Consider the following 55768-nt stretch of genomic DNA (forward strand, 5'->3'; position numbering starts at 1 on the left):
TACTTACACCATCGACAAGCTGAAGATGTTCCTCGGTTACGAAAACCTGCGCGCGCCTGATGTGGCGTCGGGCTCGCCGGACAAGGTGAATCATTACTGGCTGGGCGCGAACTACCAGATCACGCCGCAGCTGACGCTGATCGGTTCGGCCTTCCACGTCAACGTGAACAACAACGGCGGCAACGCCAACCTGTTCATGGTCGGCGCCAACTACTACCTGTCCAAACGCACCTTGCTGTATGTGGGCGCGGGCACCGTGCGCAACAGCGGCAACGCGACCTTCTCGGTGGAAGCCGACGAAGCCGGCGCACCATTGCCGGGCCAGAGCCAGAACGGCGGCTACTTCGGTATCAGCCACTCGTTCTGACGACGGCTTGATTCCTTCTGTAAGATCTTGAGGCAGTCATTCAAGGGCGGGCGCAAGCCTGCCCTTTTTTCGTTTCCGTCGGATGCTGCAACCAAACCATCCGGCAGGGAATCAGCTTCGCAGTTTTACTATCGTGCGCTCCTAGACCCCGCTGTCACTTCATCGACAGCATCAATGCACAAGAGGAAAGAATATGAAACATCAGCCTGAACTGATCGTCGACGGCGGCCATGAACTGGGCGAGGGAGTGCTGTGGTGCGAGGTCTCTCAGTCGGTGTTCTGGACCGACATTCACGCGGCGACGCTGTGGAATCATCACCCGGCCAGCGGCGTGACCCGCAGCTGGAATATGCCCGAACGGCTGGCGACGTTCGCGTTCACCGTCGATGCCGATCGCCTGCTGCTCGGGTTGGCTTCGCGGCTGGCGTTTTTCAATCTGAAGGATGGCGGCATTGAGGCGATAGCTGATGTAGAGGAACATCTCCCTACCACGCGTCTGAACGACGGCAAATGCGACCGCCAGGGACGTTTCGTTTTCGGCACCCTGAATGAGGCGGCAGACCGCGCACCGATCGCCGGTTTCTATCGTCTGAATCATGATCTCAGCGTGCAGCGGCTGAATCTGCCAGGCATCGCCATTTCCAACAGCATCTGTTTCAGCCCCGACGGCGGCACCCTGTATTTCTGCGATACCTTGGTGAATCGCATCATGTGCGTCGCGTACGACAGCGCTTCAGGAGACGTAGGCGAACCGCGTCTGTTTGCCGATCTCGCCACGCAACCGGGCAGCCCTGACGGTTCCTGTGTCGATGCCGACGGCTTCGTCTGGAACGCGCAATGGGGCGGCGCGCGGGTAGTCCGTTTTGCGCCCGACGGCAGCATCGATCACATCATCGAATTGCCGGTCGGCCAGCCGAGCTGCGTCGCATTCGGCGGCACGCAACTCGATACCCTGTACATCATCAGCGCGCACGAAGGCATGAACCCGGCACAACGCGAAATCGATCCGCAGGCCGGCGGCCTGTTTGCAGTGCGTCTGGAAGAAACCCGGACAAGGGGTTTGGCGGCGAACCGCTTCGGCGCCTGATCCCGATGTTCAATACTGTTCTTGCATGAAAAATGCCGGCTCGCCGCGCATAGGCGAAGCCGGCATTTTTTATGCTGTCTGACACGCATTGAAGTGAAGCATGTCACTGCACACCATCAGAACTTGTAGCTGACCCCCACACGCAGCACCGGGTACAGATTGTAGCCATGCACCTTGTCGTTCAGTTGCGCGTTCTCTGCGGAGACGTCGGTGGCCAGGCGCGAGCAGATCAGTGCCGATGCGGTGCATCCCGAATTGCTGACCGAGGTCGTGGCATTGCCCTGAAACATCACGCCCACGTCAGCCGTAAAGCCCCAGCCCTGATCCTTGGCGACGGCATTGCCGTAGCCGAGACCGACATACGGTGCGAACTTCTTGAAGTCGATGCGGCCATCGACTTGCCCCGCTTGCGATGCAAAGTAGGTGTTGCCGTTGATGGTGTAAGTGCCATTGTTTTTCGGTGTGCCGGTGGCTTCGACCTTGTTGCCGTTGTAGATCACGCCGCCGCTCAGGCGGAAGCCGTTGGCGAACGGAAACCAGTCGAGCAGGGCGTCGAAGGTACGCAGCTTGGCCTTGGCGTCGTAGTTGACGTCGTTGGTGCTGGAGTTGAACGAGTAGTCGAAATAGTTGACGCCGAAACGCGCATTGAGCGTTTGCGCCAGCGGCACCGACAAATGAAAACCGACGCCGGTGGTGCCGGCATCGGCGCTGACGCCCAGGCCTTCGGCGCGGGCTTCCTGGGTGGCGGCGGCAGCACCGGCGAACAGTACCAGACCGGCGAATGCAATGTGAGCGGGGGAAGAGATTTTGGTCATCATTTCTCTGTGAGCTTATCCATGAAAAGAATGGTTGGAAGACCGTGACGCTGAATCGCTCGCTGGCACGCCAAAGTCAGCGGGGCGCGGGAAATTCACCTGCATGGCAGGACGACATCGGTCGGGCAGACGAGCAAAGCCAGCGGTACAAGTCAAACTGAACTGGGCAATCAGAAGGTCAATCAAGCTGCGTGAACAGGCTACCCAATAAAGCAGTGAAAAAGCGGTGAAGTTAAGTGCTGAATCAATTGCTGGATCAAGCAGGCTTGCACAGTCGGCAATGCAATCAGAAACCGTTTTCTTTTTATTGGATGTACGGGTGACTGACAGGAATTATTTCAGACGGGACAGCTTAGCAATTGCCTGAAGTGAGGCCTGAATGCAGGCTAATTCATCCCGCGCACAGTCGCAAGCTCAGCCGTAGCGGAATACAACAGGCAATGGCAGGATTCGAACAATCAGATGATGGAAAAAGGCACTGAACGAAAAAAGACAAGCCGGACGGCTTGTCTTTTTTTTGCTTGCCTTGTAAAACGGCGCGCTCAATACAGCTGATCAATGAAGCGGATCAATGCAGCTGAGTGATGCGATTGAAGTCTTCGCCGTCGGCCAGTGTGTCGGCGCTGTTCTTCCAGCGTGTGCCGACTTCGCGCACCACCGGCAGATCGACGCCCACCTGATTCATCAGCTCGATGGCCAGATTCACATCCTTGCGCATCAGCTGCATGGTGAAGCCGGAGTTGAACGCATCGTTCATGATGCGGCTCGGGTAGTTGTATTGCGTCACGCCGCTGCGGCCGGAGCCGGCATTGATCGCTTCGATGATTTGCGCGATCGGCACGCCGGCCGCTTCCGACAGATGGAAGGCTTCGCTGGCGACCAGCAGATGCGAGGCCACCATCAGGTTATTGATGAGCTTGGCAGTGTGGCCGGCGCCGACTTCGCCGATGTAAAAGCGCTTGGTGCCCAACGCTGCCAGCAGAGGAGTTGCCAGTTCGACGTCGGCTGCGTTGCCGCCGATGAACATGGTCAGCTCGCCCTTGAGGGCGCCGGCGGCGCCGCCGCTGACCGGTGCATCGATGAACTTGATGCCGCGCTCGGCCAGGGCCGGCGCATTGTTGCGGGTGGACTTTGGGTCGGCGGTGGTGGTGTCGATCAGCACGGCGCCGGCGCGTATGGCAGCGGCCAGGCCGCCTTTCGTGTCGTCGCCGAACAGCACACTTTTGACGATCGCCGAATTCGGCAGCGACAGCACAATGGCGTCGCAATGCTGGCCGAGCTCAGCCATGCTTGCCGTGACCGCGATGCCGGCTTCGACGGCGGCGGCTGTGGCGCCGGCGGAGCTGTCGAAACCGACCACGTTGAAGCCGGCGCGAGTCAGCGACAAGGCCATGCCGCGTCCCATATTGCCGAGTCCTACCACGCCAGCTGTTTTGAATGAGGTCATTTTCTTGCTTTCCAGGTTAGATGATGGCTTGCCTTGTTGCGAATGCACGCTGGTTCTCAGCTACCGCTGGCGGTGGGTAGCCAGACACTCTTGGTCTGGGTGTATTCGTACAGCGATTCGACGCCGCTGGAGCGTCCGTAGCCGCTGCTGCCGTAGCCGCCGAAAGGGCTGGCGACGTGCATGTCGCGGTACATGTTGATCCAGAAAATGCCGGCCCGGACCTGGGCCGCAACGCGGTGTGCGCGTGCGATGTCGCGCGTCCATACGGCGCCGGCCAGACCGAATTCGCTGTCGTTGGCGATGGCGATGGCTTCTGCCTCCGTATCGAAGGGCAGCACTGCCAGCACCGGCCCGAACACTTCTTCGCGCGCAATGCGCATGTTGTTGTGTACGCCGCCCAGCACGGTGGGACCGATGAAATAACCTTGGCCATCGGTGGCAGCGCCGGTCGGTGCTTTGCCCGCCAGCAGTTGTGCACCTTCGTCCAGTCCCATCGCTATCATGTTCTGGATGCGTTGATACTGCGCCAGATTGTTGATCGGACCGCAATCGACATGTTCGTCGAGCGGATCGCCGCAGCTGTATTCGCGGCTGGCGGCAACCACTGCCTCAAGAAAGCGCGGATAGATTGAACGTTGCACCAGCAGGCGCGAACCGGCGGCGCAGTTCTGGCCGGTGTTGGCAAAGCCGGCGACCACCGCAGCTTTGACCGCCGCATCGAAATCGGCATCCTCGAACACGATGTTGGCCGACTTGCCGCCCAGTTCCAGCAGGCAGGAAATCGGGCGTTGCGCCGCCGCCGTATTGACGCGGCGACCGGTGGCGATGGAGCCGACGAACACGACTTTCTTGGTAAGCGGATTGGCAATCGCATGATCGCCTATGGTCTGGCCGAGCCCGTTGACCACGTTCAGCGTGCCCGGCGGCAGCCCGGCTTCAATGGCCAGTCTGGCCAGCGCGAGGGCCGTCAACGGGGTCAGCTCGGAAGGTTTGAGCAGCACGGCATTGCCCATCGCCAGCGCCGGCGCGATGTTCCATGCGGCCAGATAGATCGGTGAATTCCAGGGCGTGATCGCCAGCACCACGCCCAGCGGTTCGCGCAGCGTGTAGGTGAACTGCCCGCCCGGCACCGGGATCACATTACCGCCGAACTTGTCGGCCCAGCCGGCGTAGTAGCGGAAGATTTCGACCACTGCCGCCAGTTGCGCGCGGCTGCCCTTGATTGCCTTGCCGCTGGACAGGCTTTCAAGCTGCGCCAGCGCATCGGCGTCGCGCGCCACCAGTTCGCTCAGGCGCGCCAGCCGCACGCCGCGTTGCTGCGCCGGCAAGGCGGACCAGCGTTTGAAGCCTTCATCGGCATCGGCCAGCGCCGCCGCCGCCTGCGCGGGCGAGGTATCGCGATAGCGCATCAATTCGCGCTCGGTATAGGGATCGATCAGCGGCAGTTCAGCGCCGCTGCCGGCGATCGCCTGTCCGCCTATCCACGAACCGACTTCGTCTGCCGTGCCGACCGTGGCATTCAGCAGGCGCTCGAACAGCGCCTGTCTTGGCTGCTCGCCGACGTTCTCTCGCTTGTCCATGCTTCAGGCTTTCGCCGCGGTTTCAGCATCGATTTCGGCGAACAGCAGCTTGGCGATGCGGGTGGCGTCGCTGCCGGTGGGGATGCCTTCATACAGCGCGACCTGCAGGAACACTTCACCGATTTCGGCGCGCGTGACGCCGTTGTTGAGCGCGGCGCGGATGTGAATCTTCAGTTCGTTCGGACGATTGGCGGCCGACAGCAGCGCCAGATTGACGATGCTGCGGCTGCGGCGGTCGAGGCCGGGGCGAGCCCAGATATCGCCCCACAGATTCTTGATGGCAAAGGCGCGCATCGGTTCGCTGAATTCATCGGTGGCAGCAGCGGAGGCGCTGACATAGGCCGGGCCTAGCACTTCGCCGCGAATTTTTTCACCGAGTTTGTACAGTTCGTCCGCCATGATTTTTCCCTGAAATGAAGAAGTGAGTTGCTGTCGGAGCCGGCCTGCCATCTGCAGCAAGAAGTTGTTCGCCAGGCCGGCCTCGTTGGAAAAAGTATAGGCAGCGCGGGCGGCCCGACCAAGATGCTACTATCGTGATCATGAGCACATCCGGTGATCATCTCTGATCGCTTTTTCGACTCTCCCTTGTCTTTTTATCTTGCTTTTTTTGCCATCTGATCTTTCATGACGCTAGAACAATTGCGCGCCTTCGTCGCCGTGGTCGAACACGGCAGCATCCGCGCCGGCGCGCGGGCGCTCGGCATGGCGCAAAGCGGGCTGACGCAACAGGTCAAGCGGCTGGAAGCCAGCGTCGGCGGCACTTTGTTCGTGCGCGCGCACAGCGGTATCGCGCTGACGGCGCCGGGTACCGCCTTGCTGGCGCGCGCCCGTGTGATTCTCGGCGAATGCGACCGCGCGCTGCAGGAATGCGGTGCGCTCAATGACGAACTGGTGGGCGCCATCAACGTCGGTGTTTCGTCCGAGGCCTTTGCACGTTTTGTGCCGCAGGTGCTGCCGCAGTTGCGCCGGATGCATCCGCGCGTGAGCGTGCATCTGGCCAGCGGCCCGGCGTCCATGATGCTGACCGGGATTCGCGAAGGGCGGCTCGATTTTGCCCTGACGCTGGTGTCCGACGGCACCGACATGAGCGATCTGAGCGCCACCATGCTGTGCGCGGCCGACCCTTGCATACTTTGTCGCCAGGGCCATCCGCTGCAGCAGGCGACTTCGATCCGCGAGCTTGCCGACAGCGCCTGGATCAACACGCGCCCCAGCGGGCTGGCGGGTACGCCGGCCAACCGTCTGGCGGACTGGTTCGCCCAGCACCAACTGGCGCCGCCGCAACTGGTGGCCAGCGTCGAGTCGCTGCTCGATACCTTGCAACTGGTGGCGCAATCCGATTATCTTTTCCTCGGCCCGCGCGTGGCAATCGAGGCCCACGGTTTCAGCGCGCGTCTGGCAGCGGTGCCGGTGCGCGAGGCGATTCCGGCGTCCCGCATCAGCCTGATCCAGCGCACTGCGGTGCCGCTGGCGCCGGCGGCGCGCGAATTTGCGAGCATGCTGATTTCGTACGCGCGCATGGCGCGCGCCGCCTGAAGTTCGTCTCCTGATTCAGTTCAGCTTCTGTTCATTTTTCCAGGCTGCCTTGCGCAGGCGCCACCGCCTGCGTGAGGCCATTTGATCCAGGTCAAGGCAGCCGCGTTGCGCGCCGCCTAAGCTGGGAGCTCTGAAACTCCGTCCCTCGCCGGATGGTCATGGAGCATCGAATGCAAGCTGCCTTAACACCCCACGCCGTGTCGCTGGCCGGCATGAACCGCAACGTGTTGCGCAAGATGGATCAGCGCGGTCCGCGTTATACCTCGTATCCCACCGCCGATCGTTTCAGCGAGCGCTTCGCCGTCAAGGACTATCTGCACGCGGTCAGCGACCGTCGCGGCATGGGCGCCTGGCGCGCGCTGTCGCTGTATCTGCACATCCCGTTCTGCGACACCATCTGCTACTACTGCGCGTGCAACAAGATCGTGACCAAGAACCGCGCCAAGGCGGCGCTGTATCTGAGTTACCTCAAGCGCGAAATCGCCATGCAGGCGGCGCTGTTCTCGGGCATGAATCATGTCGAGCAACTGCATTTCGGCGGCGGCACGCCGACCTATCTGTCGGATAGCCAGATGGGCGATCTGATGGCCCACATCCGCGCCCATTTCACGCTGGCGCCGGACGAGGCCGGCGAATATTCGATAGAGATCGATCCGCGCACGGTGTCGGTAGAGCGCGTGTATTCATTGCGGGCGCAAGGCTTCAACCGCCTCAGTCTGGGCGTGCAGGACTTCGACGAAGACGTGCAGCGCGCAGTCAATCGGGTGCAGCCTGAAGAGCAGACGCTGGACATCATCGCCGCCGGCCGCACTGCCGGATTTCGTTCCATCAGCATCGACCTGATCTATGGCTTGCCCAAGCAGAACGTGATGTCGATGGCGCGCACGCTGGGCAAGGTGATCGACGCCGGCCCCGATCGCATCGCGGTCTACAACTATGCGCACATGCCGCATCTGTTCAAGTCGCAGCGCCAGATCAAGGATGAGGATCTGCCAGGCGCGGAAGCCAAGCTCGACATGTTGTCGCTGTGCATCCGTCAACTGACGGCGGCCGGCTACGTCTACATCGGCATGGACCATTTCGCCAAGCCGACCGACGACCTCGCCGTCGCGCAGCGCCAGGGGCGTTTGCATCGCAACTTCCAGGGCTATTCCACCCATTCGGAAACCGATCTGGTGGCCTGCGGCGTATCGGCCATCAGCGCCGTCGGCGGCAGCTACAGCCAGAACGAAAAGACGCTGGATGAATACTATGCGCGGCTGGAAAGCGCCACTCTGCCGATTGCGCGCGGCATCCAGCTGAGCATGGACGATGTGTTGCGGCGCCTGATCATTCAGCGCCTGATGTGCAATTTCGAGTTGTCGCTGACTTCGCTGGAGATCGCTTATCCCATCGTCTTTCGCGAATACTTCGCCGATGAAATGGAACGCCTGCGCCTGCTGGAGCAGGACGGGCTGATCAGCATCGAAGACGAGTGGATCACGGTGGAGTCGAAAGGGCGCATGCTGATCCGCAACATCTGCATGGTGTTCGACCGCTATCTGAATCAGGATTTGACGCAGGCCAGACTGGCAGGCATGGAGGCGACGCCCCAGCGCTATTCGCAGACCGTTTAAGACGGCAGGAATAGTTCAAGGCCGGCTGAGCGACAGCTTCAGCCGGCTTTTTTTATGCCCGTGGCAGAGGCAAGCATTCCGCGCCGCTTAAAAAAATGCCGTCCAGCCTGCGGCTGCACGGCATGTTCAAGCACGAACTTCGCAGATCAGGCCGGCTTGGGCATGGCGCAGACATCGACGCCGGCCGCCAGTTTTTTCAGCGCGGCCAGATCCACCACTTCCACTTCGCGCTGCTCCACCACCAGCAGGCCCTGCTTGCGGAAGCGCGAGATCAGGCGGCTGATGCTCTCTATGGTCAGGCCCAGATAGTTGCCGACATCCTGGCGCGTCATGCGCAGCTGGAAGCGGGTTGAGGAATAGCCGCGCGCCGCGTAGCGCGAAGACAGATTCACCAGGAACGCGGCGAAGCGCTGTTCGGCGCGCATGTTCCCCAGCAGCATGATGACGCTCTGTTCGCTGGTGATTTCGTGGCTCATGATGCGATGAAAGTGGCGCAGCAGCGTCGGCATCTGGCCGAACAGTTGTTCCAGCATGGCGAAGGGGATTTCGCAGACTTCGCTGTCCTGCAGCGCCACCGCGTCGCACTGATGATGCTCGGTGCTGATGGCATCCATGCCCAGCAGTTCGCCGGGCATCTGGAAGCCGGTGATCTGGCGGTCGCCGTCGAGGTTTTCCTGATAGGTCTTGAAATGGCCGACGCGCACCGCGTACAGCGAGGTGAAGCGGTCGCCGATGCGATACAGGAAATCATCGCGCGCCACCTTGCGGCGGCCGATGATCTTGTCCAGCCGGCGCATGTCGCTGACATCCAGCCCCATCGGCAGGCAGAGCTGGTGCATGCCGCAGGAAGTGCAGCTGCGCAGTGCGCTGCCGGCGACGCTGGTGGAGGCGGAAGAACAGGAGGGTGAGACCTTGAGGCAGGACTGATTCATACGAGATTCCCGGCAGACGGATGCCCTGGATGCAGGCGACACATGCATTCTAAGTGCTGGGAAGGCTGCCGGAAGCCGCAGCGGCGCCAATCCGACGCGGTTTATTGTCCTAGGTCAAACAAGCGTGGATTAGCTGGTCATAAAGGGCCGCATGCGGGGCTGAATGAAGCCCATCGGCTGGCCGGCAAACCGGTGGGCAAAGCAGAAGGTGCGGTCTTGATGGCGGGGAAGCGGGCGATATCGCATTTGACCGGGGCTGCGATTGCCCTTCCATGTGACCGTCTTATTGTCAGGGAAGCAAAAATCAGGAAGCCGATTCGGGCGCCGTTGCCGTTGGCGGCAGCTCCAGCGGCTGGCTGGTCTGGCGGCCGCGGAAGTCGGTCCAGCACAGGCGGTCGAAGTCGTACAGCTTGCAGCGGCGCGCGGTGTCGAAATACCAGCGCCATGAAAAGCGCTGAATCACGATGCGGCCCGGCAGCATGGTTTCCAGCTTCTTCTGCGCCTGCTTGAGGCGATACAGCGGCACGCTCATGTCCACGTGGTGCGCGGTATGTTCCATGATGTTGTGCAGCAGCGAGCCCCACCAGCGGCCGAAGGTCAGATGCACGGTGGTCGAGACGAAGGGCTGGGCAGCGGCCCAGCTTGTCTTGTCCTGATACCAGGCTACTTCGGTATGCGTGTGGTGCACATAGACCACGAAGCCCATCATCGACTTCCAGAACATGATCGGGATCAGGAAGCCGGTAATGAACAGCGTCCAGAATGATTGGCCGGTGGCGTCGGCGGCCCAGGCCATGCCGGCCACCCACACCACCGCCATGGCGGTGACCAGCACGCCGTCCCAAATGAATTCGGCGCGGCGCGTCGGCATCTGTTTTTTCGACGGAAAGTACATGCGCTTCCACCACATATCGATCAGGTAATACAGGCCGGGGCCGACGCCGCTGCGGTAGATGCGCTCCAGCTGACGGCGCCAGCGTGGCAGAGCTTGAAACTCCTCGAGTGTGCGCGGCAGCCAGACAAAGTCGAAACCCTTCAGATTGGTGTAGCCGTGGTGCACCACGTTGTGGCCCACCGCCCATAGGCTGTAAGGCGTCAGTGACGGCATGAACAGCAGACGGCCGAGCCAGGTATTGAGTCTGCGGTTTGGGGTGAAACTTTGATGACAGGCATCGTGGCCGAGAATGAACAGGCGGCCGATGACGAAGCCGGTCACCACGCCAAGCGCGATCTTGGCCAGTATCCAGGGGGTCCAGATGATGGCTGTCAGGCCGAGGCCGAACAGACAGAAATCAATGGCCGAGAGCAGCAGCGCGATGGCGGTGCTGCGCTGGCTGATCGGGATCACCCAGGAGCGGATGATTTTGCGGTGTGGCATTGGTGCGCCGGGGGCGACTGGGGTGGTGTGCGAAGTCGTCGACATCGTATTACCTCATCTTGCGGTGGACTGGGGGCGGAGAAGCGGGCTGGGTGAACTGCGCCTGCTGCCGTGGCTGCTGCCTCTGCGGGGACGGGTTTCCAAAAAAGCAAAGCGACCAGTCATCTGAAGATGACGGATCGCGCCGTTTGGGTCCGGCAAGGATACCGCAGAACCTCAGAAACGATAACCCACCCCGACGCCGATCAGCCAGGGATCGATGCGCACGGTGCTGATCCTGGTGCCGCCCGACATCACGTCGCTGCGGATCTGCACTTTCTTGACGTCGAAATTGACCAGCCAGTGGCGGTCGATCTTGACGTCGAAACCGGCCTGCAATGCCGCGCCGAAGCTATGGCTTTCCAGTTGCGCATTGCCGTTCAGCAGCGTCACATCGGAGATGCGGGTGTAGTTGACGCCGGCGCCGACATAAGGGCTGAACGTAGCGTCAGGCGTGAAGTGGTATTGCAGCAGCAGCGTCGGCGGCAGATGCTTGAAGCTGCCGATGGTCTGGCCGTCCAGCCGCACGTCGTGTTTTTGCGGATAGGTCAGGATCAGTTCGGCCGCCCAGTTGGGTGTGAAGAAATAGCTGATGTCGAGTTCGGGAATGGTCTTGGAGCTGACCGTGAGACGATCCGAAGCACCTACGCCGCCGACCGGATCGGACTTGTTTTCAGGGCTGATGTTGACTGCGCGCAGACGCAGCAGCCATGGGCTGGCGGCTTCCTGCGCAAAGGCGGCCGGTGCGGCGAAAGAAGAAAGCAGGCCCGCAGCAGCGGCCGCCATGGCGATGAGTTTTTTCACGGTGATTTACCTGACGAGTGATGACGGACGAAAGGTACGCGTGAAAGCGGCGGGGGGCTTTGATGCTGATCAAGCAGGACGGATTTGAATCGGGCGGGCCGCGCTATGCGAACTGCCGTGATGGCTGTGATGCAGGCATGGATGTCTATGCAGCATCGAGTACGAAGGGTTTGACCTCGGCATTGATTTTCTTCTCAAGCGCCTTGGCTGCAATTTTAAGATCGAAGGTCTGTTGCAGGCTCAGCCAGGATTGCGCATCGCCGCCGAAGAAGCGCGCCAGACGCAAGGCTGTGTCGGGCGTGATGCCGCGTCGTTCGTTGATGATTTCGCCGATGCGTGTGGCGGGCACATGCAAGGCCAGCGCCAGCGCGTTGGCGCTCAGATTGTAGGGCAGGAGAAACTCCTCGCGCAGAATTTCACCGGGATGAACCGCGCGCATACCGTTGTGTGCGCCGTCGCGTACTTTCTTCATGATTTTCCGTTCCTCGCTTGCGTGGTGTTGCTCAAGGGAGCTCAGGGAGCTTGATGGCATTCAGTCGTGTCAGTGGTAGTCGGTGATTTCTACATGCTCGGCGCTGCCGTCCGCCCAGATGAAACACAGACGCCACTGCGCGTTGATACGCATGCTGTATTGCCCGATGCGGTTGCCGGACAGGGCCTCCAGCCGGTTGCCCGGCGGCGAGCGAAGAAACTCCAGTGTCGCCGCCGCATCCAGCAGCTGCAGCTTTCGTTCGGCCACTAGGCGGATGTTGGCAAATCTCGCCACTTTCCTGCCGGAAAAAACGGCTTCGGTATCGCGGCAATGAAAGGATCTGATCATGCCGGCCAAAGTATAACGTCTTGCGTTATATGTGAGTAGCCGGATGTGGAAAACGCAGAGGGTATTTTGAGACGCCGAGGCCAGGGCGCAGCGTGTATCGGTGGTATATCGGCGAAAACAAAACGGCGTGGCAGCCCGCGAGGGCGCCACGCCGTTTTTACTTCGAAGGAACAGCGTGCAGCTTATTCCTTGAAGCGTGCTTCACGCGCCAGCTTGACCAGGTTCTCCGGGTCTTCGAAGGCCTTGTAGTAAGCGTTCAGCGCAGGTGCGCCGCCGAGGTGAGCGTACAGCACGCGCTGGCCCTTGAACTCGCCCTTCTTGGCCATGCTCATCAGACCGTCGATCGATTTGCCTTCGTACACCGGATCGGTCAGCATCGCTTCCATTTCGGCGGCGGTGCGGATCGCGGCGATGGTTTGCTCGCTTGGCAGGCCATAGGCCGGGCCGCTGTAGTCAGGGTTGATCTCGATGTCGGAGTCCTTCACCACCACGCGCTTGCCGCCCTTGGAGGCGATCAGCTCAGCAGTGTCGTTGGCGATCTTGGTCACGGCGCGACGCGTCATCGCTGCATCATCGGCGGTGTCGATGCCGATCACGCGGCGGCGCTTTTCTTGCGCAGCGAAACCCACCACCATGCCGGCCTGGGTCGAACCGGTACAGGTCGCGACCACCACGTTGTCGAAGAAAATACCCAGTTGCTGTTCTTGCATCGCCACTTCATCGGCGAAGTTGGCATAGCCCAGGCCGCCCAGCGGGTGGTCCGATGCGCCGGCCGGGATCGGATAAGGCTTGCCGCCCTTGGCGCGGACTTCTTCCAGGGCCTTGGCCCAGGTGTCTTTTTCAGTAGTCGAGTAGCCGTAGCCGCCCATGATCGGATTGCCGCCCATGATGCGGGTCAGCAGAATGTTGCCGACCTTGTCGTAGACCGGATCGTCCCATTCCAGCCAGGTTTCCTGCACGGTGTACGACTTCATGCCGACCGCAGCGGCGGCCGCGCACACCTGACGGGTGTGGTTGGACTGGATGTTGCCGATCGAGACCAGTGTGTCGCAGCCCTTGGCCAGCGCATCGGCCACCAGCCATTCGAGTTTGCGGATCTTGTTGCCGCCGTAAGCCAGACCGGACGAGACGTCATCGCGCTTGGCCCAGACTTCCACGTCGAGCATGGCCGACAGGCGTTCCAGTTTGTGCAGAGGGGAAGGGAAGAAACCCAGCGTTTTACGCGGGAAAAGTTTGTCGAGTGCCAGCATGAGAGAGCTCCGGTTCAGGTTCAGATCAGTGTCAGATCAATTGAGATGAAGTCGTGTGACCGGGATCAACTTTACGCTTCTCGAATTAAAACGTGCTTCCTAATTTATGAGATTATTACGTTTGAAAAATCGATGAAATAGATATTGTGAAAATATTGATTCATTAAAGTTAAATTTACTGGAATATTATTCATGTCACTTGATCGCATGGACAAGCGCATCCTCAAGGCGCTGCAGAAGGATGGCCGGATCGCCAACGCAGAGCTGGCGGAGCAGCTGGGGATGAGCAAAACGGCCTGCTGGAATCACACCAAGCGCCTGATGGATGAGGGCTATGTGAAGGAGGTGCGGGCCATCCTCGATCCGGAAAAACTGGGCCTGCCGGTGCTGGTGACGGTGGGCGTGGTGCTGGACCGCTCGACGCCGGAAAGCTTTGCCGAGTTCGAACAGGCGGTGCGCGATATTCCGGCCGTGCTGGAATGCCTGCTGCTGGCCGGTGAGTTCGATTACTGGATCAAGCTGCGCGTGAAGGATCTGCAAGCCTTCAACCGCCTGCACGCCAATGTGCTGCTGCGCCTGCCGGGCGTACGCCAGCTGCGCTCCTTCTTTGTCTTGAATGAAGTGAAGAACAGCTACGATCTGGTGGTGGAGTGAGGAGGCTTGAATCTTGCAGAACAATATGCCGCCTTCAGCAGGCTTCATTCAGACCCTGTAATCTTTCTCGACCATTTGTTTCTTTCATTTGCCTGCCGGTATTCAGGCCGGACAGATTTTTTATCAAAGGATTTCACCGATGACCACTGCTACCGACAGCCGTTTCCGCACGCTTTACCCGCCGATCAATCCTTACGACAGCGGCATGCTCGATGTCGGCGACGGCCATCAGGTGTACTGGGAGGTGTGCGGCAATCCCAAGGGCAAGCCGGTGGTGTTTTTGCATGGCGGCCCGGGCGGCGGATGCGGGCCTAGTCATCGCCAGCTGTTCAATCCCGAGAAATACCGCATCGTGCTGTTCGATCAGCGCGGTTGCGGCCGCTCGCTGCCGCATGCCAATCTGGACGCCAACACCACCTGGGATCTGGTGGCCGATATCGAAAAGCTGCGCGTCAGACTCGGCATTGAAAAGTGGCAGGTGTTCGGCGGCTCCTGGGGCAGCACGCTGGCGCTGGCCTATTCCGAAACGCATCCGGAGCGCGTCACCGAAATCATTCTGCGCGGCATTTTCCTGCTGCGCCAGCGCGAGCTCGACTGGTATTACCAGGAAGGCGCATCGTGGCTGGCGCCGGATCGCTGGGAAGAATTCCTGGCTCCGATTCCCGAAGCGGAGCGCGGCGATCTGGTCACCGCCTATCGCAAGCGTCTGACCGGTTCCGACGAAGCCGCGAAGCTGGAGGCGGCGCGCGCCTGGAGCCGTTGGGAAGCCAGCACCATTACGCTGGTGCCGGATGTGGGCATGATGGACAAATTCATCGACGCCCATTTCGCGCTGGCTTTCGCTCGCATCGAAAACCATTATTTCGTCAACAAGGGTTTCATGGAGGAAGGACAGTTGCTGGCCAATGCGACGCGTCTGCACGGGATTCCCGGTGTGATCGTGCAAGGCCGTTACGATCTGGCGACGCCGGCCAAATCGGCCTGGGATCTGCACAAGGCCTGGCCGGATGCGCAGTTTCATCTGATTGAGAGCGCGGGCCATGCTTATAACGAGCCGGGGATTCTTGATCAGTTGATTCGGGCGACGGACGGGTTTGCTGATCGCTGATTCGTGCGCTTCACCTTAAGGCATGATTGAAAACGGGCGGGCCTGATTCAGGCCCGCCCGTTTTTTTGCTTAGAAGCTGAAGCTGACTTCTCCTACTCCCTCCAATACCGCTTTCACCTTTTGTCCTGCCACTGCGTTCTGCACGCCGGTGCAGGTGCCGGTGGTGACGATCTGGCCTTTTTTCAGGGGCACGCCGCGCAGTGAGCAATGACGCGCCAGCCACGCCAGCATGGGCCAGATGTCGCCGGCCGGGTTGGTGCCGGTCATGTGTTCCACTTGCTTGTCGTCGAAGAAGAGCGTGGCGGTGAGCTTGCGCACGTCGGGGGCTTCGGCCGGCAGCGGTACGGCTTTGCCCAGCACCAGCGCGCCGTGGCTCAGCAAGTCTGCCAGCGATACCAGCGGCTCTTCGCAGGGCGTTGCCGCGAGCCGGGTTTCGACTACTTCGATCAGCGGCAGCATGGCGTCGAAGGCGTCCAGCAATTCTTCCCTGGAGGGCAGGCGGTCGCCCGGGTCGAAGTCTTTGCCGAGGCGGAACGCCAGTTCGGCTTCGATGGCGCGACGCGACCATTGCGGGCCGCTCAGCACGCTGCCCGATGCATAGATGCCGGCCGCCGGCAGCGGGGCGCAGCTGGCCTGGGTGCCGGCGCCTTTGCTGCCGACTTTCCAGCCGCCGATCGGGCCTATCTGCGCCAGCGTCGCATCCTGAATCGCGTAGGCGGTATCGGCGTCGAGCGGGGTAAAGCGGCGCCAGTCGACGCCTTGATGGCTGTTGCGGGCTTCGATGAATAAGCGGGCATGTTCTGCTGCAGTTGCTGAACTCATGAATGCATTCTCCGGGAGAGGGTGGGGTAACTGGTATGACGAAAATAGCGCTTCATTTTAATGAGCGCGCGGCTTATAGGCTGAGCTGCCGATTCTTTACATGTCCTTGCTTAGCTCGGCCAGCAGATATTCCAGAAAGATGTCCACGCTGCGCGGCAGTGTGCGGCCTGCCAGCGTCTGGACTTCGATGAAGCGGCCGTCGGTGGGGCAGTCGCGGATCGGGCGTATGGTCAGTTCGCCCGCTGCGGTGCGATAGCGCACCGTGACTTCACCGGTGATCGAGAGCGCGTCGTTGTCCACCAGATAATTGTGCAGGGTCTGTATGTAGTTGCTGGTCATGACCGCTTCGATCACGACTTGCTGGCGACTGCAGGCGATGTCGAACAACTGGCGCAGGGTGGTGGTGGGATCGGGCAGCGCCATCGGATAAGGGTGCAGCTGCGACAGCGAAACCTGTTTGAAACGGCTGAGCGGATGGTCGTGCCGCATCACCAGAAATATCGGGCCGGGCTGGCGATGGACTACCTTGATTTCGGCTTCCGGCAGACGGGTGAAGGTCAGGCCGATATCGGCGTTGCCTTCGCGCACCTGGCGCGATACCGCCGCCGGCGGGCCGACGAAGACCTGAAACACAAAGCCCGGATACTTCTTTTGAAAGGCATTGATCAGGCGCGGCAGGAAATCAATGCTGAAGCCCTCCGAGGCGGCAATCCGCACGCGGCCGCTGCGCAGGCCCTTGAGCGCCTGCAGGTCTGCCACTACGCGATCGGCTTCCAGCGCCACCTTTTGCGCATGCGCGGCCAGCATTTCGCCGCCGGCGCTGAGCACCATGCCGCGCGGACGTCGCTCAAACAATACCGTGTCCAGCATTTCTTCCAGACTGCTGATTTGACGGCTGATGGCGGAGCTGGCGACGTTCAAACGCTGCGATGCTTCACTGATTGAGCCGCAACGCACCACCTCCAGAAAGTAGCGCAGAGCGGTGTCTTGCAGATGCTGGGATTTCATGTCAGACCTTTTTATGCGGGTTCACTCAAAAAGCCTGTATGGCTTATTTGGTGCGGGCTTCACGGCTTTGGTGCAGAACAGCAAGAAACGGCTGGATGCCTAAAACGGCATTTGGATCACTTGCCGCGATGCTCCGGCGATGCAGCTGTTTTTGCTGAAAATTCATTGTGGTGCACAATTTTTGGCATCTCTTTTCGGCAATGCAGGCATAGAAATTTGATAATTGCGGCATCGTTAAATTGTGGCCTAGTATGCATTCGACGTCGTTGTTTTTCCAAACAATTCTCGAAAGAAGGGCAAACATGAACGCAATAAAGAAATCCCTGGTTGCATGGTCACGATGTGCGGTGCTGGTAGCGGGGGCTACTGCATCGATGTCCGCAATGGCCACCAAGGCCAACGACACTTTGGTCTACGCTTCCGACAGCGAAGTGGAAAACATCAGCCAGTATCACAACAACCTGCGTGAAGGCGTCATTCTTGCCCACCTGATCTGGGACACGCTGATTTACCGCGATCCCAAGACCAACGAATACAAACCGCAACTGGCGACTGCCTGGAAGTGGGAGTCGCCGACAGCGCTGGTACTGGATCTGCGCGAAGGCGTGCAATTCCAGAACGGCGACAAGTTCACTGCCGACGACGTCGCCTTTACCTTCAACTACGTGGTGTCCGCCGAATCCAAGGCCGTGACCCGCCAGAACACCGACTGGATCAAGAGCGTCGACAAGATCAGCGACTACAAGGTCCGCATCAACCTCAAGCGTCCTTTCCCTGCTGCGCTGGAATATCTGGCCGGCCCGCTGCCGATCTATCCCGGCGCCTACTTCAAGAAGGTCGGTCTCGACGGTTTCGCCAAGGCGCCGATCGGCACCGGTCCTTACAAGGTCACCAGCGTGACCCCGGGCCAGGGTGTGACCATGGTCAAGAACCCCACCTACTTCAAGGACAGCCCGCAAGGCCAGCCGAAGATCGGCAACATCAAGTTCGTGATCATTCCCGATCCGGAAACCCGTTCGGCGCAACTGATGACCGGCGCGGTGGACTGGATCTGGCGCGTGCCGGCCGATCAGGCCGAATCGCTCAAGAGCACGCCGAAGATCAGCGTGCAAAGCGGTGAAACCATGCGCGCCGGTTTCCTCTCGATCGACGCCACCGGCGCTTCTTCCGCGAATTCGCCGTTCAAGGATCTGCGCGTGCGCCAGGCCGTGAACTACGCGATCAACCGCAAGGGCATCGCCGACAATCTGGTGCGCGGCGGCAGCCAGCCGCTGTACACAGCCTGCTTCCGCACGCAGTTCGGTTGCGACAGCAATGCCGTCATCAAGTATGAATACAACCCGGCCAAGGCCAAGGAATTGCTGGCGGCGGCAGGTTATGCCAACGGTTTCGATACCGACATCTACGCCTACCGCGAACGTGAATTTGCCGAAGCCATCATCGGCGATCTGCACAAGGTCGGCATCCGCGCCCGTCTGCACTACATGAAATACGCAGCGCTGCAGACCGAATATCGTAACGGCAAGACGCCGCTGACCTTCCAGGCCTGGGGTTCGTATTCCGTGAACGACGCATCGGCCTTCATCGGCGTGTTCTTCAAGGGCGGCAGCGACGACATCACCAAGGATCCGCAACTGCGTCAATGGCTGGAGCTGGCCGACACCTCGACCGATCCGGCCGTGCGCAAGGAAAACTATTCCAAGTCGCTGGCGCTGATCTCGAAGCAGGCTTACATGGCGCCGCTGTTCTCCTACTCGACTTACTACGCGTTCAATTCGCAGCTGAAATTCCAGGGCTATCCGGATGAACTGCCGCGTTTCTACGAGGCCAGCTGGAAGTAAGCGCTGCACATCGGGCATGCCGCCGGTCCCCAGGCCGGCGTGGCATGACCGGCAAGCAATACCGGTAGTAATCGCAGGGCCAGCAGTTGCAACAAGAGCATCCAGTAAATGCAGTACAGCCGCTCCGGATCGAAACTTGCTTCGGTCCGGAGCCGGTTCACCGCATCACCGTATTTCAGCCATACCAGCAAAGCTTCTGACAAAGCGCCTGCCGCCGGCGGTGTTTTGTCAGAAGCTCTGAATCTGAGCCAACCGTGAGGGGCATGTCGCCATGTTGATCTATATCTTGCGCCGTCTGGCGATCGCCTTGTGCGTCGCCATTACGGTTTCCGTGGTCAGCTTTGCCTTGCTGCACCTTTCCGGCGATCTCGCCACATCGATCGCAGGGCCTGAAGCCACTGCCGCCCAGGTCGAATCGATCCGGGTCGAGTTCGGCCTGGACCGGCCGATGACGACCCAGTATTTCGACTGGCTCGGCAACGCCTTGCATCTCGACTTCGGCAAATCCTTCTACTTTCAGGGCCAGGTGATCGACATGATCGCCGAGCGCATGCCGATTACTTTCAAACTCGGCGGCAGCGCCTTGCTGCTGGCCATCGTGGTGGCGATTCCCCTGGGCGTGCTGGCGGCCATCTATCGCGATACCTGGCTAGACCGCGTGGCGCTGATGATCGCCGTGGTGGGGCAGGCCATGCCCAGCTTCTGGTTCGGGCTGACCCTGATTCTGATTTTTTCCGTGACGCTGCACTGGTTGCCGGTTGCCGGCAACGAGAGTTGGGAGAACTTCGTGCTGCCGGCGGTGGCGCTCGGTTACTACGCCATGCCGGCCATGATGCGGCTGACCCGCGCCGGCATGCTGGAAGTATTGAGCTCGGACTACATTCGCACCGCCCGCGCCAAAGGCCTGAGCAAGAGCAAGGTGATCTTCAAGCACGCGCTGCGCAATGCCGTGATTCCGGTGGTGGCGCTGGCCGCAGTCGAACTCGGCTTCATGCTGGGCGGCTCGGTGGTGATCGAATCGGTGTATTCGATGCAGGGCCTGGGGCAGCTGGCCTGGGACGCGATTTCCCGCAATGACTATCCGGTGGTGCAGGCGGTGGTCCTGATCATTGCCATGTTCTACATCGGCCTGACCTTCCTCGCCGACGTCATCAACGCGATGCTCGATCCGCGCATCCGCACCCGCTAGGAGCCGCCATGTCGACTACTTCCACTTCAGCCACGCCCATGCCTGCTGCGCCTCTGCTGCAAGCCGCGCTCAAGCCGATCCCGCTGTGGCGGCGCAAGCTCAACCGCATGCTCGGCCATCGCGGTCTGGTGCTGGGCTCCATCATCCTGGCGGTGATTGTGCTGGCGGCGATCTTTGCACCGCTGCTGGCGCCGCACGATCCCTTCAATCAGGATGTTTCGCGGCGTCTGATTCCGCCGGTCTGGAATGCGCAGGGCAGCTGGGAACATATTCTGGGCACCGACAAGCTGGGCCGCGATTATCTGAGCCGCCTGATCTACGGCGCCCGCGTGTCGCTGATCATCGGCGCCTGCGCCGCGCTAATCTCGGGTCTGATCGGCACCACCCTGGGCGTGCTGGCCGGTTACTTCGGCGGCCGCGTGGATTCGGTGATCAGTTACATCATCACTACCCGTCTGGCGATGCCGGTGGTGCTGGTGGCGCTGGCGATGGCTTCGCTGGTCGGCGGTTCGCTCAACGTGGTGATCCTGCTGCTCGGCCTGCTGCTGTGGGATCGCTTCGCCGTGGTCACACGTTCGGCCACCCAGCAATTGCGCGATGCAGAGTTCATTGCCGCCGCCAAATCGATAGGCGCTTCCACGCCCTACATTCTGGTGCGCGAAATTCTGCCCAACATCATGAGTGCGCTGATCGTGGTGGTGACGCTGGAAATGGCGCACGCGATTCTGCTGGAAGCAACGCTGTCCTTCCTCGGTCTGGGTGTGCAGCCGCCGACGCCGTCCTGGGGGCTGATGGTGTCCGAAGGCAAGTCCTACATGTTCTTCAAGCCCTGGGTGATTGTGATTCCCGGCATCGCGCTGGCCATGCTGGTGCTGGCCATCAATCTGGTCGGCGACGGTCTGCGTGATGTGAATGCGCCGGACGGCCGCAACTGATCAATGATGCAGGCGATAACGAATACCAGGAGCAAGCACATGATGAGCACCAATTCTTGCGGGAGCATGCGATGAGCGTTTTACTCGATGTCAAAAATCTGCGCGTCGATCTGCCTACCGAAAACGGCGTCCTGCACGCGGTGCGCGGTATCGATTTCCAGGTCAAGCGCGGCGAGATGCTGTGCCTGGTGGGCGAATCCGGCTGCGGCAAGTCCATGACTTCGCTGGCGCTGATGGGACTGCTGCCGCGCAAGGCCAAATGTACGGCAGACTACATGCGCTTCGACGGCGTCGATCTGCAAGGCCTGTCCGACAAGCAGCTCAATCAACTGCGCGGCAAGCGCATGTCGATGATTTTTCAGGAGCCGATGACCTCGCTCAATCCTTCGTACACGCTGGGCAACCAGCTGTGCGAAGCGATGCTGCAACAGCCCAATGTCAGCCGCGCCGAAGCGCGCGAGCGGGCGATTTATCTGCTGCACCGTACCGGCATCAGCAATGCCGAAGACCGCCTGCGCCAGTATCCGCATCAGTTGTCGGGCGGCTTGCGCCAGCGCGTAATGATTGCGATGTCGCTGATGTGCAATCCCGATCTGATCATTGCCGATGAACCGACCACGGCATTGGACGTGACGATACAGGCGCAGATTCTGCGCATGATCCGCGAGCTGCAAAAGGAATTCGGCACCGCCGTGGTGTTCATCACTCACGATCTGGGCGTGGTGTCGCGCATTGCCGATCGCGTGGCGGTGATGTACGCCGGCCAGGTGGTGGAAACCACCGACGTCGCGCAACTTTTCGCCAGCCCGCAGCATCCTTACACACGCGGTTTGCTGAACTGCATCCCGGTGCGCGGCAAGACACTCCCGGGCAGCAAGCTGCAGGCGATTCCCGGCGTGGTGCCGAGTCTGATCGGCAATGTCGGCGGCTGCACCTTCCGCAATCGCTGCGCACTGGCTGACGCTACCTGCGAGCAGGATCCTCCTATGGTCAACACCAGCGCCGGCGCCTTGCCGCATTACGCGCGCTGCCACAAAGTGACGGCGGTGCAAGCAATGGAAAGCAGCGAGGTGATGGCATGAACATGGGCGACTTCGGAAATATCGCAGCACCGGAAAAACCGGAACATCCCGGCGGCGACATCGCGCTGGAATTGTGCGCGCTGAGCAAGGTGTACAGCATGAAGCGCGGCATGTTCAAGGCGCCGGGCGAACTCAAGGCGGTCAACGATGTGTCGCTGCGCCTGTATCGCGGCGAGACGCTGGGACTGGTCGGCGAGTCGGGCTGCGGCAAGAGCACCCTGGCCAAGATGCTGCTGGGTTTGCTGGAGCCGACTTCCGGCAATGTGCTGATCAACGGTCAGGAGGTCGATCCCACGCATCGCAAGCAGAATGCGCGGCACATCCAGCCGATTTTTCAGGACCCGTATTCCTCGCTTAATCCACGCAAGACCGTGGCCGAGATCGTCGGCCTGCCGCTCAGGCTGCATGGCATAGGCACATCGGCCGAACAGCAGAAATCGGTGCGCAAGATTCTCGATCTGGTCGGCATGCCGGAGCGCACCAATCATCAGTATCCTAACCAGTTGTCGGGCGGCCAGCGCCAGCGTGTGGCGATTGCGCGGGCGCTGATCTTGCGGCCCGATATTCTGATCTGCGACGAACCGACCTCGGCGCTGGATGTCTCGGTGCAGGCGCAGATTCTGAACCTGTTGCTGGATCTCAAGGCCGAGTTCGGCCTGACCTATCTGTTCATCAGCCACGACCTCGGCGTGGTGGAGCATCTGGTGGACCGCGTGGCGGTGATGAACAAGGGCAGCATCGTCGAGCTGCAGACGCGCGAAAAGATCTTCTCCGAAGCCCAGCATCCTTACACCCGCATGCTGCTGGCCTCGGCCCTCACGCCTGAACCGGGGCGCGGTATTCCGGAACTGGCGGTGAATGGCTGAGCGGCGGTAAGGCAGCGGCTGTTTGCCGAATTGACATCCGTTTGAAACCGACATGCATACTCCGCCGCAGGTCGCCTTGCGCGATCCTGTGAGCTCCCGGCATCTGCATGCGGCATGAATATGTTTACTTATTTGTTTTGACCCAGCGTCATATCCAACTCATCGAGGAGAAGCAGTATGAGCAGATCGCAAGCCATCGCACAGGTGGGCGCCTATTTCGACGACGGCCGTTTCATGGCGGTGTTGCAGAAACGTGTGGCCATCCGTACCGAAAGCCAGGAGCCCGCGAGCCGTCCGATTCTGTACGATTACCTGCATCAGGAAATCGTGCCCGAGCTGCAAGGCCTGGGCTTTACCTGCGAGGTGGTTGAAAACCCGCTGCCCAACGGCAGCCCCTTCCTGCTGGCCGAACGCATGGAAGAAGGCGCCGCCTTCACCTTGCTGACCTACGGCCACGGCGACGTCGTGCGCGGCTACGACAAGCAATGGCGCAGCGGCCTGAGCCCATGGGAAATCGTGGTCGAAGGCGATCGCTGGTACGGTCGCGGCATCGCCGACAACAAGGCCCAGCACACCATCAACTTCGCTGCGCTGACCGAAGTGATGAAGCTGCGCGGCGGCAAGCTCGGCTACAACGTCAAGGTGATTCTGGAGATGGGCGAAGAGACCGGTTCGCCCGGCCTGAAGGAAGTCGCCGAGCAATATCGCGAACGCCTCAAGTCGGATCTGTTCATCGCTTCCGACGGCCCGCGCGTGAATGCGCCGACGCCGACCATGTTTCTCGGTTCGCGCGGCGGCTGCAATTTCGATCTGCGCGTGAACTCGCGCGAGGGCGGCCACCACTCCGGCAACTGGGGCGGGCTGCTGCGCAATCCCGGCGTGCGTCTGGCCAATGCCATTGCTTGTCTGGTGGACGGCAAGGGCCGCATCCGCGTGCCCAGCCTGCTGCCTGACTCGCTGCCGCAAAGCGTGCGCAATGCGCTGGCCGATGTGAAAGTGGGCGGCGGCCCGACTGATCCCGAAGTCGATGCGGAGTGGGGCGAGCCGGGCATGACGCCGGCCGAACGCGTATTCGGCTGGAACACGCTGGAAGTGCTGGCCTTCAAGACCGGCAATCCGGAAGCGCCGGTCAATGCGATTCCCGGTCATGCTTCGGCGCATTGCCAGATCCGTTTTGTGGTCGGCAGCGATGACAAGAATTTCATCGCCAACATTCGCGCCCATCTGGATGCGCACGGCTACAACGATGTGGAAGTAACGCTGTCGGGCGTGCAGTTCTCCGCGACCCGTCTGAATCCGGATGATGAATGGGTGCGCTGGGGCCTGGCTTCGATGCAGGAAACCAGCGGCAAGCCGCCGACGCTGTTGCCGAATCTGGGCGGTTCGCTGCCCAACGATGTGTTCGCCGACGTACTCGGGCTGCCGACGCTGTGGGTGCCGCACTCCTATCCGGCCTGCTCGCAGCATGCGCCCAACGAGCATATACTGGCCAGCGTCTCGCGCGAGTCGCTGCAAGTCATGGCGGGCTTGTTCTGGGACCTGGCGGAGCAGGGCAAGCAGGTGCTGGAACGCCGCGTGGCGTTGGCTGCCTGAACTGACTGAGCGACAGGCTTCTTTATTCAGAACCCGTTTCATGATGAAGCGGGTTCTTTCACTTTTACCCTCCGGAGCATTCAATGAGCACAGCCACAGCTTTTTGCCAGGTGTCCGATCTGGACGACGTCAAGAGCGAACTGGTCGGCATCCGCCGCCACATTCACCAACATCCCGAGTTGTCGTTTGAAGAAGTCGATACCGCCGCGCTGGTGGCCGGACGGCTCGAAGGCTGGGGCTATGCGGTGACCCGCAACATCGGCGGCAATGGCCTGGTGGCGACGCTGCGTGCCGGTACCGGCAGCCGCAGCATCGGCGTGCGGGCTGACATGGACGCCTTGCCGATCAATGAGCTGACCGGCCTCAGCTACGCCAGCGAACACCAGGGCAAGATGCACGCTTGCGGCCACGACGGCCACACTGCGATGCTGCTGGCAGCGGCGTTGCAGTTGTCGCGCACGCGCAATTTCGACGGCACCGTCAATCTGATTTTCCAGCCGGCGGAAGAGGCCGGTTTCGACAGCGGCGCCCAGCTGATGCTGAAGGATGGCCTGTTTGAACGCTTTCCATGCGACGCTATTTTCGGCATGCACAATCACCCTGGCGTGGCGACCGGCACCTTCATGTTCCGCTCCGGCCCGTTCATGGCGGCCTGCGATACGGTCAATGTGCGCATCGTCGGCAAGGGCAGCCATGCGGCGCGTCCGCATCTGTCGATCGATCCGGTGGTGGTCGCATCCAGTCTGGTGATGGCGCTGCAGACCGTGGTCGCACGCAATATCGATCCGATGGAAACTGCGGTGGTGACGGTCGGCGCCATCCATGCCGGCAATGCCTCCAATGTAATTCCTGAAGACGCGACGCTGGCCATGAGCGTGCGTTCCTTCAAGCCGGAAGTGCGTGAGCAACTGGAGCAGCGCATCCGCGCGCTGGTGGAAAGCCATTGCGAAGGTTATGGCGCGAAGGCTGAGATCGAATACATCCGCGGCTATCCGGTGCTGGTCAATTCGGAAGCCGAAACCGAGTTCGCCAAAAAGATTGCCGAAGAGCTGGTCGGTCCGGAGCAGATCATCGCGCCATTCGGCCCGATCGCCGGCAGCGAAGATTTCGCCTATTACCTGCAGCATCGTCCCGGATGTTTCCTGCGGGTCGGCAACGGTCAGGGCAAGCCCATGCTGCACAACGCCCACTACGATTTCAACGATGAAAACGTGACCCTGGGCGGCGCTTACTGGACCCGTCTGGTGGAGCGTTATCTGGCGGTGCAGCCGGGCTGATTCCTTCACATTTCGCGGCCTTGTTGCTGCCGGCAACAATGGCCTCGTGCGCCTTGTCGGCTGCCTGTCAGCGCTCCGTCAGCCGGCCTCGGGCGGCCTCAGCGGCAAAGCAGGAGCGGTGCTAGACTGGCCGCTTCTTTTCAAGGAGATGCCATGTTGCGCCATCCACGTTTTGCCAGTCTGTCCGCCATCTCTGCCATGTCTGCGATCGTCCTTGCGCTGGTCGCGGCGGTGCCCGCTTCGGCGCAAAACGCGCCTCCTGTACGCATTCGCGGTACCGTGGAATCGATTGAGGCCGGCAGCGTCAACGTGCTGACGCGCGAAGGCAAGCAGCTCAAGCTGGCAACCTCCGACGCCACCCGCTATTCGGCGATCAAGGCGCTGGACATGTCGTCCATCAAGCAGGGCAGCTTCATCGGCACCGCCGGCAAGCCGACCGCCAACGGCGGTGTGGAAGCTCTGGAAGTGGTGGTGTTTCCGGAAGAAGCACGCGGCAGCGGCGAAGGCCACTACGACTGGGATCTGCTGCCGGGCAGCAGCATGACCAATGCCACGGTATCGGCGGTGGTTTCCGGCAACAGCGGCCGCGAACTGAATCTGACGTATCAGGGCAAGAACATTCAGGTCAAGGTGCCGCAGAACGTACCGGTGGTGACCTTCGTCCCGGCCACTGCGGCCGATCTGAAGGCCGGACTGACGGTGTTCGTGATCGGTGCGCGCGATGCGGCTGATGCCAGCGGCGAGAAGCTCAAGGCGGTGCGTGTGGTGATGGAGAAGGACGGCGTCAAGCCGCCGATGTAAGGACCCGTTCAGGATTTGATCGGGCGGCAGAATGTCTGTCCATGCGCTTATGTTTTTACCGCATAAGCGAATGCAATCTGAATCGTTCCAGCGGAACGGAAGCTGGCATATAGTCAAGCCGTCTCCTCAATCAGCTCCTGGAAAGTCATATTGAGTTCAACCCGCCTCGCGCAAGCCGGCGGGTTTTTTTCTGTCTGTACTTTCATCTTCCTGTCCCGATCACGATTTTGGTGTCGGCGATTCTTCCCGTTCGGCGTTGATGGCAGGCCCATCCCCCCGGCCCTGTGCACATGCGGCCAAGCTAACAATTTTTGTTATCCGACATCTGTTGTTAAAAATGTGCATGGTGCCGGGTTGATGCCTTGCCGGTTGCCGGTAGGGAGGCTTTAAGCAGCGCCTGTTCTGGCTTTGCGCGCTATGACAACTTGTCCTAGGGGTATTCCCGATAGGGAATTCCCCGATAGATCGAGCGCGGCGCGATGCCTATGATGGATACCAATGAAACACGGTTTGTAGCGAAAGAAGTCGCAGCAGTGATGCCGCAACGCAAATATGGATCGTGGGAAACGCACATTTTCGGAGGTCGTCATGCATTTCGTCGTCGAATCGGTTCCAGGTGAAATCACCCTGATGTTCGTGAGCTATCTGCTGTTCTGCTCGATTCTGATGTACCTCTTCGTGCGTACCGACAATGAATGGGGGCGCCTGGAAGTCAACCTGAACAGCGATCGCCAGGTTCAGCCCGGCACCATGATGTTCGTGCCGGTGTCCAGCACCGGTTACGGCGAAGTGGATGCGGTCGCCGTCATGAAGAAGGATTTTGCCGGCACCGCTGAAATGCGCAAGAGCCTGAACAAGTGCTCGGCGCATCACGAGGTCAACTGCAGCTGCTTTTTGCAGCGCGGTAGTGAAGAAGTCTGAAGCTGTATCCGATCCGTCCGCATGCCGGGAAGTCAGGGAATCAGGGGAAGTGTGAAGTGAGTGGTCGGGGGGAGTGCGTAGCAGGGTCTTGGGGTAGTAGAGGTAGTCGGGGGAAGTAGTTGTGGGGAAGTAGTGGCGGGGGAAGTGGCAAGCGTAGCAGGCAGTCTGTAGTGTGAACGTAGTCCTTGAGGGTAGTACCGCAGTAGAAGTGGCAGCAGTAGCAAACGTAACGACAGCAACAACAGCAGAAGTGGAAGTGTATTGGTTTTGCATCACGTAGTTGCAGTGTGCAGCAGGCAGTAGCTAGTACGTATCAGGCAGCATGCAGTTGAAGTTGAAGTTGAAGTTGAAGTTGAAGTTGATGTTGCAGTAGCAGTTGTAGTTTTGTTGGACTCCTTTGTTGGGTAGTGGTTTGTTGAAGTGGATAGCAGCAAGCCGATGCAGTAAGTCATTGCAATACCGCAGTAAGAAACAGGTAGTAGATACAGGCAGTGAGCAGTAAGTAGTTTGCAGTCCCGTAGTCGTCTTGAGGGGGAACGGCAGGTCGTGAAGCTGCTAGCCATATCAGCGCGTCACGCAGCCGAGGTGCGGCAGCATGCACTTCAGTAGCAGCCTAGCGGCTTGCCTGTTCTTTTCCATGAGAAAATACGGCCATGCAAACCAATCAAACTCCCGCGCGTCCGCTGATTCCTCTGGCTGATTATCAGCGCATCTTTCGCGTCATCCACTCGGTGCTCGACAGTGTCGATGCGGATATTCCAGCCTCAAGTTTTTTCTTCAGCGTCACGGCGGCACAGATTCTGAAGAAGTTTTACAAACTGAATGCGTTCCCGGTCGCCGGCGCAGCGTTTTATCTGATCAGTGAGAAGCAGAGCGGAGCCTTGTCTTTCGGTGTGCTGGAAGGCGAGCACCCGGATCAGGTCGGCAGCAACCGCGATGCATTCCACTGTTGGGTTCAATGTGATGAATATGCAATCGATTTCATGGCGCCGTTATTTCAGGAACTCCTCGAGGCGGCTGGCCACTCGATGCCGGTGCCACGTCTCATGTTTCAGAAGAGCCTGAAGCGTATGGCGGAATCGGTCGATGCCTTGCATGCGGCCGGCGATTTTCATTTCACGTCCAATCTCGAACTCACGCGCGAACTCTTGCAGCGTTTCCTGGCCGACAAGGCGCTCAGCAATCTGAGCAAGGTCTGCATCGAGTGGTATCGCAAACCGCCCAAGACGATGGAAGAAAACATGGCGCTGCAGAATGAAGAAGGCGAAGTCAGCCGTATCAGTTTCATTCCTACCGGCATCAACGGCGTCTGGTAATCAAAGCGGTCCCGGCCGCGCCTGAAAACGGCGGGCGGGAAATTCTGAATTGCTGCAGGGAGTAATAAGGAAGGGGTGTGCTGGACCAGTGTCCAACACACCATGCAATCATGCATATCGGTTGCATGTATTGCACAAGAACCCAGACTTTAACGGCGCTTTGTTACGCCGTGATGACAGGCCGGACACTTGATCGTGTCCGGCCTAGTTTTTTCTGAATCGATGATGAAGAGCGGGCTTGAGGGATGCTCCTGCTGTCATTCCGACGTCACATAGCCCCGCTAAGATTTTCTCCGTCTCCTCTGTACCTGTTGCAGATGTTTTGCCTGCGATGCCTTGGGCGTCGCAGGTTTTTTCTTCTCGCTACGGAGCAATGGTTTTCTGCTGTAGAGCTTCACGCCCAGGCCGGCCAGTGGCGTTGTAACCCGGCAGTACGCACACGTGTTGGAAGCCGTTTTCCTCCCTTCCCGCCAGGTGGCTAGCCTGGCGGTCCTGCGGCGCGGGGTGCGTCACCCTTGCACAGCCGGCTGCACTCATTTGTCCAGTCGCGCGAAACTCTTTGTTATCAATGGCTTAGATGAGTTCTCAAGGACTTGTCCACAGGCTTACTCCCAAAATCTGGGGATAAGTCCTGTACTTGTCCCATGATCCGGCAACTTCTTCAACGCCGTGACGGCAGCGCTTCAAACCTTCATCAACTATTGTCCGGCGCAGTGTAGGGCTCCACCGATACTGCTTTCAGGCTGTAGCCGGCCGAACCCATCATGGTGTCCGAATGGTCGATCTTCAGTACGCCGCTGATCCATACCGCATCCATCGAACGGATATCCTTGACTGGTTTCGCGCTGTGTACGTGAATGATCTGATTGGCCGGCGGCGGCGGTACGTGGATGCAGGCGCCGAAGTAGGGCACCAGCAGGAATTCCTTCAAGGCCTCGCCCTCGCGTTCGAGTGAGACCACAAAGCCGGGCAGGCGCACCTGCGCGCCTTCAAGACTCTGATCGACCGGCGCATTCTTCCAGTATTTCTTGGCTTTCCACAGCGCTTCGACTGCGCGCGGATCGTTGTCGTCCATCTTGTCCAGCTTCAGGCCCTTGAACGGCGCCATGGCGTCCCATTCTTTGGGGATCAGGCTTTCCCAGGCGATTTCGCGAAAGCCGTTGACACTCTTGCCGGAAGCCTTGTAAGGCTGATCTGCCACCGCGGCGCTCTGTTGCAGATGGTCGCCCACCTGATAGCGGTCGTTGCCCGCGCCACCGGCGGCGACCGGGCTGTTGGAGCCCGATGCGCGCGCAGTCACTGCCGGTACCGAGTCGGCAATCGTAGCGCCCGCCGGCGTAGCTGCAACTGATGCCGGGGCAACGGCGGCTTGCTTGGGTGCATCGCCCGAGTGGGCCAGCAGGCGCATGCCGCTGCCGACCACCAGGCCGGCGACGACGATGCCGCCTATCCAGTACATGCTTTTCATGATTTCAAGTCATCGTTTGGGATGCCAGAGGCATCCGGGTTCAGAATGCGCGGACAGCTCCGCGTGTGATTCCATCAATATTTGCTTAATAATTAAGCGGCCATGGCCTTGGCCTCTTACAGGCGTGGCGTCAGTCCATCCGAGAGGCTCAGACGATAGGCGCGCAAGCCCGGCAGCAGACTGGCAAGGAAACCGGCGAATACGGTCCAGGCCAGCAATTGCAATTCGCCGGCGGCCGGCATTGCAGGATGCAGTGTAATCCCGAACTGCGCGCTCAGCAGCGGTCCCAGCGCCACCAGCGCCAGCGTCAGCAGCAACAGGCCGAGCAGCACGCCGGCCAGCATCACGCCCAGACCTTCGGCCGCCAGCAGTACCAGAATATCGATGGGGCGGGCGCCGACCGAACGCAGGATCGCCAGCTCGCGCCGTCGTTCGCCGAGGCTGGCAAGTATCGCCGCCACCAGACCGGCGAGGCCGACCACCACTACCATCCCGGAGACGATCAGCAAGGCGTTTTCGCCGACGCCGACCACCTGCCACAATTCATCCAATGCCACGCCCGGCAAGACCGCCATCAAAGGTTCATTCTCATTGTCGGCGATGGCGCGCTGTACGCCGAACACGGCCGCACGGTTCTTCAGGCCGACCAGCACGGCGGTAATGGTCTTGGGCGTGAGGTCGAATTTCTTGACGAACTCGGCCGGGATGGCCATGCCCGGCATGCGCGCGCCGCCTTCCCAATCCAGATGAATCGCCTCCATCGCGTCCAGGCCGATATGCACGGTGCGATCCACCGGGGTGCCGGTGCGCGCCAGAATGCCGCTGACCACGAAGGGCTTGTCGGCGTGATCGGTCAGATGAGTGCCGCCCATGCCGTGGCTGAGCACGATATGGTCGCCCAGTTTGTAATGCAGCTTGTCGGCGACTTCAGCGCCGAGCACGGTTTCGAACACGGAGCCAAACGGTTTGCCCTGTGCCATGGCCAAGGCCTGGCCAGCGCCGTAATGAAAGTGCAGAAAGTAGTCGCCATTGGTCGCCAGCACCGGGAAGCCGCGATGCGAATCGCCGAGCGAGAGCGGAATGGTCCAGGCTACTGCCGGATTGGCTGCCAGTTTTTTTGCGCTGTCCCAACCCATGTTGTTGGTGGCCCCGCCGACGCGGAAGATCGCGTACAGCATCAATTGAATCGGACTGGTGCGCGCGCCGACCACCAGGTCGGTGCCCGACACCGATTGCGAAAAGCCGGCGCGCACTTCATGCCGCACGCGCTCGATGCCCAGCAGCATGGTGGTCGACAGGGCGATGGCGATCAGCATCAGGCCGAGGGTGAAACGGCGATTGGCGGCGCTGCGCAGCGCCAGACGCAGCAGCATCTTCATGCGCTCGCCTCCAGTTGATCTGCTGCATCCCGGGCGTGTGCCGCGCGGTTGATCTGTTCCAGCGCGACCAGCCGGTCGAAGCGTTGCGCCAGCCTCAGGTCATGGCTGACGAACACCAGCGCCGCGCCGGATTGCGCGCATTCACGTTGCAGCAGATCGAGAAAGCCTTGCTGACGATCGCTGTCGAGCGCCGATGTGGGTTCGTCGGCGACGATGATTTCGGGCTGGCCGATCAGCGCGCGCGCGGCGGCCACGCGCTGTTGCTGACCGATCGACAATTGCGTGACCGGTCGCGTCCACAGCGCTGGCGCCAGATCCAGACTGCGCAGCAACGCTGTCGCCGCCTGTTTCAGATCGGCGCCTTGTTGCAGCGCGCGCTGCCGGCGATAGGCCGAGAACTGGCAGGGCAGCAGGACGTTGTCCAGAATCGAGAGATAGGGAATCAGATTGAACTGCTGAAAGATGAAGCCGATGTGATCCACCCGGAAACGGTCGCGCTGCGCTGCCGGCAATTGTTGCAGCGCTTGACCGAGAATCTCGACCCGGCCGCGCTGCGGCGCGATGATGCCGCCGATCAGCGCCAGCAGCGTGCTCTTGCCGCTGCCGCTGGGGCCGCTGATGAACACCTGTTCGCGCGCGCGCAGGCTGAAGTTGTCCAGTTCCAGCGCGGGCATCTGCTGGCCGGGCCAGGTGAAGACGATGTCGCGCAGCACGATGGCCTCGCCTGAAGCTGAAGTCGTGTGCGATGAGAGAAGGGCGGGACTGGAAGACATCGTGGCGGTGCGCTGAAAGCGATTGAATCAGAGGTGGAAGGATGCCAGATCGTGACGGCAAGCACTGTAAGGCAAAGGTAAGCAAGTGTGTGGATGCGGTATTCGAGATGCGATATCGCTGGCATGCACAGGCCCGGACAATGGCCGGAATTATCCACCGATATCGCCGTGCTTGCCTGTGCTTTCAGGCTGCGTCCGGATTTACTGCAGATTCAGCAGCGCCTTGCCCGGCAACAATTGCGCCGCGCCCTGGCGCTTGGCGGTGACGAATTGCACGTCGATCTTCTGGAAGCCTTTGAAGGCCTCAAACAGGCCGATCTGCATGCTGCGCAGCCGCTCCGGCTGGCTGCAGTTGAAAGCAAAATCGCCATCGAGGTCGGCATGGCCGTCATGGCCGGCTTCCTGTCTGGCGGCGGGGGCGACGGCCTTTTCACCCAATAGCGCCGGCCCCATCGCGGCGGACTCCAGCTTGACCGAGCTCAGCGTGCAGCCGGCTTCAGGATTGGCGACGAACAGCTTGCCTGCGTCGCGCAAGGTGGCGGCCATCTTTTGCACGGCCTGCTGGTCGGCCGCGCTGTTGGCGGCGTGTTCGAATCCGACCAGATTCATCAGCGGTGAATCCAGATGCAGCGACAGCGTTTTGCCGTCCAGCGCCACATCCAATTTGCCGACGCCGTGGACGTGCGCGGCATGGCCGGCGTGGCTGTCATGATCGTCGTGCGCCTGCGCCGCGACGGGCATCCATGCCAGCGATAGCAGTAGCGGCGCGGTCGCCGCCAGCAGATGAAGCGAGGAACGTAGTCGGGGATGGCAAGAGGAAGACATGAGTCGGGCTTTCAAATCGGTCGTTCAGAATGAGGTGTTGTCGGGCGCTCAGGCATAAGCAGCGCAGCTTGCGGCAAGTACGTGAAGTGTTTACTGCGTTTTATGCAGGCCGCATTGTGAAGCGGATCAGATAAATTTCTGAGCTTTGTTACATCCTGCAACAGCGTTGCATTATAATTCGGTTTTTCGATATTCCGCAACTCGGTTGCATCGCAGGCAGAGTCTGAGGCCGCGTGCAAAAGGCAAGTCAGACCGCCAATGCCGTCTTGCGAATGTGGTCAGTATTTTGTCAGTGATGCGGCGGGCTTCAGTGTTGATGGAAGCAGACGTCATTCCTTGCTGCTGACCTGTGCGGCAATAGCGCCGCGCCCGTCGAACCAACCATTCAAAGTCTATTTCTTGACCGTGTCAGCTCTCTCCCGTTTGTTATTGAAGCAAGGCGTGCTCGCCAGTCCCTGGTGGCAGCGCGTGCTGCTGGTCGCGCCGATTTGCCTGCTGTTGTGGCTGGGCGTGTTCTGGGCATTGGGAGGCGACTGACATGCAAGCTGCGATCTCCCTCCAGAACCTGACGGTGAGCTATCGCCGTCATCCGGCTTTGCATCACATCAACGGCAGCTTCGCGCGCGGTTCGCTGACCGCCGTGATCGGCCCGAATGGCGCCGGCAAGAGCACTTTGCTGAAAAGCATTCTCGGCCTGGTTCGCTGCAACGACGGTCAGGTGGTGACGCACGCCGATGTCGGCCGCATCGCCTATCTGCCGCAGCAAGCCGAGATCGACCGCAGTTTTCCGATCACGGTGCAGGATTGCGTGATGCTGGGCTACTGGTCGCGCGTCGGCCTGTGGGGCGGTATCGATGCCGGCATGGTGCAGCGCGCGCAACAGGCGCTGGCGGCGGTCGGACTGGAAGGTTTTGCCGGACGGCCGATCGCCAGCTTGTCGGTCGGACAATTTCAACGCGTGCTGTTCGCGCGCATCCTGCTGCAGGACGCGCAGGTGATTCTGCTCGATGAGCCCTTCGCCGCCATCGACACCCGCACCACCAGCGATCTGCTGCGCATCATTCAATCCTGGCATGCCGAGCAGCGCACCGTGATCGCGGTGCTGCACGACTACGAACAGGTGCGCCGCGCCTTTCCGCAGTCGCTGCTGCTGGCGCGCAATGTGGTGGCCTGGGGCGACACCGGCGAAGTCTTGTGCGATGAAAATTTGCAGCGCGCCCGCGCCATGGCCGAAGCGGTCGATGAACATGCGCCGGTGTGCGCGGTGGGAGAGTCTGCATGAGCGCGTGGCTGGCGTTCCAGCAATTCGCCATTGCACCGTTTCAGGAATTCGCCTTCATGCGCCGCGCCCTGGTTGCAGCGCTGGCGCTGGCGCTCGGCAGTGCGCCGCTGGGCGTGTTGCTCACCCTGCGCCGCATGAGTCTGTTCGGCGAAGCCCTGAGCCACGCCGTGCTGCCGGGCGTGGCGGTGGGTTTCATTTTCTTCGGTCTGTCGCTGCCGGCGCTGAGCATAGGCGGCTTCATCGCCGGCGTGCTGGTGGTGGCGGTGGCGGGCTGGATCAGCCGCCATACCGAGCTCAAGGAAGACGCCAGCATGGCGGCCATCTACGTGGTGGCGCTGGCGCTCGGCGTGATCCTGATTTCGCGTCACGGCACCCAGCTCGATCTCTTGCATATCCTGTTCGGCAATGTGCTGGGCGTGGACAGTGAAGGCCTGCTGCTGATCGCCGGCGTGGCGACCGTCAGCGTGCTGCTGATTGCGGCCATGTATCGCGGCCTGCTGCTGGAAAGCTTCGACCCCGCCTATCTGTTCGCCAGCAGCGGACGTGCCGGCAGTGGCCGCGGCGGCGCCGTGTATCAACAGATATTCCTGATGCTGGTGGTGTTGAATCTGGTGGCCTCGTTCCAGACGCTGGGCACGCTGATGGCGGTCGGGCTGATGATGCTGCCGGCGGTGTCGGCGCGGCTGTGGCATGACACCCTGCCGGCGCAGTTGCTCAACAGCGCAGCGCAGGCGGCCGCCGCCGGTTACTGCGGCCTGCTGATTTCGTATTACGCCTCGGTCCCATCCGGTCCGGTGATCATTGTCTGCGCCGGCGGATTTTATGCACTGTCGCTGCTGTTTGCGCCGCGCGGCTGGTTGCCGCGCCTGTTGCGCCGGCCGCATTTGCAAGGCTAAAAAAAGAGCGGTGCAGGCTGCACCTGCACCGACTCGCACTCTCGCTTTTTCATTCTTGGAGATCTTCATGACGTTCAATCGTTTCGGCCGCGCCTTGCTCGGTCTGGCCGCTGCATTGGTTCTGAGCCAGTCGGCCGCTGCTGCCGACAAGCTGCCGGTGGTGGCCAGTTTCAGCATCCTCGGCGACATCGTCGCCAATATCGGCGGCGACCGCATCGCGGTGACCACGCTGGTCGGCCCGGATCAGGACGCCCATGTATTCCAGCCGGCGCCGGACAATATCAAGGCCGTTTCGCGTGCACGCCTGGTGGTGGTCAATGGCCTCGGTTTCGAAGGCTGGATGGAACGCCTGACCCAGGCCGCCAACTATCGCGGCGACATGGTGGTGGCCTCGGCCGGCATCAAGGCGCGCGAGCGTGTCGAGGAAGAACATGAAGAAAGCGGCGCCCACGCCGGCCACGACCACGATCATCATCACGGCAAGGACGACCCGCATGCCTGGCAAGATCCGCAGAACGTGGTGCTCTACACGCGCAACATCGTCGCCGCGCTGAGTAAGCTGGATCCGGCCGGCGCTGCCGTCTATCGCAAGAACGGCGACGCTTACATCGCGCAGCTGAACGAGCTGGACGCATGGGCCGCCAGGCAGTTTGCGCAAATCCCGGAAGCCAAGCGCAAGGTCATTACTTCGCACGACGCCTTTGAATATTTCGGTGCGCATTACAAGCTGCGTTTCCTGGCGGCGCAAGGCGTGTCGACCGACAGCGAGCCGAGCGCCAAGGAAGTGGCGACCCTGATTCGCCAGATCCGCAGCGAAAAGATCAAGGCGCTGTTCTTCGAGAACATGAGCAATCCCAAGCTGCTGCAACAGATCGGTCGTGAAAGCGGTGTCAGCGCAGGCGGCAAGCTGTATGCCGACGCCTTGTCGCAGGCCGGCGGCCCGGCGCCGACCTATCTGGCGCTGATGCGATACAACGTGACGCAATTGCTGGAAAAGATTCGGCTCAACTGATGCGTGATATGGGCAGCGGACGCTGGTTTGCCGGCGCCCGCTTCATGAATTGCCAACTTCGCGTATGCTTGTCGGCCTGAGTTTTGCCAATACCTTAAAACCGAATCAGGAGAAGACAAGCATGGCTATCGTTTCCGTAGTTGCTGTGATTACCGCCAAGCCGGGCAAGCGTGAAGAGCTGCTGAACATCGCCCGCGCCAATCTGGCCGCTGTGCGCGCCGAAGAGGGTTGCATTGAATACAGCCTGGCCATCGATGTCGACGGCTTCGGGCCTTCGCAGGCGCTGTACGGCGCTGATACCTTTGCCTTCATCGAAAAGTGGAGCAGCGAAGATGCCTTGCGTCTGCATGGCAAGCAGCCGCACATGGATGACTATCGTGAAAAATCCAAGGATCTGATCGCCGCGCGCGCCGTGCATGTGTTGAAATCGGCTGACTGATTCGTCGTCAGCAAGCGGAATGAAAAAAAGCCTGCGCAAGCAGGCTTTTGTTTTATGCGGCCGGCCGCAGCGGCGGCGCCGGCCTGTCGCCAATTCATGGCGAAGTCGATTTCGCGCCGCGACCGATTTTCCCCAGATGGGTGTCGTGAAATCCTTGCGCATATTTAAGTCCATATCCCAGCGCCCGATCCAGCCCCACGTGGGCGGCCCAGATCAGTCCGGCGCAACTGAGCAGCGGCAGCGTCAGCCAGAATCCGGAAAGCAGGCAGGCAAGCGGGCCGATATAGGAATGGGCGAGGTTGTAGCTCAATGCCCCGATTTTGGGGCCGGCAAGATATCCGAGCAGTGATATGTCCGGCACCAGTAAATAGAGAAAGAATGTTCCCCAGCCGAATCCGGATGTTGAAAAGAAGAGGGCGGCGCCGGCCAGAACCAGCAAGCCTTCCACTCTCAATACCTGTCTGACGCCACCTTGCGCTGCTCCGGCCATGTCATGCTTTCAAGAAAAAACAAGTCGACATTATCGGGCAGCGGGTGCGCTCATGGTTGGCTAAACCCGATGCCCGTCTGTTTTTTTTCATGGCTGTCATGCCTGCGTCAATGCTCGCCCGGGAAGTCCGCCGGATGCGTGCGCTCAGGATCATAGGCCGAAGCCTGGCCCATCTGAGTCAGCCAGTTGATGAAAGTCTTCAGCGCCGGGTTGGAATCGGCCGCACTGCGATACATCATGTGAAAGCCCTCGCCATGCAGCACTACCTCAGGAAACAATTGTTTCAGGCGGCCGTGCGCCAGATCGTCGTCGACCAGCGCCAGCGTGCCCATGGCGACGCCGAGGTCGGTCGCCGCCGCCTGCAGGCTCAGGAAGAAGTGTTCGTAGACGGTGCCCGGCATTTTTCTTCGGACTGCGACGCCGGCCTTGTTCAGCCATTGCGACCAGGCTGCAGCGCGGCTGCTGAGGTGGATCAGCGAAACCTCCACCAGATCGCGCGGCACCTTGATCGGATGCAGCTCCAGGAAGTGCGGCGAGGCCAGCGGCGCCGAGACGTCATCCAGAAAGCGGATGCACTCATAGCCGCTGCGCTCCAGCGGACTGCGCCACAGGATCACGTCAAACGGATCTTTGACGTCTTCAAAGTACTCGGACATGGTGGTCGTCACCCTGACCTCGATGCGCGGGTTGTCGATCTGGAACTGCGACAGGCGCGGGATCAGCCAGCGCATCGCCACCGAGGGCGCAGCGATCAGACGCACCACGCGGCTTTTGCCGGTCAGCGTCAGTTGCTCGGCGGCAAGGGCGATGCGATCGAGGCTGGCTTTGACCTCGGCGTAAAAGGCCAGCGCCGCCTCCGTTGGTTCGACGCCACGCGACTGGCGCAAAAACAACGGCTGGCCGAAGTGTTCTTCCAGCACTTTGATCTGCTGGCTGACCGCGCTGTGGGTAATGAATAACTCATGGGCCGCCAGCGTCAAACTCCGCGTCCGGACTGCCGCTTCGAACACTTTAAGGGTTTTGAGCGGGGGCAGAAAAGAAGACATGATGTAAGAAAAACTTATAGTGGTGTCGGAAAATGTCGCTTTAAGAAAGGCAAGCTCAAGCTTATTCTCCAATCACCGAAACGTTTAAGAGTGAAAGAAGATCATGACCACCGTAAGTATATTTGTTAAAGATGCCGGTTTTTCTAACAATTTGCGCAGCCTGGTTGAATTGGCCAAATTCGTGGTGCAGCGCATCATCAGCGAACATGCCCTGAAGCCTGTGCGCAGCGATGCCTCGGAATACAGCGATAGCGCATTCTTCAAGGGCGTCGAAAGCCACATCGAACTGGAAAACCGTCTGCGCCAGCTCGACAACAGCCATCTGCATGCCTTGTGCAAGCTGCAATCGCAGATCTGAGTCCATTGATGTAGTCCTGCCTATGCATCGGGATTGTCGTCAGGCTTGCATTGAAGCGTAGCGGCCAATAGGTCAGTCAGGTAAGCAAGAAGTAAATAAGCAAAGCGGTAGAGAGCAGCAGCTCGGCAAGTTTGAAACAGGCAGGCGGCCCCGGATTGTCGAGGCCGCAGACGGACAGGGCGGTTTGCCCAGGTTTATTCCGGAATGTGCCTTCCGGCGCCAGGCGCCATGCACGCCCGGCACAATCTGCACGCACAATCCACTCCGCCATACCCCAGCCAGTCTTCCCATGAACAACCCCGCCGATGCGGGGTTTGTTGTTTTCGGCGCAGGCGCTTCCACACGTGCCTGGTGAGACCAGTCGCAGGCTTTGTTGCCATTGTGTGAGCGACAACACTGATCACCGACCATGGATGAGTGCTGCCCCCTGCGCCAAAAAATAATTGCGGCAGTCGCCCGCCTATGCGCTTCTTCAGTGGTTTATGTACGGCAGGCAATGTATCCTGACAGCCTTTCGCGTCACGATTCGTTTCAATGACAGCCAGCCGCGACGGCGCAGAGCCGCCTCCCACGCCAGACTCCAGTCTTCCAGCTGCGGGCCTTGCCGTCCCTGCACAACACGCCAGGTCGCCGCGCGATTCCACCGCGGCCTTCATCGTGGCGCTGGGCGTGGCGCAAATTGTGGCCTGGGGCTCGACGGTATTTCTGGCGGCCGTCATTGCAACGCCCATGTCCACGGGACTGGGCATCACGCGCGGCACCTTCTTCGCCGCATTTTCACTTTCTCTGATCGTCATGGCTCTGTGCGGCCCGCGCGTCGGTCGCAATATCGATCGCACCGGCGGTCGCAGCATCATGCTGGTTTCCAGTTTCATTCTGGCGGCGGGTTTGCTGCTCCTCGCAGCAGTGCAGGGAACCGTCACTCTGTTCGCGGCCTGGATCGTGATCGGCGTCGGCATGGCGCTGGGTTTGTATGACTCGGCCTTTGCGGCGGTGGTGCATCGTTTCCGGCAATCGGCGCGCAATGTGATCGTCGGCGTGACCGTGGTGGCCGGTTTCACCAGCACCATAGGCTGGCCGTTCTCGATCTGGCTGATCGAACATTTCGGCTGGCGCATCTGCTGCGTGGTGTGGGCGCTGCTCAATGTGGCGATAGCCTGGCCTATCTATCTCTATTTCATCAATCCACGGCGCTACGCAAAGCCAGCGGTCGCGCCCATCGGCATTGCGGCAACGGAGGTGCAAGTCGTCGCCGCCTCCGGCGAAACCGCTGCTGCCGAGGCGCCGGCAGCCGCTCTCGCAGCAGTAGCGGAGCAAGCGCAGCGGCCGCGGCGCGATCTCTACCTCCTGTGCATTTTCTCCGGCGCCACTTCTTTTGTGAGTTCCGCCATGGCCGCGCACTTGCCGGGTTTGCTGGAGGCTACCGGCGCCACCACTGTGCAGATTCTCATGGCCGGCATGCTGCTGGGGCCGGCGCAAGTCGTGTCGCGGCTGCTGGAGTTCGGACTGGCGCGGCGCTTTGATTTTCATCCTCTGGCTTCGGCGCGTCTGGCGACGGCGCTGCATCCGATCGCCTGTGCGCTGCTCGCTGCAGCGCCGCCGTTTGCCGCGCTGACTTCGACCTTCGCCGTGATTCATGGCGCGGGCAACGGCATGATCTCGGTCGCACGCGGCGTCCTGCCTTTGTCCCTGTTCGGCGCCCAGGCTTACGGCGCCATCACCGGCACTCTGGCAATTTTTGGACGAAGCATGCAGGCCTGTGCTCCCTTCCTGTTTGCGCTGGTGCTGGAGAGCCTCGGCGTCGGCTGGGCCATGCTGCTGTCGAGCGGACTTTCGATTGCAGCAAGCTTTTCCTTGCTCGCCTTGCGCGCGCGGCGCTGATCCCGCAAACGCTTGCTACGCGTCACTTACAGCATCAATTTCCTTGTGGAAATGAATGTGGCCGTGCGTCCGCATTCATCAAAAATTCATAAATAAATGGCAATGTCGCTGCTATATTTAAGACGCGACGTCGCATGACGCGTCGGGGGAAGCCGCCGTTCATGCCGGTTCGGCGGCAGTTTGTTTTGGATGGGCAACACTGTTCTTGGGGGAACATCATGCTGTCGTCTTTACGTACGCGTCTTATCGTCATTTCCGTTTCCATCGTTGTCGTCGCCATGGTCGTGCTGAGCCTGGCCAACGTCTATACCGTCCGCCGCGATACCTTGTCCGCGCTGGAGGTGCAGACGGCACAGCTCACCGACAGTCACGCCGGAAATATCGCCGAATGGGTGCGCAGCAAGCGCACCATCACCGGTTCCATGAAACAGGCGCTCAAGCAGAGCGATGTGCTGCCCATCGTGGCCGCCGCGATGGAGGCCGGCGCCTTCGACGATGCTTACATCGGCTATCCGGACAAACGCATGCTGGCGCTGCATCCGATGCCGGCCGGCTACGATCCCACTGCGCGGCCCTGGTATCAGCAGGCGCTCAATGCCGGCAAGCCGGTGCTGACCGCGCCATATGTGGATGCCACCACCGGCAAGCTGGTCGTAACCTTTGCCGAAGCGGTCGGCGGCAAGGACAGCCTGCAGGCCGTGATCGGCTCCGATGTCCAGCTCGACAACGTGGTGCGCAACGTGGCCGGCATCAAGCCCACGCCTGGCAGCTTCGCCTTCATTGTCGGCAAGGATGGGGTGATCATCACGCATCCCAACAAGGAACTGGCGCTCAAGCCGGTGTCGGCGCTGGACCAGAGTCTTAGCGCGCAGACGCTGGCATCAATGCGCAAGGGCGGCGAGGCGAAGATCGGCGACGCCGCTTACCTGTTGTTCGTGCAGCCGATCGAAGGCACCGATTGGTCGCTGGTGGTGGCGCTCAATAAAGCTGAGGCGACGCAGTCGATCCGCACCCTGATGGCCACTTCTGCCGTGCTGGCGGTGCTGGCCATCGTGGTCGCGGCCGTCTTGCTGACGCTGACCATCACCGGCCTGTTGCGCCGCGTGGGCGTGGTGCGTGATGCGATGGAGGACATCGCTTCCGGCGAGGGGGATCTGACGCGCCGCCTGGATGAAAGCGGGCGCGATGAGCTGTCCCAGATAGCTAGCGCCTTCAACCGCTTCACCGACAAGATTGCCGCGACCCTGCTCGACATCCGCCGTGCCAGCGAATCGGTGAAGACCTCATCCAGCGAAATCGCGTCGGGCAACCTCGATCTGTCCGGCCGCACCGAGCAGCAGGCCGGTTCGCTGGAAGAAACCGCTTCGGCAATGGAAGAACTTACTTCGACCGTCAAGCAGAATGCCGACAACGCACGCCAGGCCAATCAACTGGCGGTCTCGGCGTCCGAGGTGGCGGTGCAGGGCGGACAAGTGGTAGGGCAGGTGGTCGATACCATGAGCTCGATCAATGAATCCTCGCGCAAGATCGTCGACATCATCAGCGTGATCGACGGTATCGCCTTTCAGACCAATATCCTGGCCTTGAACGCCGCGGTCGAAGCGGCGCGTGCCGGCGAACAGGGGCGCGGCTTCGCGGTGGTGGCATCGGAGGTGCGCTCGCTGGCCCAGCGCAGCGCCTCGGCCGCCAAGGAGATCAAGGAGCTGATCGATGATTCGGTGCATAAGGTCGAGGCCGGCAGCCAGCTGGTGGCGCAGGCCGGCAGCACTATGACCGAGGTGGTGGCCAGCGTGCGCCGGGTAACCGACATCGTGGGCGAAATCAGCGCCGCCAGTCAGGAGCAAAGTTCAGGCATTGCCGAGATCGGCCGCGCCGTCACGCAAATGGACGAAGCCACGCAACAGAACGCCGCCCTGGTTGAACAGGCTGCCGCTGCCGCCCAGTCGCTGCAAGAGCAGGCCGCACATCTGGCCGGCGTGGTGGCTGAATTCAAGCTGGATGAAAGCCAGGGCGCCGCACCATTGAGCAAGCGCGTCTCTGTGGTGTCGCCACCAGCACCGGCGTCTTTCAGCAAGACCTCAAGTGCGGCCGTGACGAAAGCTCCGGCAAAACCCGCTGCACTTGCCAAGCCGGCCGCAGTTGCTCATGCAGCTCCGCAAGCAACTCCGGCGGCGGCCGTCAGCAAGCCGGCGGCATCCAGACCGGCGCCATCCAAAGCGGCGGTCGCGCCAAAATCACAGGATGGCGATGGCTGGGAAGAGTTCTGAATCTCTTGTTGCGGCCACAGCCGCATTGACGGCGAAAGGCCGCAGAAGGAACCCGGCCAGGTGCCGTGATGCCGTTCAGTTAACACTGAACGGCATTTTTGTTGGTGTTGTTGGCGCGCAATTTTGCTCATCCGCGCCGCACCAGCAGATGCATATCGCCGAACAGCGTTTGCATGCCGCTGTGCTCGATGAAACTGAGATTGTAAGGATGCTCGGCGACAGCGCGCGGGAAGCTTTCGATCAGCGGCAGGCTGCGCAACTGTTCGGCAATCTTGCCCCACAAAACCAGTGTCGGCAGAGCGCTGACATGGGTTTGCGCATGCGTGGCGAGCGCGTGCAGAACGGTGTCGAAGAATGGCTTCCATGCCTTGGCGTCCTTGACCGGCGCCACGTGCGCCCGAAATACCAGGCTGGCGTTGAGCAGCAAAAATCCCTGCGCTTCAAGATTGTTTTGCAGATCGGCCAGCGTCTGAATGCTGCCGGTAATGTCTTCTCGCGCCTGCGCGGAGATCCCGGCCAATGCATCGCCACTGGTATTGCCGGCCGTCAGCGAGCCGTTCGCCACCAGCAGCATCTTCATGAAATTGCGCAAGGAAGTGGCGCGATTGACCTGCTTCGACAAGCCCTTGTCCGACCATAGCGACCCCACCGCGCCATCCATGAAGCAGACGCCGGTAGCGCTGGCCGCACGCGGGTAAGGGCCTTCGCCGACCAGCACGTAGCGCACCTGATCAAGCGGCTGTTTGAAGGCGGCAAAGATGCGGCCCTCGGTCGGCAGATAGTTATCCTGCGCCAGCGTGTTGAGATAGGCGGGATCGGCCTGGGCGACGGCGGTCAGCCCGGCGCGCAGTGCATCATGCCAGGACGGATCGGCGGACTGAATCAGATCCAGCAGCGCAGCGGGGATGGCGGAGGAAGATGTTGTGGTCATGACGGGAAGGCGAGATGGAGGCCGTGTTGAGAAGTGGCGGCATTGTATAACGTGGGCGCGTAAGTTTTGGCCGCGCGCGGGCACCGTTCATCGCCGCTCCCCGGCCGATGAATAGCGTTGCAAGCAACAAGGGCGTCCTGACTTTCGTCGGGACGCCCTTGCAGGTTTTTGCATTGCTTGAATTTCCGGCGCTGCCAGGCGCAGTGCTGCATCACTTATTGCGCGTTGCTCAGCATCAGGCCGCCGCCGTATCGCTCCCCGGCGCCCCAAACAATTGCTGCTTGAGCAGGTGCAACTGATCGCGCGCGGCTGCCGCTTTTTCGAACTCCAGGTTCTTGGCATGCTCCTGCATCTGCTTTTCGAGGCGCTTGATTTCCTTGCTGATCTGCTTCTCGCTCATGGCTTCGTAGTTCTTCTGCTCCTGTGCCACCATCAGCTCGGCGCGCGCTTCCTGCGGGCTGTAGACGCCGTCGATCAGTTCGCGGATTTCCTTCTTGATGCCGGTCGGCGTGATGCCGTTGGCTTCGTTGAAGGCCACCTGCTTCGCACGTCGCCGTTCGGTTTCACCGATCGCCTTGTGCATGGAATCGGTGACCTTGTCGCCGTACAGAATCGCCATACCGTTGAGGTTGCGCGCGGCGCGACCGATGGTCTGGATCAGGCTGCGTTCGGAGCGCAGGAAGCCTTCCTTGTCGGCATCCAGAATCGCCACCAGCGAGACTTCAGGAATATCCAGACCTTCGCGCAGCAGGTTGATGCCGACCAGCACGTCGAAGGTGCCGAGGCGCAGATCGCGGATGATTTCGACCCGTTCCACGGTGTCGATGTCGCTGTGCAGATAGCGCACCTTGATGCCGTTGTCGCTCAGGAAGTCGGTCAACTGTTCCGCCATGCGCTTGGTCAGCGTGGTCACCAGCACGCGCTCGTTCTTCTTGATGCGCAGCGTGATTTCCGACATCAGGTCATCGACCTGCGTGGTCGCCGGACGCACCGTGATCAGCGGATCAACCAGGCCGGTGGGGCGCACCACCTGTTCCACCACCTGATCGGCGCGGCCGTTTTCGTAGTCGGCCGGGGTGGCCGAGACGAAGATGGTCTGGCGCATCTTGCCTTCGAACTCATTGAACTTGAGCGGGCGATTGTCCAGCGCCGACGGCAGACGGAAACCGTAATCCACCAGATTCGTCTTGCGCGCACGGTCGCCGTTGTACATGCCGTTGAGCTGGCCGATCAGCACGTGCGATTCGTCGAGGAACATCAGCGCATCGGGCGGCAGATAATCCACCAGCGTCGGCGGCGGATCGCCGGCCTTGGCGCCGCTCAGATGGCGCGAATAGTTTTCGATGCCCTTGGTGAAGCCGATCTCGGTCATCATTTCCAGGTCGAAGCGGGTACGCTGCTCCAGCCGCTGCTCTTCGATCAGCTTGTTTTCCTTGCGGAAGAATTCCAGCCGTTCGCGCAATTCATCCTTGATGGTTTCGATCGCGCGCAGCACGGTCGAGCGCGGCGTCACATAGTGCGAACCGGGGTAGACCGTGAAGCGCGGAATCTTCTGGCGCACGCGGCCGGTCAGCGGGTCGAACAGTTGCAGGCTGTCGATTTCATCGTCGAACATTTCTATGCGCACCGCCAGCTCGGCATGCTCGGCGGGAAACACGTCGATGGTGTCGCCGCGCACGCGGAAAGTGCCGCGGCCGAAATCGACTTCGTTGCGCGAGTATTGCATCTGGATCAGACGCGCAATGACGTCGCGCTGGCTGACCTTGTCCTTGGCGCGCAGCGTCAGGATCATCTGATGGTATTCGTTGGGATTACCGATACCGTAGATCGCCGACACGGTGGCGACGATGATGACGTCGCGTCGCTCCATCAGAGATTTGGTGCAGGACAGGCGCATCTGCTCGATATGTTCATTGATCGAGGAGTCTTTCTCGATGAACAGATCGCGCTGCGGCACGTAGGCCTCCGGCTGGTAATAGTCGTAGTAGCTGACGAAGTACTCCACCGAGTTGTGCGGAAAGAACTCGCGGAACTCACTGTAGAGCTGCGCCGCCAGCGTCTTGTTGGGGGCAAACACGATGGCGGGGCGGCCGAGGCGGGCGATGGTGTTGGCCATCGTATAAGTCTTGCCGGAGCCGGTCACGCCCAGCAGGGTCTGGAAGAACAGCCCGTCCTTGACACCTTCCACCAGTTTCTCGATGGCCGCAGGCTGGTCGCCGGCAGGCGGAAACACCTGATACAGCTTGAAGGGCGAATCCGGAAAGGTGATGAATTTGCTTTCGTCTAGCGCGGGGGGAATCGGGGTCAAATCAGCCATGGTCGTCTGGGTATTCTGGAGTAATCCTGGTTGCCGGGATGATGCCTGCTGCCGGTGCAGGCCGCTGCGGCCTTTGCACATGCGCGGAGCATTTGGCCTGCGGCGCGAGAGTCGTTTGCGCGCAGGTCTTGTTGCTCTGCCAATGATCCTGCAGTCTGATCGGCTGCAGGATGCGTGAAGGCATGTTCGATATCTGATGTTGCATGCGGGAAAAACATTCCGGCATTGTTGCTATAGATGCTGCCCGCAGCGCGATGTTCAAGTGCTGCCGCCATAAAGTCTGTGCCATTTTGCGTATACAGCGGTGCCGATTCGGCTCCGATCTGTATCTGTGAATAGCACGCGACCTTTGGTAAAATGGCGTGTTGCAAAACGGTGCACGGCTGGAGCATGGCCTTGCATCCATCCCGTCTGCGACTCAACGCCGCAGCTAACTTTTCATGTTATCACGATGAACGCTCCTGTCTCTGCCTCCCTGTTTACCGCCATCCAAATGGCGCCGCGCGATCCTATTCTGGGCATTACCGATGCCTACAATGCCGACAAGAATCCGGCCAAAACCAATCTGGGCGTCGGCGTCTACTACGACGACAACGGCAAAGTGCCGCTGCTGGAATGCGTGCGCAAGGCTGAGGCGGAACTGGCGGCCAAGCTGGCGCCGCGTACTTATCTGCCGATCGACGGCCTGGCGACTTACGACAAGGCGGTGCAAGAGCTGGTGTTCGGCGCCGACAGCGCAGTCGTGCAGGAGAAGCGAGCAATTACCGTGCAAGCCCTGGGCGGCACCGGCGCGCTGAAACTGGGCGCAGATTTCCTCAAGCATTTTTCGGCTGCCGGCACCCAGATCTGGATCAGCGATCCAAGCTGGGAAAACCACCGTGCGCTGTTCGAAATGGCCGGTTTCACGGTCAACAACTATCCGTACTACGACGCGGCAACCCGTGGCGTGAACTTCGCCGGCATGCTGGATGCGCTCAAGACCATGGCGTCCGGCTCGGTGGTGCTGCTGCACGCTTGCTGCCACAATCCGACCGGCGCCGATCTGACTGCCGATCAATGGACTGAAGTGATCGAAGTCGTCACCTCGCGCGGCCTGATTCCTTTCCTCGACATGGCCTATCAAGGCTTCGGCGACGGCATCGAAGAAGACGGCAAGGTGGTGCGCCGCTTCGCTGAAGCCGGCGGCCCGCTGTTTGTGTCGAACTCGTTCTCCAAATCCTTCTCGCTGTACGGCGAACGCGTGGGCGCCTTGTCCATCGTCGCCGCCAGCTCGGAAGAAGCCGGTCGCGTGCTGTCGCAATTGAAGCGCGTGGTGCGCACCAACTATTCCAACCCGCCGATCCATGGCGGTCAGGTGGTCGCTACCGCACTGGCATCGCCTGAACTGCGCAAGATGTGGGAAGACGAACTGGCCGAGATGCGCGTGCGCATCCGCGAAATGCGTCAACTGCTGGTCGCCAAGCTGAAAGAAAAGGCGCCTGCACACGACTTCGATTTCGTGATCAAGCAACGCGGCATGTTCTCGTACTCGGGCCTGACCAAGGCGCAAGTCGAGCGTCTGCGCACCGAGTTCTCGATCTATGCCGTGGACACCGGCCGTATCTGCGTCGCCGCGCTGAACAGCAAGAACATCGACGCAGTGGTCGATGCCATCGCCAAAGTGCTGTAAAGAAAGACTGCGCATCTCCGGCCTGAAAAGAGGCGGAGATGCAAAAAGTTTTTGACAGGAATTAAAAACCGCGTCATAATCTTTTTCTCAGCTGTTCCCTGATAGCTCAGTCGGTAGAGCGACGGACTGTTAATCCGCAGGTCCCTGGTTCGAGTCCAGGTCGGGGAGCCAAAAAATTCGAAAGCCTCGCGAAGCATGCGGGGCTTTTTCAATTCAGCAGCAGCGCCATCGAGCTCATCACCGATGACCGATTGCTCTGAGAAGTGAGGAACATGCGAAGAGCATGCTGTATGTGATTCACGCTGAATCGGCAAGTGTTGGCAGAAGTCGCGCACCGGGTGCAAGCGCGGCAGAGTGATCTGAACTGTTTAGAAAATTCTTCGGCGTGGCGCTAGCCGCGAATGAAAAATTAGTTTATGATCGCGCCCTCAGCTGTTCCCTGATAGCTCAGTCGGTAGAGCGACGGACTGTTAATCCGCAGGTCCCTGGTTCGAGTCCAGGTCGGGGAGCCAAAGAATGCAAAGCCCTCAATCGCAAGATTGAGGGCTTTTTGTTTGGCTGCTGCGCCGGTTTCTGTTTCGGTGAGGGGGATGTTCGCAGCGCTGGTGCTCGTATACGCCGGCAACGTCAATATTCTGTCTTAAGCCGGCGCCAGCCCCATAACAATTACCCGCCCGGTTTCATGCGCTCAGCCACGCCTCTGCTGCATCATCTGCCATTGTTCCTGACTCTGCTGCGTGCCGCACTGGCGCCGGTAATGATCTTGCTGGCCTATTACCTGCCATCGTCCATCGGCTTTGCGTCTTGCCTGATCGTCGCCCTGGTTTCGGATATCTATGACGGCAAGATTGCCAGACGTCTTGGCGTGGCGACCGCCAATCTTCGTCGCCTCGACAGCATCGCGGATTCCATTTTTTATGTTGCCGCGACTTATTGCGTGTGGCATTTGCACAAAGAAATCATCACAGACAATGCCGTGCCTCTGATACTGCTGTTGGCCTTGGAGATGGCGCGGTATTTCTTCGATCTGGCGAAATTCAAGCGTGAGGCCAGTTATCACATGTGGAGCTCGAAACTGTGGGGGCTGTTTCTGTTTGCCGGATTTTTCTCGGCCCTGGTCTTTGGTGAGTCGGGTTATCCGGTTTGCCTGGCGATCTACTGGGGGCTGGTGGCAGATATCGAAGGCCTGCTGATCTCCATGATCCTGCCGGTCTGGAAAAACGACGTACCGTCTTTTGTGCATGCGCTGAAGCTGCGTAAATCCTTGCAGACTAGTGAGTGAGCAGTAGGCTTGGCCTGATGTAGTAGCCCGAAGCACGAAGCCCTCAATCGCAGGATTGAGGGCTTTTGTTTTTGAACTTCAGTGTGCGTGTGCGTCAGTCCCGCCAGCTCTTAGGCGCGATCTTCGGCCGGAATGAAGCTCAGCTTTGGAATCCATAGCAGAAACGCGATGGAGATCAGCGCGACTGCACCGGCAATCCAGATTGCCAATGGGTTTTCGCTGAACTGAACCGGATAGATCTTGACTGCTGCCAGCAGGCCGATTGCATTGCCGGCGAAGGCCAGCAGCGCTGCCGCGTAATCCTGAAAGTGGCGTGCATGGTTGGCGTTGATCGACCACATCGGATTGGCGTTGTAACTCGGGAGGGTTCCGCTCTCATTGCCCAGACGCTCCAGCGCGCACAGAAAGCGGCGCAGATTGGTGATCGCCATTTCCGCCTTGTAACTCATCAAGGCCAGAAAGGTCGAGGCCACCGGAAAGCCCAGCACCAGCCATTGAATCGGCAGACTGGCGCCCGCCATGCCCGGTTTGAGCGCCACCAGCGCCGCCAGCAAGCTCAATATCATCGACACATAAATGGTCAGCGCCTGCTGACGTTGCGCGATCCGCGTGTTGACTTCCTGATAGGCGCCGACGAATCGGTAATTGGCGTTGACCTGAGCTTCTGGCATCTGAATATTCCCCTTTTGCTGTTCCTGATTTTTATCCCGACCCAATTTATCACGCGCGGGCTGTATTCAAGCAATCATCAAATCCAGAGCGCTTCTCATCGCATCTGCCACAGATCGCTAAAATAGACGGTTTATTCCATCGCAGCCAGCCGCCAGCCCTCATGCCAACCCGCCCCGAACCCACTCTCGACCGCATCCATTTCGATCTGACCACCTTGCGCCTGTTTGAAGCGACAGCCGAACTGGGCGCCGTCACCAAGGCTGCCGAGCGGATTTTTCTGGCGCCGGCTGCCGCCTCGCGCCGGATTCAGGAGTTCGAGGCGCAATTCGGCATCGCCTTGTTCGATCGTCTGCCGCACGGCATGGCGCTGACCGATGCCGGGCGCGCCTTGCTGGCACATGTGCGCAACATGATTCATTCGGTGGCGCGCATGCAGGACGATGCTACCGCGTTTCGTCAGGGCAGCATGGGCGTGGTGCGCGTGGCGGCCTGCACCTCGGCAGTGCTGCAATTTCTGGCACGCGATATCCGCCGCTGCAGTGAATTGCATCCCGGCATCAAGATCGATCTGCTGGAGCTCAACAGCCAAGGCGTGGTGGAGGCGGTGACGCGGGAAGTGGCCGATGTCGGTATCTATGAAAGCACTCTCGGCGGCACCATGTTGCCGACTTTGCCGTACCGCGAAGATCGGCTGGTGCTGGCGGTGCCGCATGCTCATCCGCTTGCCGAGTGCGAGTCAGTGACGCTGGAGGATATTCTACCCTTCGACATCATCGGTCTCAGCGAAGGCGCGGCGGTCTCGCTCAGTCTCGGCCGGCTGGCGGCGCAGGCTAATCGCGTATTGCACATGCGCATCATGGTGCGCAGCTTTCAGAGCATGGCGGCGATGATCGCAGAATCCATAGGCATCGGTCTGATGCCGCAGCAGGTGGCGGTGCTGCTGGCCGGCGACAATCTGTTTCGCACCGTGCCGATCGAAGGCGACTGGGCCACGCGGCGTTTTGTGATCTGTCATCAGCCGCGGCACGCCATGTCTTCCTCCGGCATGGCGCTGGTGGAGGCGCTCACGCAGTCGCCGTCCGCGCAAGAAAATTCCTGATCTCTGCTGCGAAGGCAATGGCAAGTCTCGGATGCCGGGGCTGGTTCGCCTGAGCATTTTCTCGTGAGTCCAGCGCTCGCCGAGGTAGCAAAGGCTGCCGAATGATATCTCCGGGCCTTTTCACTCAAGGCTTTTCGACTGGTTTCGCAAGATGCGAAACCAGCTTCAACGAAATAGCGATGGAGCTCGACGCCGTCATCACCGTATATTCAATTCCATCCACGCCTTGCTGAAGAGCCTCGTGCAGGCAGCGTCAACTTCTCTGGCGGATCTCGCCACAACGCGCGGGATCAGGCAAGACCTGCAAAAAAAATGAGAGACGAGCGTCCATGAGCGTCATTTAGATCAAGCGGGCGCAAGCGGTGCATCGCGTTGATCCATCTTCAGCCAGGACTCTGGCGCCAGCGCCATGCAGAACGCGGCCGGACCGGCTGGCCGTACGGGACGAAATCTTCGGCGAACCGGATCGGCTTGTTCTTGTATGCGGCAGGGCAGACCAGGTACATCGGACAGGCCAGCGTCCGGAAATATTTTCAGCATGCACGCAGGCAAGGCGGCCGACTGCTTGGTCGCGGCGGGATGAGCCTGAGTGTTAATAATAAAAGCGGAGACAATCATGAACAGATATGCAATGGATGTGCAATCGGCGGCGGCCAGCCCGGCAGCCGATCTGGAAAAGCTTTATTCGAGACTGACCTGGAAGTTCGTTCCCTTCCTGATGCTGTGCTTTCTCGCTGCTTATCTTGATCGCATCAACGTCGGTTTTGCCAAGCTCGGGATGATGAATGACCTTGGGCTCAGTGACGCTGTCTATGGTTTCGGCGCCGGCATTTTCTTTCTGGGCTATTTCATCTTCGAGGTGCCCAGCAACATGATGCTGGCGCATTTTGGCGCACGCCGCTGGATCAGCCGGATCATGATTTCCTGGGGCGTCGTCTCGTGCGGCATGATTTTCGTCAAGGATCCGGTCAGTTTTTACGTGTTGCGCTTCTTCCTCGGTCTGGCTGAAGCAGGCTTTCTGCCCGGCGTGATCCTGTATCTGACTTACTGGTTTCCCGCAGCGCGTCGCGGTCGCACCATGGGCATTTTCTACACCGCGCTGGCATTGGCGGGGGTAGTCGGCGGTCCGCTGTCGGGCGCGATCATGCATTACATGTCGGATGCAGGCGCGTTGCATGCATGGCAGTGGCTGTTTGTGATCGAATCCCTTCCATCGATTCTGCTCGGCGTGATTGCACTTTTCTATCTCGACGACAGTATCGACCACGCCAGATGGCTGTCTGCCGATGAGAAGAAGACGCTCAAGACTGAATTGGCCAAGGACGACAAGTTGAAGGTCGACATCCCCCTCGTGAAGCTGCTGCTGCATCCGCGCATCTGGCATTTCACACTGATTTTTTTCGCCCTGAATCTGGCCAATTACGGCCTGAGTTTCTGGATGCCCAGCATCATCCGCAGTCTCGGTGTTGCGGATACCTTCCAGATCGGTTTGATCACCACCTTGCCCAACCTATGTGCCATCGCGATGATGCTTTATCTGACGGCACGGGCCGATCTCACGCAGCAGCGTCGCCTGTATATCGGAATCGCTCTGATCCTGGGCGCAGCCGGACTCGGCCTTTCGGTGCTCCTGAACGGCAACGCCAGCGCCTCAATCTTCGGCTTGTGTCTGGCCACGGCCGGTATCCTGTCGGTATATCCATTATTCTGGAGTTTGCCCACGGCAGTGCTCGGCGGCATGGCGGCGGTCGCCGGCATTGCCCTGATCAATTCACTGGCGAACCTGGCCGGCTTCGCGGGGCCCTGGATTGTCGGCGTCATGAAGGAGTGGACCGGCTCGACCAACTACGCGATTCTGATGCTGGCGGTCGTGTTGATCGCCGCCGCCGGGCTGGTGGCGCTGGTGCCGGTCCCGGGCCAGAAAGCCAAAGACTCCTCCCAGTCCTGATTCACATACCTGGCAGCCTTCCTGCAAGCTCAACAATGAACACCATTCACGGACAAACCGATAAGCGATGGACCCCGCAGACGGTGCCGATTGTCGATGCGCATCATCATTTGTGGGATCTGGCGGCCGGGCATTATCCATGGCTACAGGATGAATACGACGCTGAGCATTTCTTCCTCGGGCCTTACCAGGGCTTCTGTTGCGACTTTATGCCGCCGGATTATCTGCGACAAAGCCGGCATTTTCCTGTTGTCGGTACGGTACATATCGAGGCGGAGCGAGATCGTTCCGAGCAGCTTGATGAGACCGCATGGCTACAGCGGATTCATGAAAAATATGGTTTCCCCAATGCGGTGATCGCCTATGCAGATTTCGGCGCGTCCGACATTGAGGCACGGCTGGAGCAGCAGTCGGCGTTTCCTCTGGTGCGGGGAATACGCTGCAAGCCGGCGACGCTGTCTGCGCCCGGCCTCCCTGAAAAGCCGCTGGTCGGCGGAATGCGGGATGCGCGCTGGCTGCAGGGATTATCGTTGCTGGAGAAGCATGGCTGGTCGTGGGATTTACGTGTGCCGGTATGGCATCTTGCGGAGGCTGCAGAAGTTGCCCGTCAATTTCCGGGTATTCCGATAGCCCTCAACCATTCCGGCCTGCCCTGGGACCGCAGCAAGGAAGGGCTGGCGATCTGGCGCAAACGGCTTGAGCGGCTTGCCGATAATCCCAACGTGATGATCAAGCTTTCCGAATTCGGCATCCGGGACGCAGACTGGAATCCGGTTGAAGTGCAAGACATCGTGCGGCAGGCGATAGCAATCTTCGGGGCGTCGCGCTGCATGTTCGGCTCCAATTTCCCGGTGTCGTCTGTGAAGGTTGATTACGACACCTTACTTGAAACATTCATGGCCGCACTGGCGCATCTTCCGCATGGAGACATCGAGGCGGTCATGGCGTCCAACGCGACCCGATTCTATCGGATCCCGACATGATTACGGCCGGCCTTCCGACATGGCGCAGGCAGGCAGGACGGCCGGCTCCTACCTTTGCGGCAAATTTCTATCTTCGCCCGGGGAGTGATCCGCAGTGCCATGCGCTCCTGAAAAATTTCCTTGGCTCAATCCTCGCGGTCTTGATTGTCGATTTCGATCGTGCTGAAAGCCTTTATGAAAAAGGCTTTTCAGGCGGTTTCGCAAAAAGCGAAACCAGCTTCAGCGAATGAGCGATGGAGTCCGGCGCGGTCGCCGCCGTATAGTCTGGCTCATTCCTTCCTTGCCGCGCTGAGCGGGCAATGCTGCATCCGATCCTGATGGCGGGCTGCATGCCATTGATCATGTCAAGGAGGGGCCTGGCCGACCAAAACACAGAACAGAGGAGCACCCATGAGCGTCGTTTCGAACAAGCATTCCCCTAAGCCTCGTATCGCGCTGACCATCGGCGACCCGGCCGGCATCGGCCCTGAGTTGATCCTGCGCCTGCTGGCATCCCCCGGCATAGCTGAGCGCGCCGACATCAGCCTGATCGGCAATCAACCGGCCCTGCAGCGCGCTGCGCAAAGCACCGGTCTGAACCTGCCGGCGGCCTCCGACTGGTTCCGCATTGTCGACTGGCCGGGCATGTCGCAAGAGTTCACGCCCTCTGTTGCGGCCGAAGAGAATGGCCGCTTCATTCTCGAATCGCTGACATTGGGCACGCGCATGGTGGAAGCCGGCGAAGCCGATGCGCTATGCTTCGCGCCGCTCAACAAGGGCGCCATGCGCAAGGGCGGCATGCATGAAGAAGATGAAATGCGCTGGTTCGCCAAACTGCTGAAGTACGACGGCCTGTGCGGCGAGCTGAACATTCTGGATGAGCTATGGACCGGCCGCGTTACCTCGCACATGCCGCTTAAGGACGTTTCATCGGTACTGACACCGCAGTCGGTGTCCTCCGCCATCTGCATGCTGACCGAATCTTTCCGCGCCGCCGGCAAGCCAGCGCCGCGCATCGGTGTGTGCGGCTTCAACCCGCACAACGGCGACAGCGGCAACTACGGCCGGGAAGAAATCGACGTCATCGAGCCTGGCATCGCGCTGGCCGCCAGAGCCGGTTGCCCGGCCGAAGGTCCATTCCCGGCCGACACCATCTTCCTGCGCGCCAAGGCCGGCGCACTGGACGGTATCGTCACCATGTACCACGATCAGGGCCAGATCGCGACCAAGTTGATGGGCTTCGAAGTCGGCGTGACGGTGGAAGGCGGCCTGCCGATCCCGATCACCACGCCGGCCCACGGCACGGCTTACGACATCGTCGGCCAGGGCATCGCCAGCGTCACTGCGATGCAGAACGCCTTTGAGCTGGCCTGCCGCATGGGCGAAAATCGCGTCGCCGCAAAAAGCGCAGCCGGCGCCGCTGAGGCCGCCGCTGCCTGAGACGGCCCTATGCGGCTGATCGACCCGACAAAGGTCGGTGCCGGTCGGCTTCGCCCCAATGACTGAATCACCGATTGCAGCGTCCGCAGAGATGCTCAACAAAACAAAGCAAGAGGAGACCATGCAAACTCATCCCAATTCCGCGCGCGCCACGCATGTGCAAAAGTACATGCTGGCCATCTTCTGCGCGATGTCCTTCATCCTGTATCTCGATCGAGTCAATCTGGCCGCGGCAGCCGGGCCGATCA

The 55768-nt window shown here is 60.3% G+C and carries 54 protein-coding genes and 2 tRNA genes (1 of these 56 cut by a window edge); 33 read left to right on the forward strand and 23 right to left on the reverse strand.

The genetic code is table 11. The features are described 5' to 3' along the window. Window positions 1-367 (forward strand): porin (locus PQR62_RS24505; RefSeq protein ID WP_408160696.1); only part of this gene is annotated, 367 nt, incomplete at its 5' end. Window positions 368-560: 193 nt separating this feature from the next. Then, on the forward strand, window positions 561-1454 hold the full coding sequence (locus PQR62_RS24510; RefSeq protein ID WP_408160697.1) for an SMP-30/gluconolactonase/LRE family protein: 894 nt from the start codon (window positions 561-563) through the stop codon (window positions 1452-1454). A gap of 116 nt (window positions 1455-1570) precedes the next feature. Here the strand turns inward: PQR62_RS24510 and PQR62_RS24515 are convergent, their stop codons facing one another. The 4 genes from PQR62_RS24515 to PQR62_RS24530 all read right to left on the reverse strand — a co-directional run bounded on the left by PQR62_RS24515 (window position 1571) and on the right by PQR62_RS24530 (window position 5695). Continuing rightward, a complete protein-coding gene (locus PQR62_RS24515) occupies window positions 1571-2272 on the reverse strand; it encodes a hypothetical protein (RefSeq protein WP_408160698.1) in 702 nt (233 codons plus the stop codon). Window positions 2273-2837: 565 nt separating this feature from the next. After that, complete coding sequence (locus tag PQR62_RS24520; RefSeq protein ID WP_408160749.1) at window positions 2838-3731, reverse strand: NAD(P)-dependent oxidoreductase; 894 nt, start codon at window positions 3729-3731, stop codon at window positions 2838-2840. A gap of 41 nt (window positions 3732-3772) precedes the next feature. After that, window positions 3773-5296, reverse strand: coding sequence for an aldehyde dehydrogenase family protein (locus tag PQR62_RS24525; RefSeq protein WP_408160699.1), 1524 nt, complete (start codon window positions 5294-5296; stop codon window positions 3773-3775). Window positions 5297-5299: 3 nt separating this feature from the next. Beyond that, complete coding sequence (locus PQR62_RS24530; RefSeq protein ID WP_408160700.1) at window positions 5300-5695, reverse strand: carboxymuconolactone decarboxylase family protein; 396 nt, start codon at window positions 5693-5695, stop codon at window positions 5300-5302. Between the two features lie 225 nt (window positions 5696-5920). Here PQR62_RS24530 and PQR62_RS24535 point away from each other — a divergent pair, with 225 nt between their 5' ends. Both PQR62_RS24535 and hemN read left to right on the forward strand, forming a co-directional pair. Then, window positions 5921-6832 carry a LysR substrate-binding domain-containing protein gene (locus tag PQR62_RS24535; protein ID WP_408160701.1) on the forward strand — a complete coding sequence of 304 codons (912 nt, stop codon included), beginning with the start codon at window positions 5921-5923 and terminating at the stop codon, window positions 6830-6832. 170 nt (window positions 6833-7002) lie between these two features. After that, window positions 7003-8448 carry an oxygen-independent coproporphyrinogen III oxidase gene (hemN, locus tag PQR62_RS24540; RefSeq protein ID WP_408160702.1) on the forward strand — a complete coding sequence of 482 codons (1446 nt, stop codon included), beginning with the start codon at window positions 7003-7005 and terminating at the stop codon, window positions 8446-8448. Window positions 8449-8594: 146 nt separating this feature from the next. Here the strand turns inward: hemN and fnr are convergent, their stop codons facing one another. From fnr to PQR62_RS24570, 6 genes are all read right to left on the reverse strand, one after another. Beyond that, window positions 8595-9380 (reverse strand): fumarate/nitrate reduction transcriptional regulator Fnr, encoded by a 786-nt coding sequence (gene fnr, locus PQR62_RS24545; RefSeq protein WP_408160703.1) that lies wholly within the window; start codon window positions 9378-9380, stop codon window positions 8595-8597. A gap of 304 nt (window positions 9381-9684) precedes the next feature. Then, on the reverse strand, window positions 9685-10758 hold the full coding sequence (locus tag PQR62_RS24550) for a fatty acid desaturase (RefSeq protein ID WP_408160704.1): 1074 nt from the start codon (window positions 10756-10758) through the stop codon (window positions 9685-9687). 216 nt (window positions 10759-10974) lie between these two features. Next, complete coding sequence (locus PQR62_RS24555; RefSeq protein WP_408160750.1) at window positions 10975-11583, reverse strand: OmpW/AlkL family protein; 609 nt, start codon at window positions 11581-11583, stop codon at window positions 10975-10977. Between the two features lie 163 nt (window positions 11584-11746). Continuing rightward, window positions 11747-12073 (reverse strand): HigA family addiction module antitoxin, encoded by a 327-nt coding sequence (locus tag PQR62_RS24560; protein ID WP_408160705.1) that lies wholly within the window; start codon window positions 12071-12073, stop codon window positions 11747-11749. Between the two features lie 69 nt (window positions 12074-12142). Next, window positions 12143-12421, reverse strand: coding sequence for a type II toxin-antitoxin system RelE/ParE family toxin (locus PQR62_RS24565; RefSeq protein ID WP_408160751.1), 279 nt, complete (start codon window positions 12419-12421; stop codon window positions 12143-12145). 182 nt (window positions 12422-12603) lie between these two features. Then, entirely contained in the window at window positions 12604-13671 is a 1068-nt protein-coding gene (locus tag PQR62_RS24570; RefSeq protein WP_408160706.1) for a 1-aminocyclopropane-1-carboxylate deaminase, read from the reverse strand. Window positions 13672-13863: 192 nt separating this feature from the next. Here PQR62_RS24570 and PQR62_RS24575 point away from each other — a divergent pair, with 192 nt between their 5' ends. After that, the gene (locus tag PQR62_RS24575) at window positions 13864-14325 is read left to right on the forward strand and encodes an Lrp/AsnC family transcriptional regulator (protein WP_408160707.1); all 462 of its coding nucleotides are present in this window, start codon (window positions 13864-13866) and stop codon (window positions 14323-14325) included. A gap of 139 nt (window positions 14326-14464) precedes the next feature. Next, window positions 14465-15433 carry a prolyl aminopeptidase gene (gene pip / locus PQR62_RS24580; protein ID WP_408160708.1) on the forward strand — a complete coding sequence of 323 codons (969 nt, stop codon included), beginning with the start codon at window positions 14465-14467 and terminating at the stop codon, window positions 15431-15433. 69 nt (window positions 15434-15502) lie between these two features. Here pip and PQR62_RS24585 read toward each other — a convergent pair whose 3' ends face one another. From PQR62_RS24585 to PQR62_RS24595, 3 genes are all read right to left on the reverse strand, one after another. Further along, entirely contained in the window at window positions 15503-16255 is a 753-nt protein-coding gene (locus PQR62_RS24585) for a 2-keto-4-pentenoate hydratase (RefSeq protein ID WP_408160709.1), read from the reverse strand. 96 nt (window positions 16256-16351) lie between these two features. After that, entirely contained in the window at window positions 16352-17263 is a 912-nt protein-coding gene (locus PQR62_RS24590; protein ID WP_408160710.1) for a LysR family transcriptional regulator, read from the reverse strand. 43 nt (window positions 17264-17306) lie between these two features. Further along, entirely contained in the window at window positions 17307-17657 is a 351-nt protein-coding gene (locus PQR62_RS24595) for a hypothetical protein (protein WP_408160753.1), read from the reverse strand. Here PQR62_RS24595 and PQR62_RS24600 point away from each other — a divergent pair. The 10 genes from PQR62_RS24600 to PQR62_RS24645 all read left to right on the forward strand — a co-directional run bounded on the left by PQR62_RS24600 (window position 17566) and on the right by PQR62_RS24645 (window position 29084). Then, a complete protein-coding gene (locus PQR62_RS24600) occupies window positions 17566-19104 on the forward strand; it encodes an ABC transporter substrate-binding protein (protein ID WP_408160711.1) in 1539 nt (512 codons plus the stop codon). The two genes, PQR62_RS24595 and PQR62_RS24600, sit on opposite strands and share 92 nt — an antisense overlap. A gap of 271 nt (window positions 19105-19375) precedes the next feature. Then, on the forward strand, window positions 19376-20293 hold the full coding sequence (locus tag PQR62_RS24605) for an ABC transporter permease (protein WP_408160712.1): 918 nt from the start codon (window positions 19376-19378) through the stop codon (window positions 20291-20293). A gap of 8 nt (window positions 20294-20301) precedes the next feature. Then, entirely contained in the window at window positions 20302-21228 is a 927-nt protein-coding gene (locus tag PQR62_RS24610; RefSeq protein ID WP_408160713.1) for an ABC transporter permease, read from the forward strand. A gap of 71 nt (window positions 21229-21299) precedes the next feature. After that, window positions 21300-22310, forward strand: a complete 1011-nt coding sequence (locus PQR62_RS24615) for an ABC transporter ATP-binding protein (protein ID WP_408160714.1) — start codon at window positions 21300-21302, stop codon at window positions 22308-22310. Further along, window positions 22307-23176 (forward strand): ATP-binding cassette domain-containing protein, encoded by an 870-nt coding sequence (locus tag PQR62_RS24620; protein WP_408160715.1) that lies wholly within the window; start codon window positions 22307-22309, stop codon window positions 23174-23176. The genes PQR62_RS24615 and PQR62_RS24620 overlap by 4 nt, the downstream gene beginning before the upstream one ends. Before the next feature lie 177 nt (window positions 23177-23353). Next, on the forward strand, window positions 23354-24769 hold the full coding sequence (locus tag PQR62_RS24625; protein ID WP_408160716.1) for a M20 family metallopeptidase: 1416 nt from the start codon (window positions 23354-23356) through the stop codon (window positions 24767-24769). Window positions 24770-24852: 83 nt separating this feature from the next. Further along, window positions 24853-26046, forward strand: coding sequence for a M20 aminoacylase family protein (locus PQR62_RS24630; RefSeq protein WP_408160717.1), 1194 nt, complete (start codon window positions 24853-24855; stop codon window positions 26044-26046). Between the two features lie 153 nt (window positions 26047-26199). Next, a complete protein-coding gene (locus tag PQR62_RS24635; protein WP_408160718.1) occupies window positions 26200-26847 on the forward strand; it encodes a hypothetical protein in 648 nt (215 codons plus the stop codon). Between the two features lie 588 nt (window positions 26848-27435). Continuing rightward, a complete protein-coding gene (locus PQR62_RS24640; RefSeq protein WP_408160719.1) occupies window positions 27436-27768 on the forward strand; it encodes a hypothetical protein in 333 nt (110 codons plus the stop codon). Window positions 27769-28421: 653 nt separating this feature from the next. Further along, window positions 28422-29084 (forward strand): DUF2026 family protein, encoded by a 663-nt coding sequence (locus tag PQR62_RS24645; RefSeq protein ID WP_408160720.1) that lies wholly within the window; start codon window positions 28422-28424, stop codon window positions 29082-29084. Window positions 29085-29778: 694 nt separating this feature from the next. Here the strand turns inward: PQR62_RS24645 and PQR62_RS24650 are convergent. The 4 genes from PQR62_RS24650 to PQR62_RS24665 all read right to left on the reverse strand — a co-directional run bounded on the left by PQR62_RS24650 (window position 29779) and on the right by PQR62_RS24665 (window position 33529). Next, window positions 29779-30552: a DUF3299 domain-containing protein gene (locus tag PQR62_RS24650; protein WP_408160721.1), complete on the reverse strand. Its 774-nt coding sequence runs from the start codon at window positions 30550-30552 to the stop codon at window positions 29779-29781. 116 nt (window positions 30553-30668) lie between these two features. After that, complete coding sequence (locus tag PQR62_RS24655; protein ID WP_408160722.1) at window positions 30669-31931, reverse strand: ABC transporter permease; 1263 nt, start codon at window positions 31929-31931, stop codon at window positions 30669-30671. Next, window positions 31928-32704: an ABC transporter ATP-binding protein gene (locus tag PQR62_RS24660; RefSeq protein ID WP_408160723.1), complete on the reverse strand. Its 777-nt coding sequence runs from the start codon at window positions 32702-32704 to the stop codon at window positions 31928-31930. Before PQR62_RS24660 ends, PQR62_RS24655 begins: the two co-directional genes overlap by 4 nt. A gap of 201 nt (window positions 32705-32905) precedes the next feature. Further along, window positions 32906-33529, reverse strand: a complete 624-nt coding sequence (locus tag PQR62_RS24665; RefSeq protein ID WP_408160724.1) for a DUF2796 domain-containing protein — start codon at window positions 33527-33529, stop codon at window positions 32906-32908. Window positions 33530-34067: 538 nt separating this feature from the next. On the opposite strand from PQR62_RS24665, the gene PQR62_RS24670 reads away from it, so the two are divergent. From PQR62_RS24670 to PQR62_RS24685, 4 genes are all read left to right on the forward strand, one after another. Further along, a complete protein-coding gene (locus PQR62_RS24670) occupies window positions 34068-34811 on the forward strand; it encodes a metal ABC transporter ATP-binding protein (protein WP_408160725.1) in 744 nt (247 codons plus the stop codon). Next, window positions 34808-35707 (forward strand): metal ABC transporter permease, encoded by a 900-nt coding sequence (locus tag PQR62_RS24675; protein WP_408160726.1) that lies wholly within the window; start codon window positions 34808-34810, stop codon window positions 35705-35707. The genes PQR62_RS24670 and PQR62_RS24675 overlap by 4 nt, the downstream gene beginning before the upstream one ends. Window positions 35708-35774: 67 nt before the next feature. Next, window positions 35775-36719 carry a metal ABC transporter substrate-binding protein gene (locus tag PQR62_RS24680; protein WP_408160727.1) on the forward strand — a complete coding sequence of 315 codons (945 nt, stop codon included), beginning with the start codon at window positions 35775-35777 and terminating at the stop codon, window positions 36717-36719. Window positions 36720-36840: 121 nt separating this feature from the next. Further along, window positions 36841-37158 (forward strand): putative quinol monooxygenase, encoded by a 318-nt coding sequence (locus PQR62_RS24685; protein WP_408160728.1) that lies wholly within the window; start codon window positions 36841-36843, stop codon window positions 37156-37158. Between the two features lie 94 nt (window positions 37159-37252). Here the strand turns inward: PQR62_RS24685 and PQR62_RS24690 are convergent, their stop codons facing one another. Together PQR62_RS24690 and PQR62_RS24695 are read right to left on the reverse strand one after the other, a co-directional pair. Then, window positions 37253-37648 carry a DUF4260 domain-containing protein gene (locus PQR62_RS24690; RefSeq protein ID WP_408160729.1) on the reverse strand — a complete coding sequence of 132 codons (396 nt, stop codon included), beginning with the start codon at window positions 37646-37648 and terminating at the stop codon, window positions 37253-37255. Window positions 37649-37755: 107 nt separating this feature from the next. Further along, complete coding sequence (locus tag PQR62_RS24695; RefSeq protein ID WP_408160730.1) at window positions 37756-38694, reverse strand: LysR substrate-binding domain-containing protein; 939 nt, start codon at window positions 38692-38694, stop codon at window positions 37756-37758. A gap of 103 nt (window positions 38695-38797) precedes the next feature. Between PQR62_RS24695 and PQR62_RS24700 the strand changes: the two genes are divergently transcribed. The 3 genes from PQR62_RS24700 to PQR62_RS24710 all read left to right on the forward strand — a co-directional run bounded on the left by PQR62_RS24700 (window position 38798) and on the right by PQR62_RS24710 (window position 43200). After that, entirely contained in the window at window positions 38798-39052 is a 255-nt protein-coding gene (locus tag PQR62_RS24700) for a hypothetical protein (protein ID WP_408160731.1), read from the forward strand. A gap of 534 nt (window positions 39053-39586) precedes the next feature. Beyond that, a complete protein-coding gene (locus PQR62_RS24705) occupies window positions 39587-40933 on the forward strand; it encodes an MFS transporter (protein ID WP_408160732.1) in 1347 nt (448 codons plus the stop codon). A 218-nt stretch (window positions 40934-41151) separates the two neighbouring features. Beyond that, on the forward strand, window positions 41152-43200 hold the full coding sequence (locus PQR62_RS24710) for a methyl-accepting chemotaxis protein (RefSeq protein WP_408160733.1): 2049 nt from the start codon (window positions 41152-41154) through the stop codon (window positions 43198-43200). 127 nt (window positions 43201-43327) lie between these two features. Here PQR62_RS24710 and PQR62_RS24715 read toward each other — a convergent pair whose 3' ends face one another. From PQR62_RS24715 to PQR62_RS24725, 3 genes are all read right to left on the reverse strand, one after another. Then, on the reverse strand, window positions 43328-44131 hold the full coding sequence (locus tag PQR62_RS24715; RefSeq protein ID WP_408160734.1) for a uracil-DNA glycosylase family protein: 804 nt from the start codon (window positions 44129-44131) through the stop codon (window positions 43328-43330). Between the two features lie 235 nt (window positions 44132-44366). Then, window positions 44367-46448, reverse strand: a complete 2082-nt coding sequence (gene uvrB, locus PQR62_RS24720) for an excinuclease ABC subunit UvrB (protein ID WP_408160735.1) — start codon at window positions 46446-46448, stop codon at window positions 44367-44369. Further along, a complete protein-coding gene (locus tag PQR62_RS24725; RefSeq protein ID WP_408160736.1) occupies window positions 46436-46840 on the reverse strand; it encodes a hypothetical protein in 405 nt (134 codons plus the stop codon). The genes uvrB and PQR62_RS24725 overlap by 13 nt, the downstream gene beginning before the upstream one ends. A gap of 59 nt (window positions 46841-46899) precedes the next feature. On the opposite strand from PQR62_RS24725, the gene PQR62_RS24730 reads away from it, so the two are divergent. The 4 genes from PQR62_RS24730 to PQR62_RS24745 all read left to right on the forward strand — a co-directional run bounded on the left by PQR62_RS24730 (window position 46900) and on the right by PQR62_RS24745 (window position 49399). Continuing rightward, the gene (locus tag PQR62_RS24730; RefSeq protein ID WP_408160737.1) at window positions 46900-48117 is read left to right on the forward strand and encodes an amino acid aminotransferase; all 1218 of its coding nucleotides are present in this window, start codon (window positions 46900-46902) and stop codon (window positions 48115-48117) included. 95 nt (window positions 48118-48212) lie between these two features. Further along, window positions 48213-48288, forward strand: a tRNA-Asn gene (locus PQR62_RS24735). A gap of 265 nt (window positions 48289-48553) precedes the next feature. Beyond that, window positions 48554-48629, forward strand: a tRNA-Asn gene (locus PQR62_RS24740). A gap of 170 nt (window positions 48630-48799) precedes the next feature. Beyond that, window positions 48800-49399 (forward strand): CDP-alcohol phosphatidyltransferase family protein, encoded by a 600-nt coding sequence (locus tag PQR62_RS24745; protein ID WP_408160752.1) that lies wholly within the window; start codon window positions 48800-48802, stop codon window positions 49397-49399. A 110-nt stretch (window positions 49400-49509) separates the two neighbouring features. Here the strand turns inward: PQR62_RS24745 and PQR62_RS24750 are convergent, their stop codons facing one another. Continuing rightward, complete coding sequence (locus PQR62_RS24750) at window positions 49510-50070, reverse strand: hypothetical protein (protein WP_408160738.1); 561 nt, start codon at window positions 50068-50070, stop codon at window positions 49510-49512. 161 nt (window positions 50071-50231) lie between these two features. On the opposite strand from PQR62_RS24750, the gene PQR62_RS24755 reads away from it, so the two are divergent. The 6 genes from PQR62_RS24755 to PQR62_RS24780 all read left to right on the forward strand — a co-directional run. Then, complete coding sequence (locus tag PQR62_RS24755; protein WP_408160739.1) at window positions 50232-51170, forward strand: LysR family transcriptional regulator; 939 nt, start codon at window positions 50232-50234, stop codon at window positions 51168-51170. A 616-nt stretch (window positions 51171-51786) separates the two neighbouring features. Then, the gene (locus PQR62_RS24760; protein ID WP_408160740.1) at window positions 51787-53118 is read left to right on the forward strand and encodes an MFS transporter; all 1332 of its coding nucleotides are present in this window, start codon (window positions 51787-51789) and stop codon (window positions 53116-53118) included. A 35-nt stretch (window positions 53119-53153) separates the two neighbouring features. Beyond that, entirely contained in the window at window positions 53154-54101 is a 948-nt protein-coding gene (locus tag PQR62_RS24765; RefSeq protein WP_408160741.1) for an amidohydrolase family protein, read from the forward strand. After that, entirely contained in the window at window positions 54098-54331 is a 234-nt protein-coding gene (locus PQR62_RS24770) for a hypothetical protein (protein ID WP_408160742.1), read from the forward strand. Before PQR62_RS24765 ends, PQR62_RS24770 begins: the two co-directional genes overlap by 4 nt. A gap of 160 nt (window positions 54332-54491) precedes the next feature. After that, a complete protein-coding gene (locus PQR62_RS24775; RefSeq protein ID WP_408160743.1) occupies window positions 54492-55520 on the forward strand; it encodes a 4-hydroxythreonine-4-phosphate dehydrogenase PdxA in 1029 nt (342 codons plus the stop codon). A 121-nt stretch (window positions 55521-55641) separates the two neighbouring features. Then, window positions 55642-55768 carry the 5' portion of an MFS transporter gene (locus PQR62_RS24780; protein ID WP_408160744.1) on the forward strand. The gene runs 1193 nt beyond the window's last position, so the window shows 127 of its 1320 coding nt (coding positions 1-127); its start codon is at window positions 55642-55644; the stop codon falls past the right edge of the window.

Source organism: Herbaspirillum lusitanum, from assembly GCF_046025995.1.
In the GTDB taxonomy this organism is placed as follows: Bacteria; Pseudomonadota; Gammaproteobacteria; order Burkholderiales; family Burkholderiaceae_D; genus Herbaspirillum; species Herbaspirillum lusitanum_A.

Coding starts and splice junctions, on each gene's coding strand:
- PQR62_RS24510 (WP_408160697.1), top strand. CDS start 561: ATGAAACATCAGCCTGAACTGATCGTCGACGGCGGCCATGAACTGGGC.
- PQR62_RS24515 (WP_408160698.1), bottom strand. CDS start 2,272: ATGATGACCAAAATCTCTTCCCCCGCTCACATTGCATTCGCCGGTCTG.
- PQR62_RS24525 (WP_408160699.1), bottom strand. CDS start 5,296: ATGGACAAGCGAGAGAACGTCGGCGAGCAGCCAAGACAGGCGCTGTTC.
- PQR62_RS24530 (WP_408160700.1), bottom strand. CDS start 5,695: ATGGCGGACGAACTGTACAAACTCGGTGAAAAAATTCGCGGCGAAGTG.
- PQR62_RS24535 (WP_408160701.1), top strand. CDS start 5,921: ATGACGCTAGAACAATTGCGCGCCTTCGTCGCCGTGGTCGAACACGGC.
- hemN (WP_408160702.1), top strand. CDS start 7,003: ATGCAAGCTGCCTTAACACCCCACGCCGTGTCGCTGGCCGGCATGAAC.
- fnr (WP_408160703.1), bottom strand. CDS start 9,380: ATGAATCAGTCCTGCCTCAAGGTCTCACCCTCCTGTTCTTCCGCCTCC.
- PQR62_RS24550 (WP_408160704.1), bottom strand. CDS start 10,758: ATGCCACACCGCAAAATCATCCGCTCCTGGGTGATCCCGATCAGCCAG.
- PQR62_RS24555 (WP_408160750.1), bottom strand. CDS start 11,583: ATGGCGGCCGCTGCTGCGGGCCTGCTTTCTTCTTTCGCCGCACCGGCC.
- PQR62_RS24560 (WP_408160705.1), bottom strand. CDS start 12,073: ATGAAGAAAGTACGCGACGGCGCACACAACGGTATGCGCGCGGTTCAT.
- PQR62_RS24565 (WP_408160751.1), bottom strand. CDS start 12,421: ATGATCAGATCCTTTCATTGCCGCGATACCGAAGCCGTTTTTTCCGGC.
- PQR62_RS24570 (WP_408160706.1), bottom strand. CDS start 13,671: ATGCTGGCACTCGACAAACTTTTCCCGCGTAAAACGCTGGGTTTCTTC.
- PQR62_RS24575 (WP_408160707.1), top strand. CDS start 13,864: ATGTCACTTGATCGCATGGACAAGCGCATCCTCAAGGCGCTGCAGAAG.
- pip (WP_408160708.1), top strand. CDS start 14,465: ATGACCACTGCTACCGACAGCCGTTTCCGCACGCTTTACCCGCCGATC.
- PQR62_RS24585 (WP_408160709.1), bottom strand. CDS start 16,255: ATGAGTTCAGCAACTGCAGCAGAACATGCCCGCTTATTCATCGAAGCC.
- PQR62_RS24590 (WP_408160710.1), bottom strand. CDS start 17,263: ATGAAATCCCAGCATCTGCAAGACACCGCTCTGCGCTACTTTCTGGAG.
- PQR62_RS24600 (WP_408160711.1), top strand. CDS start 17,566: ATGAACGCAATAAAGAAATCCCTGGTTGCATGGTCACGATGTGCGGTG.
- PQR62_RS24605 (WP_408160712.1), top strand. CDS start 19,376: ATGTTGATCTATATCTTGCGCCGTCTGGCGATCGCCTTGTGCGTCGCC.
- PQR62_RS24610 (WP_408160713.1), top strand. CDS start 20,302: ATGTCGACTACTTCCACTTCAGCCACGCCCATGCCTGCTGCGCCTCTG.
- PQR62_RS24615 (WP_408160714.1), top strand. CDS start 21,300: ATGAGCGTTTTACTCGATGTCAAAAATCTGCGCGTCGATCTGCCTACC.
- PQR62_RS24620 (WP_408160715.1), top strand. CDS start 22,307: ATGAACATGGGCGACTTCGGAAATATCGCAGCACCGGAAAAACCGGAA.
- PQR62_RS24625 (WP_408160716.1), top strand. CDS start 23,354: ATGAGCAGATCGCAAGCCATCGCACAGGTGGGCGCCTATTTCGACGAC.
- PQR62_RS24630 (WP_408160717.1), top strand. CDS start 24,853: ATGAGCACAGCCACAGCTTTTTGCCAGGTGTCCGATCTGGACGACGTC.
- PQR62_RS24635 (WP_408160718.1), top strand. CDS start 26,200: ATGTTGCGCCATCCACGTTTTGCCAGTCTGTCCGCCATCTCTGCCATG.
- PQR62_RS24640 (WP_408160719.1), top strand. CDS start 27,436: ATGCATTTCGTCGTCGAATCGGTTCCAGGTGAAATCACCCTGATGTTC.
- PQR62_RS24645 (WP_408160720.1), top strand. CDS start 28,422: ATGCAAACCAATCAAACTCCCGCGCGTCCGCTGATTCCTCTGGCTGAT.
- PQR62_RS24650 (WP_408160721.1), bottom strand. CDS start 30,552: ATGAAAAGCATGTACTGGATAGGCGGCATCGTCGTCGCCGGCCTGGTG.
- PQR62_RS24655 (WP_408160722.1), bottom strand. CDS start 31,931: ATGAAGATGCTGCTGCGTCTGGCGCTGCGCAGCGCCGCCAATCGCCGT.
- PQR62_RS24660 (WP_408160723.1), bottom strand. CDS start 32,704: ATGTCTTCCAGTCCCGCCCTTCTCTCATCGCACACGACTTCAGCTTCA.
- PQR62_RS24665 (WP_408160724.1), bottom strand. CDS start 33,529: ATGTCTTCCTCTTGCCATCCCCGACTACGTTCCTCGCTTCATCTGCTG.
- PQR62_RS24670 (WP_408160725.1), top strand. CDS start 34,068: ATGCAAGCTGCGATCTCCCTCCAGAACCTGACGGTGAGCTATCGCCGT.
- PQR62_RS24675 (WP_408160726.1), top strand. CDS start 34,808: ATGAGCGCGTGGCTGGCGTTCCAGCAATTCGCCATTGCACCGTTTCAG.
- PQR62_RS24680 (WP_408160727.1), top strand. CDS start 35,775: ATGACGTTCAATCGTTTCGGCCGCGCCTTGCTCGGTCTGGCCGCTGCA.
- PQR62_RS24685 (WP_408160728.1), top strand. CDS start 36,841: ATGGCTATCGTTTCCGTAGTTGCTGTGATTACCGCCAAGCCGGGCAAG.
- PQR62_RS24690 (WP_408160729.1), bottom strand. CDS start 37,648: ATGGCCGGAGCAGCGCAAGGTGGCGTCAGACAGGTATTGAGAGTGGAA.
- PQR62_RS24695 (WP_408160730.1), bottom strand. CDS start 38,694: ATGTCTTCTTTTCTGCCCCCGCTCAAAACCCTTAAAGTGTTCGAAGCG.
- PQR62_RS24700 (WP_408160731.1), top strand. CDS start 38,798: ATGACCACCGTAAGTATATTTGTTAAAGATGCCGGTTTTTCTAACAAT.
- PQR62_RS24705 (WP_408160732.1), top strand. CDS start 39,587: ATGACAGCCAGCCGCGACGGCGCAGAGCCGCCTCCCACGCCAGACTCC.
- PQR62_RS24710 (WP_408160733.1), top strand. CDS start 41,152: ATGCTGTCGTCTTTACGTACGCGTCTTATCGTCATTTCCGTTTCCATC.
- PQR62_RS24715 (WP_408160734.1), bottom strand. CDS start 44,131: ATGACCACAACATCTTCCTCCGCCATCCCCGCTGCGCTGCTGGATCTG.
- uvrB (WP_408160735.1), bottom strand. CDS start 46,448: ATGGCTGATTTGACCCCGATTCCCCCCGCGCTAGACGAAAGCAAATTC.
- PQR62_RS24725 (WP_408160736.1), bottom strand. CDS start 46,840: ATGCTCCAGCCGTGCACCGTTTTGCAACACGCCATTTTACCAAAGGTC.
- PQR62_RS24730 (WP_408160737.1), top strand. CDS start 46,900: ATGAACGCTCCTGTCTCTGCCTCCCTGTTTACCGCCATCCAAATGGCG.
- PQR62_RS24745 (WP_408160752.1), top strand. CDS start 48,800: ATGCGCTCAGCCACGCCTCTGCTGCATCATCTGCCATTGTTCCTGACT.
- PQR62_RS24750 (WP_408160738.1), bottom strand. CDS start 50,070: ATGCCAGAAGCTCAGGTCAACGCCAATTACCGATTCGTCGGCGCCTAT.
- PQR62_RS24755 (WP_408160739.1), top strand. CDS start 50,232: ATGCCAACCCGCCCCGAACCCACTCTCGACCGCATCCATTTCGATCTG.
- PQR62_RS24760 (WP_408160740.1), top strand. CDS start 51,787: ATGAACAGATATGCAATGGATGTGCAATCGGCGGCGGCCAGCCCGGCA.
- PQR62_RS24765 (WP_408160741.1), top strand. CDS start 53,154: ATGAACACCATTCACGGACAAACCGATAAGCGATGGACCCCGCAGACG.
- PQR62_RS24770 (WP_408160742.1), top strand. CDS start 54,098: ATGATTACGGCCGGCCTTCCGACATGGCGCAGGCAGGCAGGACGGCCG.
- PQR62_RS24775 (WP_408160743.1), top strand. CDS start 54,492: ATGAGCGTCGTTTCGAACAAGCATTCCCCTAAGCCTCGTATCGCGCTG.